Below are 57671 nucleotides of genomic sequence, written 5' to 3'. Positions count from 1 at the left end.
GCTATCACGGAAAGAAGAAATACCGAACAACCTGGAGGGAAATGGAAACGACTATTTTTTGGCTTGCTTATCTTTGACATCGCCATTATTGTCATATTACTGCTATTAATTTTCTGGCCTGTGTCATCAACACCTGCCCCACAATCAGAGGGGAATTATGACCAAAAAAGTTCTGAATTTGTTGTTCGTACCACAAAAGAGAACCTGAATGAATTAGTCAATGCTTATATTGATCAATTATTAAATGATGCAGACCACCATTATAAAGTTTCTCTGGAGAATGATGTTCATTTAATTGGTGAACTGCCAGTATTTTCTTCAACCGTACCACTTTCTGTCCATCTGGAACCAATTGTTCAAGACAATGGGAATGCTGTTTTGAAACTGCGATCCATATCGGTCGGGATGCTGGAATTGCCCAACAAGAAAATAATGGAATACATGAAGCAGTATCTGCCAATGCCAGAGTGGGTAACGATCGATCCAAAAAATGAAGAGGTTTATGTTGCTATCGACAAAATGGATATCAAGAGTAACTTTCAGGTCAGCATTGAACGATTTGATTTGGGAGCAAACGATTTAGCCTTCAAAATCAAAGTCCCTTATGAAACACTGGGAATTGATTAAAGACACTGATCGCCGGGGTCGGGGCTAATCAAGACATTAAATAAGGGATCATCCAATAACAGATGATCCCTTATTTTACAACGAACTGCTTTACTTTTTCAGACAAAAAATATATAAATGATTGCTTTGCCAATGGCTGTGCTTCTTGCACTAATTGGTGTTTGGCATTTTCCATACATTTTGGGTAATCTCCAAGTTTGCCTTCATAAACTAATTGTAATCCGGAAAGATTGCGAATGTCGGCTGGTGTTACCAAGCAATGGGGTTTTTCTACTTGAAACGATTTCACATTGTGTAGAACGGTCGCAACAAACTGTGAACAAAACAAGGCATGTTCCCGTTCAAATTCAATCCGGAGCAGTACCCCAAATAGACCGAGGAAATTATATTTATACAGATGCTTTCGTGCTTCGATTGCCTTGATATTCTGCAAGACCTTTTCACATTCATGATCTGATAAAGTATAGGAATAAATGGCACAGGCAGCGTCCTTTAAGAAGTCACTGTTGATATCTTCTTTAACAAACCCGCCTATAAATGGATTATGCGGCCGCTTCCTTCCAAAACTGTATACTTCCTTCAACTCGTGATCAAAGGCAATGGAAACATGGTTAAGTGATTGTTTCGTACAATAATTAATCACCCTGGCCAGATATGTTCCTGTGTCTGTAAAGAGAAAGTAAATCGTTCTCTCTTCCATAATTTCCCCTCCGTTAGGCTTCATGTTAATTAAAAAGTAACAATTAAATATGAGCAATGAAGCCAGCCATTCCAAACTGTGCAAATGTTTTTTCCTAATAAGAGGATGTTTTTGAAAAGGATTAACTTCCCGTAAACATCTTCTGTGAGATGTTACCATAAACTTTATCCGAAAAATGGTCAATATACAAGTTAATTTTTTATTTTTACCGTTGTTTCTCTGATATTTCGTGTTCTCTGATTATTATATGCACATTATCGATTGACGAAACCCGGTAAATCCCGTAAGCTAGCCATGATTACTATTTTTTTTGGAGGATTAGAAAACACATGATAACTGTTACAAATGTCAGTTTACGATATGGTGATAAAAAATTATTTGAAGATGTCAATTTGAAGTTCACACCCGGAAACTGCTATGGCATAATCGGGGCGAATGGTGCTGGAAAATCAACCTTTCTCAAGGTATTATCTGGTGAAGTAGAGCCGCAATCCGGCGATGTTTCACTATCTCCTGGTGAACGGATGGCTGTTTTGAAGCAGGACCACTTTGCGTATGAAGAATATAACGTGATCGATACCGTTCTGATGGGGCATGAACGGTTGTATGAAGTAAAACAGGAAAAAGATGCCATTTATCTGAAAGCAGATTTCTCTGAAGAAGATGGTATGCGCGCAGCTGAACTTGAAGGCGAATTTGCCGAAATGAATGGTTGGGAGGCGGAATCTGATGCAGCGGTTCTCCTTAAAGGTCTGGGTATTGACGAGTCCTTACATTTACATGCCATGGCTGATTTAACGGAAGATCAAAAAGTGAAAGTCTTGCTGGCTCAGGCATTGTTTGGCAACCCGGACATTCTCCTGCTGGACGAGCCGACGAACGGTTTGGATATTCATGCCATTCAATGGTTGGAGGAGTTCCTGATCAACTTTGAAAATACGGTTATCGTTGTTTCCCATGACCGGCACTTTTTAAATAAAGTATGTACCCATATTGCTGACGTTGACTATGGAAAAATTCAAATTTATATCGGGAACTATGATTTTTGGTATGAATCCAGTCAGCTAGCATTAAAGATGGCTCAGGAGGCAAACAAGAAAAAAGAAGAAAAAATCAAGGAGCTGCAATCATTTATTGCCCGATTCAGCGCCAATGCATCAAAGTCCAAACAGGCTACATCACGAAAAAAACTGTTGGATAGCATTACTTTGGATGATATCAAGCCGTCTTCCCGTAAGTATCCATATATTGCCTTTACTCCTGAACGTGAAATCGGTAATGATCTGCTTCGGGTGGAAGGATTGACGAAAACAATCGGTGATAAAAAAGTGCTGGACAATGTCAGTTTCACCATTAATAAAGATGATAAAGTAGCATTTGTCGGCAAAGATGATATCGCTAAAACGACATTATTCAAAATTTTGATGGGGGAAATGGAGCCAGATGCCGGCACCTATAAATGGGGTGTTACCACATCACAATCTTATTTCCCAAAAGATAATTCCGAGTACTTTGAGAACAACGATTTACCACTAGTGGATTGGTTACGACAGTACTCTCCGGAAGACGAAACGGAAACATTCTTACGCGGATTTCTGGGCAGAATGCTTTTTTCCGGGGAAGAGGCATTAAAGAAAGCAAGTGTGCTATCCGGTGGTGAAAAAGTTCGCTGCATGCTGGCCAAGATGATGTTAAGCCAGGCAAATGTCTTATTGTTGGATGAACCAACCAACCATTTGGACCTGGAGTCCATTACCGCCTTAAACAATGGTCTGATCAAATTCAAAGGATCCATTCTCTTTACATCCCATGACCATCAATTTATTCAAAGTCTGGCTAATCGCTTAATCGAACTAACCCCAAGCGGTGTGATCGATAAAGAAATGAGCTATGATGAATATATTCAAGATCAGAAATTGCAAAAAGAAATAGCAGCGATGTATTAACAAAAGCGAACAAGGTCGGTTAGCAGTGGCACCAATGCTTTTGTATTCCGGCAAATCAAAGCCCCTTCTTTTACAGACGGGGTCTTTTTTGTGATCATTGTAAAGATGTGTGCAAGTCCGCTATGAGAGAGGTGGGGTCTCGCTGGGATTTGGTAAGCAATTTGAGTGGTATCTACCGTGAGATTGCCTGTCTAGGTTGATTGGTTTGCATTAGTGCAGAATATCTGCCGTGAAAAGTCTCCTCTCGTTCGATTGTGATACATAAATGTGGAGAATCTTCCGTGAGATTTCCCGTCTCAGTTGATTGGTTTGCATTAGTGCGGAATATCTACCGTGAGAGGACTCCTCTCGATCGATTGGCATACAAAGGCGCTTCACATCAGTCGAGAGGTTTTTGCTATTATGATTTTATCGACATTTCCCGGGAAATAATGATAAATTTCCATGATATTTTCAAGCAACAATGCCCATATTTCCGATTAAAACCCAATTATGAGTACATACTTGATTTGGATGCCTTATGCTACACCCTTTGATAAGGTTTCGGATAGTATTTTTTGATTTCGGACAGTATTTCCATTAAAATGCTGGAAAAATTCTTTCAACCCCTGAACACGCAACACCCCTCTACTTCAGCGATCCGCTCCATTTCCGGTAAAACCGTACCAAACATTAAAAAACCTCCCTCTAACAGGAAGGTTTCACACGTTACTTATTACTAATTTTCTCCAACATATCCGCCGTCATACCGGCAAGGTCATATTCCGCTGTAAATCCCCATTCTGCTTTTGCTGCTGAGTCATCCAGCGAATTCGGCCAGCTTTCCGCTATTTTTTGACGGACGGGATCAACATCATATGTTAATGTAAATTCGGGAATATGTTTTTGTATTTCCCGGGCAAAGTCTTCCGGTGATGCGGAAATGGCAGTGATATTGAAAGCATTGCGATGACTTAGCTTATCCGGATCAGCCTCCATTAATTGAATGATGGCATTCAGGGCGTCCGGCATATACATCATATCCATATACGTATTTTTGGCAATGAATGATGTATACGATTTATTTTTCACTGCTTCATAATAAATTTCTACTGCATAATCTGTTGTCCCGCCACCAGGTGGAGTAACATGAGAAATTAAACCCGGAAATCTGACTCCACGGGTATCTACGCCAAATCGGTGATAATAATAATCGCAAAGTAGTTCGCCGGCAACTTTATTGACACCGTACATGGAAATTGGACGTTGAATCGTATCTTGTGGCGTCGCATTCTTTGGTGTTGTTGGGCCAAATGCGCCGATTGAACTGGGAGTAAACAGCTTTAGTTTCAACTGACGCGCGACTTCCAACGCATTGAGCAATCCACCCATATTTAAATCCCAAGCTTTTTGGGGATTTGTCTCGGCCTTGGCAGACAATAAGGCAGCAAGATGCATGATTGTATCCACATGATAGGATTTCGCAATAGAGTATAATTTTGCAGCATCTGTTACATCTGCAGTTTCAAACGGTCCGTTACTGGTTTGCGATGTTTTAATATCTGTTCCAATTACATTTTCTGTTCCATAGGTTTTCCGGAGTTTATCTACAAGCTCTGAACCAATTTGGCCAAGAGCACCGGTGACTAAAATCTTCTTCATGCCAATTACTCCTTACTTCATCGGACTAGTGCATGTTCAATCCCATATCTTATAGCGTGTAACCTCATTATGGGGGTGTTACAACCTGTTTATTAGTGATAAAAAATCATTCTGCATGCTGCCGAGTTTTGTTTAGATCACATCTAACTCTTTTCCTACCTTTTCATATATTGCCAATGCATCATCAAGCATTTGCTTTGTATGGGCTGCGGTTGGCATATTGCGCACGCGTCCCGTACCTCTTGGAACTGTTGGGAAGACGATGGATTTGGCATACACGCCTGCCTCAATTAATTTCTTACTGAATTGCTGAGTTGCTTTTTCATCGCCAATGATGCATGGCGTAATTGGTGTTTCACTATGACCAACATCAAAGCCGAGCTGACGTAACCCTTCTTTTAAATACTTACTGTTTTCCCACAGTTTTTCATTTAATTCCGTGCTTTCCATCAATAGTTCGATTGCTTTGGTAGCGGCTGCTGCATCGGCTGGTGTAACGGCTGTTGAAAACAAGAATGGGCGGGAGCGTACTTTTAACCAGTCGATAAGATTGGCCTTTCCAGCGACATATCCGCCAACAACACCGATTGCTTTGGAAAGTGTCCCCATTTGAAAGTCAATCTTATCCTGCAAGCCAAAATGTTTAACCGTACCTGCACCGTTTCCTAATACACCTGAACCATGTGCATCGTCGACATAGGTGATTAGATCAAATTCTTCTGCTACTTTAACAATTCCTGGAAGGTTGGCAATATCGCCATCCATCGAAAAGACACCATCGGTAATGACCATAATTTTATTATATTGACCGGATTCTACAGCTGCCTTTGCCTTATCACGCAGATCATCCATGTCCGAGTGATTAAAGCGAATGATTTTTGCCCGTGATAAGCGACAGCCATCAATAATCGATGCATGATTTAACTCATCGGATAGAATCGCATCCTGCTTATCCATCACAGCTGATATCGCTGCCATGTTACAATTAAACCCGGATTGAAAGGAGATTGCTGCCTCTGTACCCTTGAACAAGGCTATTTTTTTCTCCAATTCCAGATGAAGGTCGAGCGTCCCGTTAATCGTGCGAACTGCACCAGCGCCAACACCATGTGAATCAATTGCTGCTTTGGCTACCTGCTTCAACCGCTCGTCCGTGGCAAGACCTAAGTAATTATTAGAAGAAAGATTGATTAATTTTTTACCGCGAATTGTAATAACCGGACCGTTTGCTCCCTCCACAGGATCAATTTCATTATACAGCCCGCGTTCACGCAAATCTGCAATATTATCGTCTAAAAATGATTGCAGTTTCTTGCTTGTCATGTGAATCCTCCTTTATATGTAAACGCTATTATATCATATTAAGTTTATCATACTTAATCCATTTTGTTTAATCATATCCGATACCACACTCTCCTATGTTACATACCTTCATGGAAAATGCGGGTTTCTTTAGACGTATTTACCATAAAATTGATTGAACCTTTCAACTTTGTAAGGTTTTACTACAAAATTGTCATGAAAATCGATGGTTTCATTTACTATTTTTCATTATACTAGTACTAGATCTTAAAGGTGAGGGAAACATGATGAAAAAGCTTCTGGTTACATTTTTATTCGTACTGATTGTGGGATTTAGTATTGTTGGGGTTGCCCAGTATTCATCAAAATCGGATGATGTTATTAAAACGCATCACGGGGCAATAAGTGTTCAGTCATAGATAAGTTGGGGTTTTTAGGCATAGAAAAAAGGGAAAACATCACTATCAAGATGTTTTCCCTGGAAATTGCTGACGTTAATTGTGTTCAGATATTAGTCTAAAATCGTAACGTTTACTGAACGTACGCCCCAATTATTTGCTTCACCTTTGTTCGGTACGTGAACGTCGATTTTATTGCCGTTAATTGCACCACCAACATCTGCTGCGGTTGCACGACCGTAGCCTTCTACATACACTTCTGATCCTAATGGAATGACATTTGGATCAACAGCAATAACTTTTGCATCCGGATTAGCATTCAAGTCTACACCTGTTGATGTTACACCGGAGCAACCAGAGCATTCAGATGTATATGCCGTTGCAGATACACTGATAGTTTTACCTTCTGGCGCATTATTATTATCGTTTGATTCAGTTTCAGTTGCTTTTGTTGACTCTTCTTTAGCTGGCTCAGCTTCGGTTGCATCATTATCTTCTTTAGCTGGTTCTGCTTGTTCAGTCTGCTGTGTATTTTCATCCTGATTATCATCTGATGCTTCAGCAGTATTATCGGCTGGTTGTTCAGATGGCTGTTCCGCTGGCTGTTCAGCCGGTTGTTCACTTGGTTGCTCAGATGGCTGCTCTACTGGCTGTTCAGCCGGTTGTTCAGATGGCTGTTCTGTTGGTTGCTCAGCCGGTTGCTCGGATGGCTGTTCTGCTGGCTGCTCAGCCGGTTGTTCACTCGGTTGCTCAGATGGCTGCTCTACTGGCTGTTCAGCCGGTTGTTCAGATGGCTGTTCTGTTGGTTGCTCAGCCGGTTGCTCAGATGGCTGTTCTGCTGGTTGCTCTACTGGTTCAGATACCTGCTCATTATTCTGGGCAACATTTTCTCCATTGACTTGGAGTTTCTGACCAACAACGATTAAATCGGAACTCAGGTTATTCCATGCCTTCAGATTGGCTACCGTTGTCTCAAACTTATGGCTGATACGGAATAATGTATCGCCTTTTTGAACGGTATATGTGTTGGTGTTTTCTTCCGTTTCACCAGTATTACCAGTTTCATTGATCACTAGTTTTTGGTTTGGGAAGATCAAATCTGTATCTAAATTGTTTTGTTGTAGTAAATCGTCTACTGTTGTGTTATTTTTTTGTGCGATGTCCCAAAGGCTATCACCTTTTTGGACGTTGTACTCTTCTGCTGAAACATTCGTTACAGCTGCGCCAGCAATAATGACACCTGTAGCTAATGCTGCTACTATTTTTTTCATCGGGTAGTCCCTCCTTCGATTTCTGACAATGCCTATACTATCATACGGGACAGGCCAGTGCAGTTACAAAACGGTTAAGGTTATATTACAAGAATTACCGAATCAACTATATTCGTTACAAAAGATAATAAGTTTGTGACAGGGGGTAAAATTTACTATATTAATAGTAATAAAACCGCATTTTTCTGTTAATTTCTACATTTTTCATAGAACCAAAGAGGAAGCGAAGGCCAAACAACAAGAACTTTCAGCTATAGATTGCCCGAGATTCGCTGCAGAACGAAGCAAAATCGCTATAGCTGTAATGCGAGGGTGGTTGTGCGTAACTTTTAGCGGCTTTTAATCAGATTCTCCCCGGGATTCCTTCTCTTGAATATTTCGCACAAAAAGGCTTGTCCTATATATTATCAGACAAGCCTTTTAAATAAATCATTCCACTATAAGCAGTCAATCTATATGACAATCACCCTACTTACGTGATTTCGGATTAAACGCATCCTTAAACCCTTCGCCAATAAAGTTAATTGATAGAATCGTAAACGTAATCGCTAAACCAGGCGGAATCCAAATCCACCACTTACCGCTGAGTGTACCTGGGTCGCGAGCAGCTTGTAACATATTACCCCAGCTTGGTGTCCCCACTGGCACGCCAAATCCCAGGTAACTTAAACCTGTTTCAGCAACGATCATCGCCGCTAACAATAGTGTTGCCTGGACAATAATCGTGGACATCACGTTCGGCAATAAATGCTTCATGATTACTTTGGAAGGTCTGGTACCGATCGATATAGCGCTTAAAATATATTCGTTCTCCTTCTCTGACATCACCTTGCTCCGGATAACCCTGGCAGCCCCCGTCCAGCTTAACAAACTAATGACGACAATTAATGCAAGGACACCACTATCAACAAAAATGGTTTTCAACACGATTACAAAAATCAGAAACGGGAAATTCATCATAAAGTCGGTAAACCGCATGAGAATAGAATCCACTTTGCCTCCATAAAAACCGGAGATGGTTCCGATCAATGTGGCAATTAGAATAATAATTGCTGTGCAGGAAAAACCGATCATCAAGGATGTCCGTCCACCATAGAGCAACATCGTCACAATGTCCCGACCCGCTCCGTCAGCGCCCAGCCAATGTTCAGCGGATGGCATCGCATCAATTAGCCGCGGTTCAATTCGACTTGGGTCAATATCCGTCAAAAAAGATGCCGACAACGACAAGGCTGTAACGACAACCAGAAAAATAAGACTAATCATCGACAAATAATTGTGGGTAAACTTTCTACGGGCAAGCGCCCATTGTGACAAACTCTTCTTCACCGGCCTTTTCGCTTTTGACGTTGGAGGGGTCGGCTGCTCAGGCAGTTGATTTGTTATCGGATCCATATTGCATTCCCCCTTTAATCCAACCTGATCCTTGGGTCAACCAAGGCATACAGTATATCAGCGATTAAGTTACCAAGAAGCGTCATCACGGTTAACAGCATCGTGATACCCATCACAACCGTATAGTCACGGTTGTTAATGGAATCGACAAATAATTGCCCAACCCCTGGATAGGTGAAAATGGTCTCAATAATGACTGACCCGCCGATAATCCCTGCCAGGTCAAATCCCAGCAAGGTAACAATCGGGATGACCGAGTTTCGTAAAATATGCTTATTATAAATTTTCCGCTCGGATGTCCCTTTTGCTCGGGCGGTTCGCACATAGTCCTTCTGGGCGCTTTCAATCATGTCATTACGTAAAAACTGCGTATAACTGGCGATCGGTAATAAGCCCAGACATAAGGATGGTAAAATGGCATGCTGCACCTTGCTAACAATATATTCCCAAGATCCTGGGCTTACCCCGGAACCAATACTGCCCGTTGCTGGCAACCAGCCCAACTGAAAGGAAACAAAATAGATTAATAATAAGGCCGCTACAAAACTCGGCATTGCCAAAGCTAAATAATTGATAATCTGTACCCCATAATCTCCGGTTGTATTGGGCCGTCTTCCCGCATATTTGCCCATTAAAAAGGCGACTATGTACGTAATAAACATCGCGATGACAGCCAGCAAAATGGTGTTTGGCAAGCGTGACAAAATCAAATCGGAAACAGGCATTTTATGCACGAATGATTGTCCAAAATCTCCATGTAAAAAACCGCCGATCCAATGTAAATACTGCTGATAAATTGGATCATTTAATCCCAATTTACTACGCATGTCCGCAATATATTCCGGATTTGCATTCAATGGATCGATTTTCCCTGTCAGGGCATCCCCTGGCATTAAATGTGCCAGGAAGAATACCACAACAGAGACAAGGAAAATAATCGGGATCATGGTGACAATTCGTCGTAATGTATAAACAAACATGTTTTTTGATACCCCTTACATTTGAATTGTCTTGCTTAATTCGACCCACCAGCGTCTGTAACCCACCATAAGTAAGGATCCTTTATAGCAGTAAATGAGTTCGTATGCACATTTTGTACCCGCTTATTTACGGCATAGACATCAATTGGGGCATATAAGAAAATACTTGGCAATTCCTCATTGATAAGTTTTTGCCATTCCACATAAACGTCCTTTCGATAGTCTTTATCGAACGCTTTTTCACTAATACCTTCTTCAATTAACTTATCTGAATCTTCGTTTACCCAGCGATAATAATTAAAAAAGTCATCTCTTTTCCATAAACCAGTTGGATCCGGATCGCTAGCTGAGACCCAAGCACCCATAAACGTTTCCACTGATTCATCATCTGCTTCCAATGTATCATAGAACAGGTTCATTTCTTTTAGCCCACCGTTTAGCTTGGCATTAATACCGACATCCTTCCAGTTTTGCAGTACATATTCCGCACGCGGTTCAGAAATATCAGTTCCGGACATGGAATCAAAGTTGACCGTGAATTTTTTGCCATCCGGGTCTTCTCGCCAACCATCGTCATCCACGTCTTTGTAACCCGCTTTATCCAACAGTTTTTTCGCTTTCTCCGGATCGTAATCATAGGTTGTTAGTTCGGATTCATCTGCTTTGGCCCAGCTCACAGGAGGAATTGGTGCTTCAATTAACTCACCTAAACCATTGGAGAAGGAATCGAGAATGCCTTGCCGGTCAATCGCATATGCCATCGCCTGACGCAACTGTTTATTCTGGAATTTTTCACGATCCATCACATTTTCCTTCTTCTTTTTATCCCAATGCCCCAGCTTGAAACCAATATAGTTGAATCCTAACGATGGTTCCTCATGCAGCTCAATGTTGTCCAGTTTCTTTATCTCTTTGTATTGGCTGCTTGGGGCTTCCATGATGTCAATTTCACCATTTTCCAATGCACCAGAAGCAAGGGAAGCATCAATGACTTTATAAACGACGCCGTCCAAATATGGTTCACCTTGCCAGTAATCATCAAATCGTTCCAGCTCAACCATTTCCCCCGGAACAATCTTTTTCACTTTAAACGGGCCGGTTCCAATCGGATTTTTGCGTACTTGATCAGAATCTGGCAAATCTTTCACCGCAATATCTTTGTAATAATGTTTTGGCATTGGATAGCCCCATAGATTATCAATCGTATTTGGTGCAACATCGGTCAAATGCAATACAATTGTCTTATCATCTTTTATATCAATTCCTGAAATACTATCTGCCTTACCATTGCGGTACTCTTGTGCCCCTTTGACCATTGCTACGTTAGAGAAACGGGTTCCCTCATAATCCGGATCGGCAATTACTTCATAGGCATAGGCGATATCTTCTGCAACCAATGGTTCACCGTCATGCCACTTGATGCCGTCTTTAATCGTAAAGGTAACCGTTTTAGCATCTTTATCAATTTCGTATTCAGCCATACCGGGCTCTGGTTCCAATTCATCATTCGTCTCCTTTAATTCATCCGTCATCAGTTCAAGAATATGAAAATCATCTGTCCCCTCATATAATCCCGGTTCTAGCAACCCCTTAAATGGCTGGGAAAAACCGTATGTTACTTTACCACCTTTTTGCGGCTCACCTGCTTTGGCCTTTTCACCACTATCAGTTCCGGAATCTGTTTCTGTCTCGCCGTCTGTAGTAGTATCCGCACAAGCAGCCAAAACCATGGACAGAGCAAAAACAAGCGTTAACAATAACCAGAATTTCCTTTTCAACTAATATTCCCCCTCGTAAAATATTAATCTTTAATCATCCTGATACAAGAGACATGCGACCTGTTGATTAGGCCTCACCTCCTTCAGCGTTGGTACGATTTCTTTGCATTTCTCCATCGCAACCGGACACCTGGTATGGAATACACACCCTGTTGGCGGATTTTGTGGGCTTGGCACATCTCCTTGTAAAATAATGCGTTCTTTTTTCTTTAATGGATCTGGTTCTGGAATTGCTGATGTTAGCGCTTTAGTATATGGATGCAATGGTTCATGGTAAATTGCGTCCTTATCACCAATTTCAACTAAATGCCCCAAATACATGACACCAATCCGGTCACTCATATGTTTCACAACACTGAGATCATGGGCAATAAACAAATATGTTAGATCAAATTCATCCTGCAGTTCTTTTAACAAGTTCAATACTTGGGACTGAATCGATACGTCTAATGCACTGACCGGTTCATCGGCAACAATCAGCTTGGGGTTAAGAGCTAATGAACGAGCAATACCAATTCGCTGCCGCTGTCCACCCGAAAATTCATGCGGATATTTGTAATAATCTTCTTCACGCAGGCCAACCCGACGTAACAGTGCTTTGACATCGTTCCGTAATGCTTTGTGAGATTGCTTCGTATAATTGCGCAGGGGTTCATCAACTAAATGGCCAACCATCATTTTGGGATTCAAGGAAGCATATGGATCTTGAAAAACCATTTGAAAATCCTGACGTGCCTTGCGCAATGCGGGCCCGCTCAAACTGGTAATATCTTTGCCATCAAAAATAATTTGTCCATCCGTTGACTCGGTCAGCCTGAGGATAGTTCGGCCGGCTGTTGACTTTCCACAGCCCGATTCACCTACAAGACCAAATGTTTCTCCCTTCTTTAATGTTAGTGAAATATCATCAACTGCTTTCACATTGCCAACCTTCCGTTTAAAAAATCCAGCGTGTACTGGATAATATTTTTTTAAATGCTTGACGTCTAACAAAACATCTTTATCGGCTAAATTCTTTTTCTCCTTCACGGATAGGCTTCGTTCACTCATAACCTCACTTCCTTCTTCGCACCTGTTGTGTATTGTCTGGATAACACGTATTATAAAGAAGGCATCTGGCATACTGTCCTTCAGCAACCTCGGCAAGCTTTGGCGTTACCTTGGTACAATCCCCGAATGCCTTTGGACAACGATCAGCAAACCGGCAGCCAACGTGTGGCATATTTTCAAGTGATGGAACCACACCGTCAATAGTATTTAATTTTTCAGCATTCTCGTCCATCCGTGGTATACTGCTTAACAGCGACTCCGTATAAGGATGTTTTGGTTTGGTAAACAATTCGACTACATTGGCTGTCTCCACAATCTGCCCCGCATACATGACAATCACACGATCAGCCATTTCCGCGACAACACCCAGATCGTGTGTAATTAGCATAATCGCCATATCCTCTTTATCCTGGATTTCCTTCAACAACTCCAAAATCTGTGCCTGAACGGTTACGTCAAGTGCGGTTGTCGGCTCATCGGCAATCAACAATTTTGGATGTAACGCAATCGCCATGGCAATCATCACCCGCTGCCGCATTCCTCCTGAAAGCTGATGCGGATATTCGTCGATAATCTTTTCCGGCCGCGAGATACCGACCTGCTTTAATAAATGAATTGCCTTTTCCCGTGCTTCCTTTTTGGTCAACTCCACGTGGTTAAATAGTACCTCCATCAATTGCGAACCGATCGTGAATACCGGATTCAGTGCGGTCATCGGTTCCTGGAAGATCATCGCAATATCTTTCCCACGTACTTTATTCATTTCTTTATCTGTCTTTTTCGTTAAATCTTCGCCATTGAATATGATATTGCCGGAAGAAATTTTAGAATTCTGTTTGGGCAACAGCTGCATGATGGATAGCGACATCACACTCTTGCCGCAACCCGATTCACCAACGACACAGACAAACTCTCTTGGCTTTACTTCTAAGCTAATATCGACTACCGCATGTTGTAATTCCCCATCGATGATAAAACCTGTATGTAAATGATTGACCTGAAGCAGACTGTTCTCTTGCTGATCTTGTGCCAATCAGCCTTCACTCCCTTCACAACTTGGTTAAGATCGCAAAAATGATGACAAAAATAGTTGATTCGATCAGGCGACAAAACAGTTTACAATATAACTACTATATTTTCATAAGTATGTAACATGATTGTAAAATAACAATTATTTATTTTAGTATAAATTATTTTCTGAATGTTAACAAGCCCCCTTTTCACATATTTACAAAAAAATGGGGCAAAACCCGTCCGCCATTTTCATTCATTCGTGTGGCGGGGGGGTCTGCCCCAAGATCTATTCCGATTAACCAAATAAGCCTTTGAAGAAGTTGATGATCAGTTGGAAAAGCTCCTTAAAGAAATTGGCAACTTTCTGCCAGAAGCTAGGGTCAATGTCATCGATTTTGTTTTTTACCTTTGACGCGATATCACTAAGTTGGTCTTTCACTTTACCAAAGTCAATGTCCAGATCACGCATTTTGTCGAACAGGTTAGTCAGCATTTGTCGATCCTGTTCGCTCAGGTTGACCTCCATTTTATCCAGCTGGTCTTTGACAATTTGTTCGACTTCCTCCTTGGTAGCAGGATCTTTTTCGGCGATTTCCTTTTTAATATCAGTAAATAATTCACTTACCTTTTCCTCATTCAGCCCATCTTTTTCTGCCAGATCGGTAGCGGCGTCCAATTCATCGTTCGCCAGTTCCATCCGTTCTTTATCCAATTCAACACCTTGTACATCATAGGCCTTGTAAATACCGGTTAATGCGGAGTGCCCGCTCACCTTGACCGGCGATACGACATCGACAGTTGCATCCTCTACCCCTGCCGTTAATAATGCATTGGCATACATTTCGCTCGTTACCTCCGTGATATTATCCGGTGTAACAATATTGATGGTTAACCCTTTTCCTTTTTCCTCCCTGGTGATTTTTGCCGATGAATACATGTGTGAATGTGGATCACCATCAATGTAATTGGCAATGTCCTGTCCCGTAACATTATATTCCTCTACATCATCGGGATTGGTTACTTTCAGCAGGTCACGGACTTTTTGCTTTTGCTCGGCGGTTAATGTATCACCATAAACGACAACCGGCACACCCAGTTTTTCATTTATACTATCGGAATTATCGTTTGCTCCATCAGTGGCCATGACAGGTAATGAAATCCCGGTAATCAGGCCAATTAATACAAGCATCATAACGAGTTTCTTCCATAATTGTTGTCTCATATCGTTGTCCCCTTTTCATTTGCTTCCACTATACTATTCGTGAACACATGCTTATTTCTATTCCTTCATCGGATAAATCATAACCAGATTATAACCTATTACGCTTAAATAAGACACCAAAAAATAGGTTCATATAATTGAAGAATTTGTGTACATGAACCATTTTTAACATTATTTGAGCATAAAACTTTCCTTTTATTCGTTTCCTATTTATTATTTAGGTTGACGAATTAAATGTCCGAAAGAGGGTATTCACAATCGTTGATCAACAGGAACGTATAGTAAAGCGAAATTTGGCGATCATGTGGTTTGCCAATTTTTTTGTTGCTAGCAGTATGACGATGATTTTGCCATTCCTTTCTTTGTACATTGAATCATACGGGAACTTCTCCGCTTCCTATGTACAAAACTGGTCTGGCTGGATTTTTGGTATTACATTTGTCACGGCACTTATTTTTTCTCCGATTTGGGGGCGTATCGGTGACAAATATGGAAGAAAACGTGTTTTAATCATTTCTGCAACAGGTCTTGGCATCTCCATTTTGTTAATGGGATTTGCCACAAACGTATGGCAGCTATTTATATTACGATTTATCATGGGTGTATTTACTGGGTTTATCCCGATATCGCAAGCCTTTATCGTAACCCAGACACCGAAGCGTATTGCTGGCCGTGTCCTGGGAACCTTACAAACCGGAAGTATTACTGGCCAGTTGATGGGGCCGCTCATCGGTGGAGCCTTTGCAGATGTATTCGGATATGCAGCTACATTTCGTTGGACTTCGATTTCCATTTTCATATCCGGAATTCTTGTATATGTTGGGGTTAAGGAATTAATGATTTCATTTGCCGATGATAAAGATAGCAAAAGCTCTTATTCCAGTAAAGAGGTCATCGCTCACATCTTTTCTCGCCCTGTATTGCTCGTTGTCATGTTCATTTCCATGCTTGTGCAGGTTGCCCACTTTAGTGTACAGCCGATTTTATCATTGTATGTGAACGAACTGCATGGGTCAGCAAATATTGCCTTTTATTCCGGGCTCGCCTTTTCCGCAGCAGGCCTTGGCAATCTGTTCATGGCAAGACGTTGGGGACGCTTGGGTGACCGTATTGGTTATATTAAAATAGTAATCTTCTTATTATTCATGGCGGGGATTGTCTATTTCCCAGCAGCTTTTGTCACGAACATCTGGCAATTAGTTATCCTAAGGTTCTTCCTCGGAATAGCGATTGGCGGCATTATTCCGGTACGAATTGCTTACATCAGGCAAGAGGCGCCATTAGCGATTCAGGGGGAAGTCCTCGGATACAACACATCGCTACGTTTTGCCGGAAATATTATCGGTCCCATGCTTGGTGGCATGTTAGCAGGATTCTTCGGCATTTCCAGTGTATTTTTTGTTACCAGTGGTTTGCTCGTTTTAAGTGGAATCATCATGCTCATCACCTGGTACCGCAGTGAATATCAAGGAAATCACGCACATCGGCGATTATCATCACATCATAGCTAGGTGGGACCCGGGGACGGTTCTCCTGTCCCATCATTTTTTACATAAAATCATAACGGGGATGCGATCTCCTTTGTCATGAAGAAAAATTTGCTTGAATTCCAGCCAATTGGTTAGCTTTCGTGGGTTTTCGATCAACTTTGCGACTGCCTCGATCTACTTCCGTGCGTTTTCGATCGACTTTGCAACCGGTTCGATCAGCTTTCGCGCACTCTCGATCAACTTTATAACCAGCGCGATCGAATTTCATAAAAAAACCGGACACGTTCATGCGAATGTGTCCGGTTTTGTCTAAATCTACATCTTATTTTTGTTTATAATTCGCCTTGCATTCTTCAAACTCTTTTTCTGAGCCGTAAACAAAATGACCAGGTGCAATCTCCCGCATTTTGACCTCATCCGCTTCTGTATATTGATGATCTTCCGGATGGTAGGCCTGCCGCACGCGTGAACGTTCGTAATCGGGATCAGGCAGCGGAATCGCCGATAGCAGTGATTGCGTATATGGATGCATTGGATTACGGTACAAATCTTCAGCAGGTGCAAGCTCGACCAATTTGCCAAAATACATGACGCCGATCCGGTCACTGATATACTTGACCATCGATAAGTCATGGGCAATAAACATGTAGGTCAACCCTTTTTCTTTTTGCAGCTTTTTCATCAGATTAACGACTTGTGCCTGAATCGAAACATCCAAGGCGGAGATTGGTTCATCCGCAATAATGAATTCGGGATCCACTGCCAATGCCCGAGCAATTCCGATGCGCTGCCGTTGTCCTCCAGAAAATTCGTGTGGGTAACGATTCGCATGCTCGCGATTCAAACCAACTGTTTCCAGGAGTGAATACACCTTTTCCATCCGATCCTTTTGTGATTTGGCAAGGCCATGAATGTCAATCCCCTCGGCAATCAGATCCGAGACCTTCATCCTTGGGTTCAATGATGCATATGGGTCCTGGAAAATCATCTGCATTTTTCGATGAAGTTCTTTCAATTGTGCCTTAGACTTTTTCTCATGCACATTTACTCCCCGATATAGCACTTCTCCATCGGTTGCTTGGTATAAACGGATAATTGCCCGGCCAGTGGTTGACTTCCCACAGCCGGATTCGCCAACAAGCCCCAATGTTTCACCTTTATAAATATCAAATGTTACTCCATCGACAGCACGAACTTCTTTTGGCTTTCCCACGTTAAAATGCTGTTTCAGGTTTTTTACTTCCAATAATTTTTCCATTTCCGCCATTGTTACCTTTCCCCTTTCCCGGAACCAACTTGTTGTGCGTGGAACTTATCCATTCGCTCTTTTACAACAGAAGGTGGCTCTACTTTTGGTGCATTGGGGTGTAATAGCCATGTGGCGGCATAGTGCGTATCCGAAACTTGAAACATTGGCGGATCTTCTTCCAAATCAATTTGCATCGCATAAGGATTTCTTGGTGCAAACGCATCACCTTTAGGCGGGTTTAACAAATCAGGTGGTGTGCCGGGAATCACATATAGTTCCTCATTGTTCGTATCCAAGCTTGGCATGGAACTGATTAATCCCCAAGTATACGGATGTTGTGGATTATAGAAAATTTCATCTACCGTCCCGATTTCGACAATTTTCCCGCCGTACATCACGGCTACCCGATCAGCCACATTGGCGACGACACCCAAATCGTGTGTGATGAAAATGATCGATGTTTCAATTTGCTTTTGCAGTTCTTTCATTAAGTCCAGGATTTGTCCCTGGATCGTAACGTCCAATGCTGTTGTTGGCTCATCAGCAATTAATATCTTTGGTGCACAGGCAAGCGCGATCGCAATGACAACCCGCTGCCGCATTCCGCCTGAGAACTGATGCGGATATTGTTTCAGGCGAATTTCCGGTTTGGGAATTCCAACCAAATCCAATAGTCTGACAGCCCGTTCTTTTGCCTTGTGTTTGCTCAAGTTTTGATGTTTTAATAATGGTTCCATAATTTGCTTGCCAATTGTCATCGTCGGATTCAAGGATGTCATTGGATCCTGGAAAATCATCGAAATGTCCTTTCCGCGAATTTTTTGCATCTGTCCTTCCGATGCTTTAGCAAGATCTTTATCATGAAACAGAATTTCTCCTGCTTTAATTTCCGAATTTCCAGGTGGTAGCAGGCGCATAATCGATTTGGTAGTTACTGATTTGCCAGATCCGGACTCGCCAACAATCGCGAGTGTCTCTCCCTCATACAGGTCAAAGTTGACACCACGGATCGCCTGCACTTCCCCGGCAAATGTATGGAACGATATATGAAGATCATTTACTTCCAATAACTTATTCACGTTGTTTCACCTCACTATTCATGGACTATCTATTAATCACGCATTTTTGGATCAAATGCATCGCGAAGTCCATCTCCAATCAAGTTACAGGTAATCAGGACGATACAGATCACAATACATGGAATAATCATTAAATGGGGGAGAAATTGAAACGTCTCATACCCATCTTCAATTAATGTACCCAGTGATGCATCTGGCGGCTGTAAACCGATCCCGATAAAGCTTAAGAATGCTTCAAAAAAGATAGCACTCGGTATGGTAAACATGGTGTTGATAATAATAACTCCTGACAAATTCGGTAATAAATGTTTAAAGAGTAATCGATTATTTTTCGCCCCAAGCGTTCGTGAAGCAAGAATATACTCCTGATCCTTCAGTTTTAATACTTGTCCGCGGACAACTCGAGCCATGCCAATCCAGCCGGTAATAACCATGGCGATCGTAATGGATAGAATCCCAGGTTTTAAGATTAATAGCATTAAAATAACCACGATCAAATTCGGAATACCCGAAATAACTTCCAGTATCCGCTGCATGATGTTATCGACACGTCCACCCATAAAACCAGATATCAATCCATACACAACCCCAACCAGCATATCGATCACTGCTGCGAGCAAGGCGATATACAACGATACCCTGGTACCCAGCCATGTTCTGGTAAACAGGTCACGTCCCAGACTGTCTGTACCAAACCAGTAATATTCGCCAACATTTTGCTGTTCGTATACATTCGTTTTTTCACCGCCAACATCCATTGTTCCATCCAAGATCCCGATTTTCTCCAACCCGGGAACGCGGGGAGGAAGGTTGGCCTTGGTTACATCTTGCTCAACCCCATCATACGGTGTGATATGGGGACCCACGATTGCCATGAAAATGATCAATAGCAAAACAACCAAACTAACTAGGGCACCTTTATTTTTTCGAACACGCAGCCAGGCATCTTTCGCAAATGAAAGCTGCGGTTTCTCAATCTTTTCACTATCAACATTGCCTTTGGGAGCGGGTGCAAATCGGTCTTTTGGTATTTCTTGCGTATAATTCGTCATGATTTATCCCCTCCAGCCAGGCGAATCCTTGGATCAATAATGCCATATAGTATATCAATGACTAAAATAATCACGGTTAACAAGAAAGCAAAAAACAGCGTTGTCCCCATGATAATCGGGAAGTCATTGGTTTGAATCGATTTAACAAACTGTTCGCCAATTCCAGGGATGGCAAAAATTTGTTCAACCACCAGGGAACCTGTCATCAATCCTACTGCCATCGGCCCCAGTACAGTTATCAGAGGAATGAGTGCATTGCGGATGGCATGCTTAAAGGATACTTCCATTCGAGAGTTCCCTTTTGCTTTTGCTAAGGTAATATAGTCTGATCCTAACACTTCTATTAGCTCTGTTCGCATAAAGCGGGCTGCAGTCGCCACAGGAAATATGGCCAGCGCGATGGTAGGCATGATTGATGAGGCAAATCCATCCCAGGAAGCCACTGGTAATAATTGCAGTTTTACTCCAATATAATATTGCAAGACCGCCGCAAAGACAAAGGATGGAATTGATTTTCCCAATACAGCTAAAAATGTACTTCCATAATCAATCCATGTATTCTGAAACATGGCAGCAAGCATTCCCAGTAAAATACCAATAATGGTTCCAACAACCATTGCCTGGAATCCAAGTTCCAATGATGGTCCTACACGATTCATTAATAAGTGGGTAACCGGTTGATTATCAAACTGAAATGATACACCAAGGTCACCTTTGACAATATTCACCATATAGTTGGCATACTGGACAGGAATTGGCTTATCCAATCCATATTTTTCATCCAAAATAATACGTTGGTCTTCAGTCAGTTTTTCTTCGTTTTGAAACGGGGTACCAGGCAAAAACTTCATTAAAAAGAATGTGACAGAGGCTATAATAAACAACGTAATAACCATATAGATTATCCGTTTCATTAAATACTTCGCCATCCTGTTTCCTCCTAAACGCAATTAAAAATAAAAATATTCTCAAAAAAATTGTCGAAACATGGGAAAGAGAGTATTTGTTGAAATACCCTCTTTCCAATTGTTGTCATCTGGTTATTTATTTTTCAATGGTGACATTTTTCAGCGAGTAATCCGGTCCGAATAAATGCTCTTCCAAACCTTTGACATATGGTTTGATCAATGTGATACGTCCACGCTGATAGATTGGTGCAATAACTGTGTCTTCCTGAATCAAAAGTTTTTCAGCTTTCAACATCGTTTCCCAACGTTTTTCAGGGTCGTTGGCATATTTTATTTTGGCATCGTCAATGAGTTTGTCATATTCTTTGCTCGAATATCCAGTTTCATTATTCCCACCATCTGTAACGTACAGGTCAAGATAGGTCATTGGATCCAAATAGTCTGCTCCCCAGCCATGCATCACAATATCATAATTTTGTTCACTTGTGTCCTTCAAACGAACTTTAAATGGAACATTGGATACATTCAATTTCAAACCATCAAGATTGGATTCTAATTGGTTTTTGAAATACTCAGACGTTGTTTTGGCATTTTCGGTATCATCACTTAAGTAATCAAGCTCAAGTGAATCCTCACCCAATTCCTTCAATCCTTTTTCCCAATACTCCTTGGCTTTGTCAACATCATAAGAAATTAAATCGCCACTATCATCACGGAAGTCTTCATCCGTTTCAGGGTTGGTTGCCAAACCGCGTGGTACATAGCCGTCAGTTGGCACGGAGCCATTTGCCAGCACTTGATCTGTATAGGCTTTTTTATCAAATGCCATCGCCAATGCTTTACGGATATTTTTGTTGGCTAATGGCGTATCTTTGCCGTCACGTTTTTGGTTGAATTTCAAATACCATGAGCTTGACTCTTCAAACGTAGCAGCATTTGGATCGTTTTGATACTGTTTTGCATATTCAGCACTTAACGCAGCCGTACGATCCGTTTTATCTGTTTCAAACAAGTTTACAGCAGTACTTGGTTTTTTAGAAACTTGTACATTGACCTCATCCAGGTTTACATTGTCTTTATCATAATATTCATCATTTTTTTCATACTTCCAGTTTAGACCGGAACCATCCCAATCGGTTAACACGAATGGTCCGTTTGCCAACATGTTGTCACTATTGGTACCAAATTTATCGCCTTTTTCTTCAACGAATTTCTCATTTAACGGCAGGTATGTTCCAAATGCTAATAAGGAATCAAAATATTCAATTGGTATATCCAGTGTTACTTTTAATGTATAATCATCTTCTGCTTTTACAGCCAATTCGTCCGGATCTTTATCACCATTTATGATTTCTGATGCATTTTTGATAACTCCGTCAAACATGTACGCATATTCCGAACCAGTCTCGGGATCAACGGCGCGTTGCCATGCATAAACAAAATCATTGGCAGTTACCGGATCACCATTTGACCATTTGGCATCTTCACGCAATTTAAACGTGTATTCCTTTCCATCTTCACTAATATCTGGTTCACCGTCGGCGATTGCCGGAACCGGATTGTCATCTTTGTCCAATCCATAAAGACCTTCCATTGTTTGTCCAAATACGATAAAACTAGCCTGGTCTGTTGCCAGTGATGGATCCCCGGTTGGAATCTCTTGCGTTTCAATCATATTAAAGACTTGCTTGCCAGAGGAACCACTGCCATCTGAACCTTCTTTGTCACCGCTCCCCTCACCGCTGCTTGAATCTGACCCACCACCACAGGCAGATAGTACCATAGCGACAGCCAAGACAAACCCAATAAAGAGATAATATTTTGACTTTTTCATTCCCCGACCACCCTTTTATTTTTTAATAGTGCTACATCTCTTATTATACAATATAATTTTTAATTGTAAATTGTTTTTTTCAATACATTTTGTTATTTTATGACTAGTTTTGAAGAATGATTTCTGCTATTTTTGACCAAAAACCGTTAAATTATAGGCACTAGCGCCTATAAACAGATAATTTCCAAAGGGATTCTTTTTACCTAAATTACCAAATTATTTTCTTTTTATAATAGCAACAGCGAATAAATTTAAGGTATTTTTGCAACATATGATAGAGAAAGAAAGCGAAATTAATTTTATAAATATAGCTTCATTCATGATATAATATGCTGTGATTGTTAAAATAACACAAGGGAACGTCAAGTATATGCTGAAAAAATTAGCTATTTGGGTGGGAGTTTCGCAAATCCTTATCCTTCTAATCTGTTTCATTATTTATAAACGCATCGATTTACTTGCCTACATCAATGTTGCCTTTGTCATTGGTGCTATTTTGATACTGCTATCCATGGCCGGATATGTTACAAAAGGTCGGTTCTTTGATATTGTCTTTTACAGCTTTCAACATATTTTCAGCCAGATGACGGATAAAGACCGACGTCCACTATCAGAACTCGTTCCGCAAAACTACCTTTTCCCGTTTATATCCGGTATCATTGCGATCTCGCTCATGCTGGGTGCATTATTTTGGTATATGTAGGGACACTCCTTGCCCCAGCAGAAACATTGATTTACCCTACAAAATATGCTACAACTGGGACAGTCCAGATATAAGGAAAGAAAGTGATAACGTGGGTATTGTTGTTATTGACGTTTGTGACGGAAATGCAATTACCACTTTAGATATAGAAGGTATCCTCGAATCCGAATTCCCCGAGGTGTCCGTGATCATTAGTGAATGTCTGCTGCATTGCGGGCTTTGCCGTGTACGGCCATACGCGCTTGTTAACGGAAAGAAGGTTTTTGCGAAAACACCTGAGGAATGTTTAGACAAGATTAGAGAGGCAATCAAAAAAGAACTGGCTGTTTACTATTAACAGCCAGTTCTTTTTTTTACCTTTTATACGCTACGACATCCATCTCCACACGAACATCTTTTGGCAGGCGGCTTACTTCCACGCATGCTCTTGCCGGATATGGCTGCTCCAGGTGGCTGCCATAAATCTCATTTACTGTGGCAAAATCATCCATGGATTTCAGGTAGATGGTAAATTTAACAACTTGCTTGAAGTCTGTTCCTGCCTCGGTTAAGATGGCCTGTAAATTTTTTAACACTTGATTAGTTTGATTTTCAATCCCTTGTTCAACTGCTCCCGTTTCAGGATTAATCGGAATCTGACCGGATACATAGACAAAATCTCCTGCCTCGATTGCCTGTGAATAGGGTCCAATTGCTTCTGGTGCGTTGGTTGTATGAATTGCTTTTCCCATTCTTACTCCTCCTTGTAAACATCTATTTTCTTTATCTTATCACTTTTCACGGCTATTTTGCTATGAATCTTCCAACTCCTGCTTATATTTCATCACATCCCGGGCATAATAAATATCCCCGTAACAGGCATCATACTGTTTTGCCTCTTTGCGTAAACAGGTATAATTCGATTTATCCTTGGCATCCTTATACATTTTCTTGGAAAAGTCAATTGCTTCCTCTTGTGTATACGAACCCGACTTGCCCTGCACGTAGTTGATAAACCCCTTGCCAAAATTGTACGATTGGATCGCTAACTCTACATCCCCATCGGCCGCATCAATTGTATTGGCAAAATAATGAACACCTTGTTTGATAGATAGCTCCGGATCATCAATACAGCCGATTTTTCCACAATAACTTTCCGAAGACTGCATGGGATCATTACCACGACCACCTGATTCTTGCATCATTATTGCCAATAATACATCTTTGTAGTCTTCAACCCCATACTTTTCGGCATACTTATCCACAAGCGGTTCATAATTAAGCACTTGTTTACTGATCAAGGAGCGGTTGATTTGAAAATCGGGATCATGCTGTTTTGTAGTAGCCAGCGAAATAAAAACAAACATCCCGCATAAAACAATGAAAAGGCCAAGCGCCCGTTTGATCGCTTTCTTTCTGTTTCGTTTCATGATACTTTCCCTTTCTGAGTGAATAATAGTTTCATAACATTATCCACAAATCCATTCTATATTTTGTACCGAATTTAGGCAAGATCCACAAAATACGGTGTTATACACAGGTTTATCCACAACTGTGTATAAATGTTTAACTGTTCGCACTTTTTGTGAATAACTCTTTCTTTCGCCAATTCCCATAGCGATAATATAAAAAGGCAAATATACTGCTGATAAGAAAGCTTGTGCCCATTCCAACAGCGATTCCCGTTTCACCGATGACTTTGGCAAAAAGTGCAGTTAACGGATAGCGCAGCACCCAAAACGAAATGATGTTTAATGCCAGCACCTGATACATCGCGCCGGATGCCCGAACAATGCCATTCAAAATAAAATTGATTCCTAGAAACGGATAACACAACGCCACTATTTGCAAATACCTGGTTCCAAATCGAACAGCTTCCTGATCGTGAATGAACAACCTTATTCCAAACGATGCCAGGAACACAACGACAATCCCAATGCATAGCATGACGCTAAAATTATAGATAACACCAAATTTGGCGATATGACGTACACGTGGCCAATTTTTGATCCCGATATTTTGCCCGGCCATGCTATTGACTGAAGTCCCTAGTGCGTGTGCTGGCAGCATGAGGATACTATCCAACCGCTGAGCCGCACTGAACCCTGCTACTACGCCCTCGCCAAATCCGGTTACGACACTCATAATCGCTGCAACCCCCGCTGATACAACGGCCATTTGCAAACCGGATGGAATGCCCAGATTTAAAATGAGGCCAACCTCTTGCTTACTGGGTACCTTTGGCAAGCTGAAGGGGGCTAATTTTCGATACAGCACATAGGTGATTCCATAGACAAATGCCAATCCCTGGGAGGCAATCGTTGCATAGGCAGCGCCTTTTACTCCCAAGTGTAGTCCGGCAATGAATAATGGGTCGAGAATAATATTTAATATGAGCGAAATAAACACAAAGCGTAATGGGGTTTTACTGTCGCCCAGTGACCTTAGTACGGTGCTGATAAAGTTATAGCCGAATAGAAATAGAATGCCGAGAAAATTGATCCGCAAATATTCCTTCGCCTCGGACATCATTCCCTCCGGCGTTCCCATCAAGTGTAACAGTGGCTTGGAAAATGCGAAACCGAGGACACCAAGGACGATGGACAGGCAAAAAAGCACCACTACAAAGGCATTCAAATAACGCTTCAAACCGTCTTGACTATCACGCCCTTTTTGTTGCGACAAAATCGTTAATGCAGCATTATTCAAGCCGATCACAAAGGATAACATCGTAAAAATAATCGTACTGGAAACAGCCACAGCTCCCAGCGCATTGGCACCGAGTAAATTTCCCACCCATAAGCTATCTGCAAACTGATAGGAAGTCTGTAACAGATTCGTCAATATAATGGGACCGGAAAATGCAATCAACTGTTTAAAAATATTTCCCTGTGTAAAATCATATTGTCGCACACGCACAGCATAATCCCCTTCCATCACGCTTGAAATTCACTAATTTCCAATACTCCCATTTGTTGAGATAAATAACACCACAAGATTCAGCGTTAATTGCGTTCCTACCCGGATAATTCTCATTTTACCATGTCTGTATATATACTTCCCGACATATAATGCTAGTACTTGAAGATCATACTTTTATAATAATCATAATTATATGATACTATTAAACTAATAAAACTATAAAGGAGATGGTTGTGATGATGCAAACCCCATTATTAGTAGGATCGATGCTCGAGCATGCGGAAAAGTTTTTTGCCAGGAAACAGGTAATTTCCCAAACACACGATAAGCTCCATGTGCTCACCTATGCCGATATTGGCAGAAGAACCCGGCAATTAATGAGTGTATTGACGGAACTGGGTATACAAAAAGGTGATCGGGTTGGCACCTTGGCCTGGAATCATCATCGTCACTTGGAAATTTATTTTGCCGCGCCTGGCATGGGTGCTGTACTGCATACCATTAATATTCGTTTATCAGTGGAACACATTATTCACATTATTAATCATGCAGAAGACAAAATTCTTTTTATCGATGAAGATATACTGCCACTTGTTGAAAAGATTCAAGATCAGTTGACGACCGTTGAGGCATTCGTGGTTATGACAGATAAACCAGCAATGCCAACATCCACGCTGCACCCATTATATTCCTACGAGGAAGTGCTTCATACCGGTGATCCGGCATTTCCTTTTGCACATGATATGGATGAAAACGATCCGGCGGGCATGTGCTATACATCAGCTACAACGGGCAAGCCTAAAGGTGTCATGTATTCCCATCGGGGCCTTGTCTTGCACAGTTTTGCTCTCGGTCTCGCTGACACGCAGGCAATTTCCGAGTCCGATGTTTTCATGGCGGTTGTCCCACAGTTTCATGCCAACGCTTGGGGTGCACCATTTGCCTGTACCTGGTTTGGCACAACACAAGTTTTCCCCGGACCACAATTTACACCAAAGCGGCTGGCGGAATTCATCGAACGGTATCGGGTAACCATTACTGCCGGTGTTCCGACCATTTGGCTGGGATTGATGAAAGAATTGGAACAGGGAAACTATGATACATCAAGCCTGCGTGCGATTTTATGTGGGGGATCAGCTGCACCAGCGGGATTGATTCGTGCTTTTGAAACAAAATACAAGATTCCGTTTTACCATGCATATGGCGCAACAGAAACAACGCCATTGGTCACCTATTCCCGTTTAAAAAGTTATCAACAGGATTTAACCGACGATGAAAAAATAAAGGAGCGTTCCCGCCAAGGTATTCTGGTTCCTGGTCTGGAAATGAAAATCATTGGGGAAAACGGTGAAGTTGCCTGGAATGACAAGGAAATGGGCGAGTTACTCCTGCGTGGCCCATGGATTGCCAGTGAATACTACAAGGACGAAAGAAGTGACCAAGCGTTTGTTGATGGCTGGTTCCATACTTGTGATGTCGTTACCGTTGATCAAGAAGGCACCATCAAAATAATGGATCGGACAGGCGATCTCATTAAAAGTGGCGGGGAGTGGATTTCTTCGCTTGATCTGGAAAATGCGCTGATGGCACATGAAGCTGTTTTTGAGGCATGTGTTGTTGCAGTACCTGATGAACAATGGCAAGAACGTCCTATTGCCTGTGTTGTTTTACATGAGGGTTATGAATCATCAGTAGGGAAGGATGAGCTAATCGAATTTTTGCGACCTCAGTTTGCCAAATGGTGGCTGCCGGATGATGTTATCTTTATGGACGAAATACCCAAAACATCGGTTGGGAAATTTCTCAAGCAACAATTACGCGATCAAGTAAAGCAACATTAATTGGCATGCCAGATAGCAACGCGATTTAAAAGGTTTATACGGCGTGTCTGTCAAGTCTCGATAGGAATTGGTGCGGGTCGTCGTGCGAGGTGCGTTACGATCATTCGCACGGTTCGACCAGCCCTGATCGTCTCGGTAGATTGGTAAGGAAAGGTACGTGGAAACTACAGCGAGTACCCTTCTTGGCTGATTCTTTTGAAGATGCTCAGCGGATCTACCGGGAGTACCTCTCTCGGTTGATTCGTTAAAAGATGTTCAGCGAATCTACCATGATAGCAGCTCCCCCCTGCCCCGGCTGATATAAAAATGCGTGGCTATTAAATAAATGGAATAACCGATACTTGCCGTTAAATTCACGCTTGACAATTTTATGAAAATTCACTACCATAATAGTAATTACGCATTGAGCAACAGCACAATAGGATATTTTTCGCCGCAATTAACTAATAATTTAAATAATTATGTGGCAATACCTCAATTACACTAGACCAATACTTTACAAGGAGACCCTGTCTATGAAAATAAAAATTGCTGTTTTTGGTAGAAAGGAATTAGTGGAACGAGCCCTTGTTTATACAGAAGGGCAAGATGATGTTGAAATTGTTCCTTTTATTTATACGGATGCGAAAGAAACCGCTGATTTAATTGAAAAGGCGGTGATGTGTGACATTTATCTATTTGTCGGGGCACTCCCATTTATGTATGCTCGGGAAAAAATTATTAAGAAGCGGCTGCCCACTGTTCAGGTAGCTTTTGATGAATACATGCTACTCACATCATTCTACCGGTTGCGAAATATGCATAACAGACTGGTTGATCGTGTCTCCATTGATGTACCTGAGAGAAATCGTGTAAGCGAGGTAAGCACGGAATTGGCCATGCATGATCATCACATTTATACGTATAGTTATGGTGATCAAGTCCAGTTTGATATCAATCAGATCGTGGCCTTTCATGAGCAGCTTTGGCAGCAGGGGAAAATTGATTATGTCCTGACATCGATGGAAGAAGTGGAACAACAGTTGACAGCCTGTGATGTTACGGCATACTGCATGAAGGTCCCAAAAGTTAACATTGCAAATGCCATCAACCAGGCAAAGGTAAAAGCGACACTCAATCAAACCAAAAGCACGCAGATTTGCGCCGGGTTTGTTCGTCCGAAGCAGGAAACAGAAGAAAAAACAGCAAAAACTCAAAGTGATGATTTGCAACAGATTCTATCTGCATTTGGCAGTCAAACCCATTCCGCAGTATTGGAAAATGGCGACCGTTTTGCTTTGATCGGGACACGAGAACTATTAAATTACCTGACCAATCACTATCGGGACTTTCCGTTGTTGCGGGAAATTGAACAAAAACTGCGGATGCCAGTAGATATCGGCTTTGGACTTGGATTAACAGTAAAGCAAGCGGAAGATAATGCCCTGTTAGCATTGGAAACGTGCCAGAGTACAGAAGGAAGTGCCTGTTATCTCATCAATGACCGCCAGGAAACGATAGGACCACTTGGTGTGGAAAAACATGTAGATACTTCGCAGCTTTATCGCGCACTTATCCACAAGGCTAAATTAAATAATGAACTGTCTTACAATTTTATTGATTTTATTAAACTTAGGAATAATGAACCTTTTTCCGCCAATGATATCGCCAAATATTATCGGGTAACCAAGCGCAGTGCTGAACGAACGATTTACAAATTGTTATCTGGTGAAGTGATCAAAGTGGTTGGCGAGGAAAAACCATATCAGAAAGGACGCCCGCGGAAACTGTTTAAAATAACGATTTAAATGGATGGGGCAAAGAGAAAGGGTCGGATTGCTACAACAATCTGGCTCTTTTTTTACAGGTAAAGAAAGCAGAAAAAATACCCCATTTTCAGGGATATTCATAGTTAACTTTTATTATTAAACAGGTAATTCATGATTTGGTCATAAAATGAAACATCGTCTGTAATCACAAACACAGGTAATAAAATAATCGCGATAACCACCGCCGCATTCGCTACAAAAAATTTGCAAAAGGCATGGAGTACTTTCTTCAATTTGACCATCTCCCAGTTTAGAATATGGCTTAACGACATGAACGTACATCATACTGCCAGCAAGCCGGATAATGCGGATTAGTGTGAATATATTTTATATTATACACCAACCTTGGAATAGATAAAACCATTTTCCAACAAAAAATAAAAACAAACGCACTTATATTGATGTTGCCATGGCCACAACCGGGTTGATACTTCCTTGTATCCGGTTGATATTGTTGCTCTCTTGGTCGATATATCGCTGCGTTCGGTTGATGTTTCACTCGATCCGGTTGATGTGTCCTCTCCCAGGTCGATATTCGTTAAAATCCGGTTGATATAGTTTCTTTCTGGTTGATGTACACAATCCCCGGGTCGATGTATCACTCGGTTTGGTTGATATACGCTTACCGGAGTCGATATTTCCTCAGATCCGGTTGATACAAATGCTCTCCAGGTGGATAAGCCACTTGTTTCGGTTTATATTCTCGCTTCTTGGTTGATGCCTTCCTGGATCCGGTCGATAACCACGCTCCCCATACCATATTCCCGCCATACTATATAAAAAGAACTGCCAAGCACTATAGGCTTAGCAGTTCTTTGATATCGTCTTCGGTTAAGCTCGTCAGCATTTTCTCACCAGGCTGAATCACTTGGTCGATTAGTTCCCGTTTCTTCTGCTGTAAATCATAAATCTTTTCTTCAATTGTTCCTTCTGTTATCAGACGAATGACTTGGACGACATTTTTCTGGCCGAATCGATGTGCTCGACCTGTTGCCTGATCCTCGACTGCGGGATTCCACCACAGATCATATAAAATGACTGTATCCGCTCCTGTCAAGTTCAATCCGGTACCTCCAGCCTTTAAGGAAATCAGGAAGACACTTTTCTCACCAGCATTAAACCGTTCACTCATTTGTACCCGTTCCTGTGACGACGTGGAGCCATGTAAATAAAAGTAGTCGATACCTGCTTCTTCCAATTTGCTAATGATAATCTCATGCATGCTGGTGAATTGGGAAAAAATCAGCATGCGTTTGCCATTATCCACCGCATTATGGACGGTTTCCATTAATTGCTCCAGTTTTCCTGATGTCCCTTGATAATTCTCAATAAACAATGACGGATGACAGCAAATCTGACGTAATCGGGTTAAGCCGGCCAATATTTTCATCCGGTTTTTTTGAAAATCATCATCTTTCATTGATTGAGCCGCTTCTTGCTGCAGCTGCCGTAAATAACCAAGATACAATTTTTTCTGTTCACCGGTTAACTCAGATACATGCACCGTTTCGATTTTTTCCGGAAGTTCTTTTAAAACATCTTGTTTGACACGACGTAATATAAACGGTTTGGTCAATGTAGCGATTTTTTCATGGGACAGCTGTCTGAATGTGCGCTGGTTTGGCATAAGCCCGGGTAAAATCACCTGGAAAATGGCCCACAACTCATCGATGGAGTTTTCGATGGGTGTTCCGCTTAAAGCAAATCGTTTACCTGCCTTCACTTCCCGTATTGCCTTCGATGTTTTGGTCGCATAGTTTTTAATATACTGGGCTTCATCAAGGATTAACGTTTGAAAATTTAATTCCCGATATAAATCAATATCTTGTCGTAATGTCGCATATGAAGTGATCCAAACATCCTTATCGACCGTATCCTGAATCAACTTGTGCCGTTCTGCAGGCGCACCGGCCATGATCACCGTCCGTAAATCAGGTGCAAACTTCTGGCATTCGTTTTTCCAATTGTATAAAACCGAGGATGGCGCAACAATCAAATGCGGTCGTTCTTTTGGCTCGGAAAGAATGTAGGCGATACTTTGCAATGTCTTTCCCAGCCCCATATCATCGGCCAAAATACCACCTAATTGATAATTACTCAATGACTTAAACCATTGATACCCCGTTTTTTGATAGTCACGTAAGGTAGCTTGCAATTCATCCGGCAATGGGAAAACTTGCTCCTCTGGTGAAGTCAGCTGATGAAGCAGCCGGCGAAATGATGGATCATAATCTTTTTTCGTATGAATCAGTTCGTCGATTTGTACACCACGATAAACCGGTACCTCGACATTCCCATTCTGGATATCCGACTGCTTAATGTTCAGGTCATCAAACAGCTGCTGGACCGAAGCAAATTCCTCCCCTTCCAAGGAAAGCAATGCACCACTTTGCAGACGGTAATACCGTTTCTTCTCCATGACAGCATTCAACATTTGATTAATCTCGTCATCCTGGATTCCATCAATGGTAAAACCGACTTCCAGTAAATTGGACGAGGTCTCCACACTTACATTTGTTGATGGAGACGGTTGATTTTCAACAATAAATTGGCGAATTTCCGATGTCAAAAACAATTCAACATATTGCTCAAACAGAGGCAACATATGGTATAGAAAGTCGTATAATGTTTCTTCATCCGCTTCAATATACAATTCCTTACCATTATAATGAAAGTTGGCCTGCTCGATTAAACGCATAATCTGTTGTTCCTTGCTGATATCACGGATAACAATCACATCATCCTGCTCGCGACGGCCATTGAATGGATCAATTAAATGATCGCCATAATGGTACTCCAATTTGCCGACCACCCAATCTCCCTGCACATCGAGGTAGAGCTTGGCCCTTAGTGGCACCTGAATAATCTCTGATGCAACATTTTCCGCTATTTGCACATCGCCAACCTTCTTCAATGTAGGAAGGACCTCCGACACAAACACATCCGCCTGCGTTTTTGAGACAGGCAATTCCCGATTTTCCATACCCACATCGTCCAGCTGTTCAATAACCGGCAGTTGATCTTTTCCCGGGAAATAAAATGTTCCTTCAGAAAATAACAGCTGGTAATCGGGAAAGTAAACCGTCTTATCCATCTCATCCATGGCCAACACCATTTCTCCCCGCTTATTTTTTGAAATGGCAAAATGAAATGGCAGTTCATTTTCAACGATATCGATATGTTCATAACTGTTACTCCGGGTTTCCACTGTCAGCTTGCGATCGATTAATTTCTCAAGCAACGGTTTGATTAACAATGGCGGAATCAGGATCGACCGTTCAGACTGATCCTGATAATGATAAAATGCTCGGGAATAGATTTTTTCGTTACGCAGAATGTTATATAACGTTTCCAATATCTCCTGGTCCTGCGTTAGAAAGTAGTGACTATCCGGATGATAGGTGAATTTTTTGGTGAAATAATACTCATTTCCATTTAAAACTTGTTTCAGGAAATCATACACATTTTTTACAACATACGGATGCTTCACGCCGGCTTTCAATTCGAGTAATAATAAATGGTTGAACGTCCATTTCAGATAATATTCCATCTGCATCGGCACCTGTTTAGTAATCATATCTGAAGGCTCCGGTTGCTGGATGGAAATCAATGAATCGATCAGTCGGTTTGTTGCCCGATAATTATTTGCCGTTTGGTCAGGTAACTTCGATGACGATTGTTTCGCAATGGCGATTAAGGCTGCCACAATGTGTTTACATGTATGATAGGTCTCAAAAGCTGGACAATCACAATACGCAATAAGGTTCCCTTGATCAAATTCTTTCATATATATCTCAACAAAGTATAATGATGTCCCCGTGACGGTGGCAGACCATACCTGATTATTCCTATCATAAACCGGAGCACTGACACGATTTTGTTTATAGTATTGCATTCCCCTTCGATAAACAGGATCCGGAAAAAGTTGTTGTAAATTTATATTTTGAATGCTTTGCAAAGCAAATTAACCTACCTTCTACAAGCGCTATTTAATTCTATTGTATACGAATCTTGCATGTTTTTAAACCCGGAAACTATCCATGCATTCGTTTCTTCGCTCGAATCAGCAAGAACACATACAAAACCATCGATAGCATTACCGAACATGCTCCTGTTGCATAAATGGAACTATAGCCAAACATAAATGCCAGCTGGCCAAATATCATGGCACCGAGACCAACCCCTAAATCAAAAAAGGAGAAAAACGTAGCATTCGCCATTCCTTTACGATTGTTTGGCGCTTTATCAACCGACCATGCCTGAAGTGCCGGCTGTACACTGCCAAAACCGAGTCCGTACATACCTGCTGCAATTAGCATTGTGGTTAAATTCGGCAGCCAGGATAATAAAATCATCGCAACAAAAATTAACACTGTACCCGGTAGAAAAACATATTCATGTCCTTTTTTATCGTAAATCTTGCCGGCAAACATCCGGGAAATCATCAAAAACAATGCATAAACCAGGAAATACAGCTCGATTCCATCGATATGCTTCTGGGCAGCGTATAGTGGTAAAAATGAAGCGATTCCCCCAAAAGTTACCGTGATAAAAAATAGTAATACAGATGGCTGCAATGCCGTTTTTTCAAAAATATCAAATTTGACCGTTATTGTTTTATCAGGAGATTGCTCGACTTGTTTGTAACGTATCCTGCTTGAAAGCAAAAAGGAAATGAGACCAATCACGGCACAAATAAGAAACAACTGGGTAAACGAAATGGCTCCGGCAAGTGTCAGACCAAGAGATGGACCAAACGCAAGAGCCAAGTTCCCGGATAATCCGAAATAACCCATCCCTTCACCGCGACGTTTGGGCGGAATAATATCGGTAGCGATCGTACCTCCAGCCGTGGTGGAAAATCCCCAGCCAACACCTTGAACCATCCGCATGATAAATAAAAGCACAATACTGGCGATGAACGCATAAGAGCCAACCGACAAGACGAAAATAGCCAGACCGACCATATAAACAAATTGTCTCCCCTTCGATTCCAACGCATGCCCAGCGTATGGTCGCAACAATAACGCCGAAAATGTGAAAATACCGGTAATGATTCCGATTAATTGATCACTGCCCCCAAGTTCCTTGACAAACAGCGGAATGGTTGGCAATGTCATTTGAAAGCCCAAAAATATAAAAAAATTAGCCAGACAAACAAGGACAAAGTCGCGCGTCCAAATTTTATCTGGAGTGGGTTCCACTTGCATATTTGCTTGTGAATTCATATTAAAAGGCCGTCCTTTCTTCGTATCTTAAAATCTATTATACAGGACGCGCGTTAGAAAAGGAATGGGTAATGCTTCATATATTTTTCATCAAGCATGAACGGGCTGTCATACCCCCACCTCAAATCGTGATGAAACCAAAATCTCTGAAAGCAAAGGGTAAAAGACCACCAACGATGAAGATTCATATTACCTTGTGAAAAAACAGCCGCGGAGACACTCATACAATTGATCAACCAGCATATATACGCCAGTGAATAACAACAGAATATAGGTCAAATAACGAAACAGACGTTGATTAATATGTTTGAATACCAGTTGTCCCAGCACCAATCCGATCAGGACAAGCGGTAAGGCCAATACGCTTGATTGCCAGACCAATTTGCTTGTACCGGCAAAAATCACCTGAACGACCAGACTCACCAAATAGATAAACAAATAGAATGCTAATGTTGTGCCCCGTAGTACTTCCTTCGTTGTATTCGTCCCGGAAAAATAGAGCAAAATCGGTGGACCTGGCATACCAATGCTTGTGGTGAAAGCGCCTGATAGTGCCCCGATGAAAAAATCCCTTTGTCCAGTTTGACGAATGCGGAAATTCAGGATTAATAATACCGTTAACACAAGAATAAGCAAGCTGATCCCCAGTTTAAGCCAAGTCATATCAATAAATAAAAAGATGGAAATACCAATTGGCAATCCTGCAATACTACCTGCTACAAACCTTTTTAAAACACCGAAATCAATATCTTGTCTGATTTTCCAAATAAGTGCACAGGAAATGACAAGTGACAGGATTAAGTTAAGCTGAATCGCCTCACGAGGGGCAAATATGAATAGCAAAAATGGTGTAGCCATAATGGAAAAACCAAATCCTGTACTTGTCTGCAGTATGGAAGCGAATAAAATAATCACGATAAACATTACAATTGTCTGCAAACAAACACCTACTAATTGAACAATTTACTCCAGTTTAACAAAAAAGTTGACCCAGGAATATCCCGAGCCAACTTATTTTACGTTACACTGATACGGCGTGTTTTTTTCTCCTGCTTTTCTTTTCTGCGGTGCGATTTTTCAAAAATGGGATTACCCATCGATCCAAGCCAAATCGTCCTGTATTATGCCCTGCAACAAGCAGAAATGTTGTTATTAAAATCATGATTCCATTTGTACTTACGGTACCGCTGAACAGAAATGCAAAGTTCATCGTAATGGCCATTAATGCCGCAAAGTTTGTAACCAGGCCAAGAATTAAAGCGATGCCGACTAACAACTCACCCCACATGACCAAAAAGCTGAATAAACCTGCATTCGGTAATGCAACATGTTCCAGGAATGTTGCCCACCATCCTTGTACAGCCGGATTTTCTCCACCAGCACTGGCAATGGCGCCTTTGATAAATCCACTAGCATCAAACCCACCAGTTATTTTGCCGAATCCCGAGATAATCCATTGATACCCTATATACACCCTTAGAAATGTCAGGACACCTGCAACAACCTTATTGTTACGAATGAATTCAACAAACATGCTGTCCATCTCCTTTGATATGATTTGTTCAGTATTTCACAAATGATGCCAAGCCAGCTTGTATCTTTATTACATCTTTATCATAACATGTATTTGTTTAAACGGCCGCATATTTGTTCACCATTTCACAATTATGTCGCAAAATTATGGCCGAATTGTGAAACAGTAAAAAGGTGCCAGCTTATAGCACCTTTTTTAATTCTAAGAAAGTATGACTGTATTCAGCTGATGCCAGGAAAGGGGAAGTCCGGCTCTAGCATCTTTTTTATTTGATATTGGTTTCATCATGCTTAACAAACGATAAATCAGGGCTACGGAACCCACCAGTGATCATTTCGTATCCACGACTGGCTCGCAATACAAGTCCATCTGCAAAACGATTTCCGGCGATCTGCATCCCCACAGGCAAACCATCCTTTGTGTTCCCTGCTGGTATTGAGGCTGCTGGCAACCCGGTCATATTATAAATATGGGTCATCATCCAATCCGAGTCCGCCTCAATTGGATGCCCTTGAATCGTTTCCGGTCCAAGCAGCTGATAATCAAATGCCGGTATCGAAAGGGTTGGTGACATTATTAGATCGTAATCCTGGAAATAGCTTTGCAACACATTCCAAACCTTTGTCCGTTTTGACTGATAGCTAATATAATCACTTGTACTCACCGAAAACCCTCGTTCAATCATAGTCTGATAAGAAGGTGTGATTAATTCCGGTGTTTGTTCGAGAATATCTTTTCCATCGGCAGCGGCTGCAGCATACCACATATTTTTGAAGAAACCGAGAAATTCATGTAAGGTCATACCGAAATCCATCGACACCTCTTCAACCTTACAACCTAATGCACGCCATGTTGCGACCTGTTGATCGATAATTTCTGCCACTTCCGGATCAACCAGATACATGCCAAAATCCTTCGTGTAAGCAATTTTCACGCCGTCCAGCGGTCCTTCCATTTGCACAGTTAATTTTTGATCCGATGCAGGTAAGGAAAATGGATCAGTTGTAGATGGCCCTTGAGTAACGTCGACAAATAATGCGGCATCTTTCACCGATCGTGTTAATGTACCATGATGGACAAACGGATTATTTGAACCAAATACATTTTGCAAATTATTATCCATCGGAATTCGTCCATAGGTTGGCTTGAAGCCATATACACCGCAAAAACTTGCCGGAATGCGAATCGATCCACCACCGTCACTGCCCTCAGCAAACGGTGTCATCCCGGAAGCAACAGCTGCAGCGGATCCGCCACTGGAACCACCAGCCGTTTTTGTCACATTCCATGGATTTTTCGTTGCCCCAAACAAAGTATTATCAGTTGTCCCTTTGTGACCAAAATCCGGTGTATTTGTTTTACCAAGGATAATTGCTCCAGCATCTTTTAACCGGCTGACAATCGTTGCATCACGATCAGGAATATGATCAGCAAAAAGTTTGGTGCCAAAAGTTGTTCGGATTCCTTTCGTTGGTGTCAAATCTTTAATCGCAACAGGTACACCATGCAGTGGTCCCAATTCCTTACATTCACTTACATCCGCTTCCTTTTGTATTGCCTCATCCCGTACATGATCGTTTAAGGTAACCATTGCATTGATATCCGAATTATATGTACTAATTTGTTGCAAGTAGTAATCAGCCACTTCAACAGGCGAGATCGTCTTTTCCCTAATTCGTTTTGCTATTTCCCATGCATTCATATTTTGTTCCACACTCATACCTCCTTCTTATCATCATCCTAGCACGTTTCGTATCATTTCTCTATTAGCGGGTGTTGAAGTATGAAATACCCAGACTGTGGCATAATAAACCGAAGTAACCGTTTACTAAATTGTGTAATAATTTCATCTAATCGCTTGCAATTATTATTAAAATGCTGTAAACTGTTTAGTTATAACAATATTGTTCATTTCAAAAAAGCTCTTTCGCATGATTCCGATGAGTACTCACCAGTTATCACATCACCTTATTATTCGGTCATTAATTTTACAACTTAATTGTTCAGCATTGAGCGTGCATGGTCCGTCAACTGCCGAATGGTACCATTATTTTTATTTTTAAGATGGAAGGGGAAAATATATGATAATGACACAAACTACTAAAGACGATTCCTTACAGCGTGCAAAAGACTATGTTGATGGCGTATTTAAAACAGTGCAAGAGCGAAATCCCGGCGAGGTTGAATTTCATCAAGCGACAAAACACATATTTTCATCACTGGTACCGGTTTTTGCCAAACATCCAAAATACATGAAAAATGGTATATTGGAACGTATTTCTGAACCGGAAAGGCTGATTACTTTCCGTGTTCCATGGGTGGATGATAATGGCAATGTTCAGGTAAATAGAGGGTTCCGCGTTCAGTTTAATTCCAGTATCGGACCGTATAAAGGCGGTACACGATTTCATCCTTCAGTCAACGCAAGTATTATCAAATTCCTCGGTTTTGAACAAATTTTTAAAAACGCGTTAACTGGACAGCCGATTGGTGGCGGTAAAGGCGGTGCGGATTTTTCTCCAAAAGGAAAATCCGATAATGAGATTATGCGTTTTTGTCAAAGCTATATGACAGAGCTTGTCAATCATATTGGTCCAAATGTGGATATTCCCGCCGGTGACATCGGCGTTGGGGCACGGGAAATTGGTTTCATGTTTGGTCAGTATAAACGATTGCGCGGAGCCTATGAACCTGGTGTTCTGACTGGTAAAGATGTACGGTTTGGCGGCAGTCTTGTACGTCCGGAAGCAACCGGATATGGATTGATTTATTTTGCCAATCATATGATGCATGATTTAGGGTTAACCTTTGAAGGAAGCAATGTCGTAGTCTCTGGCGCAGGAAATGTGGCTATTTATGCGATGGAGAAGGCTATGGAACTCGGTGCAAAGGTTGTGGCCTGCAGTGACTCAAGTGGTTATATTTATGATGAACAAGGCATTAATCTGGAAACAATCAAACGTCTGAAGTTTAGCGGCAATGGCCAGGTAGCTTCCTATCTTGATGAGCATCCACATGCGGTTTTTCACGACAACTGTGCAGAGATCTGGAACGTACCATGCGATATTGCCTTGCCATGTGCGACACAAAATGAAATCGATGCTGATATTGCCAAAACATTGATTAAAAATGGTGTAAAAGTAGTCGCTGAAGGTTCCAATATGCCATCTAATCAGGAAGCAATCGATTTGTTTAATGAAAGTCATATTTTATTTGGCCCGGCAAAAGCTGCCAATGCTGGCGGTGTGGCCGTATCAGCGCTGGAAATGGCCCAAAACAGCATGAAACTAACCTGGCCATTTGAAAAAGTTGATAAAAAATTACACGAAATTATGTTAAACATCTATCACAATGCGGTAAATGCTGCAGAAGAATACGGCTACCCTGGCAACCTGGATGTCGGCGCCAACATTGCCGGATTTATTAAAGTCGGCGATGCGATGATCCGTGAAGGTGTTGTGTAATAACTTATTCATTTGACATTAAAGGAGTGGATTGGTTGAGACGCTTTCGTGATGAACGAAACGAACGAAGACGTCGGGATATTGATAAATCCAACAACTGGCTGCATGTTCTCGACTTCTTCATTGATCTCATACTACTGTTCCCACGGGTGATCTATTGGCTAATACGCCTCTGCTCAAGAGCGATGAGACATCTATTAGATTCCATTACCTAAATAGAAGTGCAAAGACAGTCTTGCACTTCTTTTTTTATGCCTATTTTTAATTTGGGATTGACTTTTTCAACCTCCACACATATACTGTGTATAACCATATATACAGTATAACACTGACAAGGAGGTCTCTTTCATGAAAGATTGGAAACAAGCATGGTACCTGGCGAAGTTTGAATTGAAAGCTTCCAAATGGATGTTTTTATTACTATTGCTATTCACGTTTTTTATGCTGTTCTTTTTCGTTACTGTCCTGGATACGGGTGTGGAAAAAAGAACAGCAGGATTTGATTTCTTTTTTATCTTGATGTTCTCTTCCACAATGATGATTTGGTGGAAACCCAAAGATTTTCAAATCAATAAAGTTGGTGGGGATGTGTTCGCCTCTCCTTCATTGGTTATGTTGAATCACCTGGCCATTAAGAAAGATGTGATAATAAAAAGCCGATTTATTGTTCATTTTGTCTATTCATTTCCGTATCAGCTGATTTTGCTGCTTTGTCTATATCCATTAACACCAGCGTTACAAAGCGTTTTAACCCTTAATGATTATATCGTCTTTTCAATTATTTGGCTGTCATTTAGCTTTTATGTGGGGTATCTTTTTGCATCGAGTGAGATTGGTGGCAAAAGCAAATTAAGTGCTACATTGGCAGGAATTTTAATTCTCGGCATCGTTATTGTGACATTATTTTTGTTTTCCTTAATTCAGCTTATAACAGGGTATACCATTTTTTATTGGACGATTATCATCGCGCAAAACTGGCCGCTTGCATCAAGCCTGATATCAATTATTCTAGCCATTCTCGGCATTAACTACTGGCTCCATTATGCGCGCAAAGGGATGGATAAAATTGATTATTTGTAGAAAGGAGGGTGTCCCGTGGAACTGCCAATCCATCTTTCCAAAGATACTAGGGAACCGATTTATCATCAGGTTGAAAATCAACTAAAGGCGCTAATCGCTGGTGGACAATTGACCGCGGGTACACCACTGCCTTCGATTCGTGCCCTTTCCAAAGATCTCGAAATTAGCATTATCACGACAAGAAAGGCCTATCAGAACCTGGAGCAGCAAGGGTTTATCCGTACCACTCAGGGAAAAGGGACATTTGTTGCTGATATTGCTGATGATAAAAAACATCAGGTGAAAATATCCTCTGTTTATCAAACGATTGAGCACGCGGTCGATACAGCCTTGCAATATGACTATTCGTTGGAACAAATCAAGGAGATATTTCATGAAATTATTGACAACCACCGCGAGAAAGGAGAATGAATGATGCATCATTGGTTGGAAATTGAACAGTTACAGAAAAAGATAGATAATTTCCGGCTTGGACCGATTGATTTGTCGATTGAACCCGGAACAATTACCGCATTAGTTGGCAACAATGGATCGGGTAAGAGCACATTATTCAAATTAATCATGAATCTGGCAAATCCCGACATGGGAAATATCAAGATATTCGACAAATTTGTTTATGGCTCGGATGAATCGTGGAAAGCTCAAATAGCTTATCAAGCACAAACAACGATCGGTTACACTTCATATACCGGCGAGCAACTGAAGTCATTAATTGCTCCATTGTATCCGAACTGGGATGACACATTATTTGCAGAAATAGTTCATTTATTCAACATTCCATTGGATAAACAATACCGAAAACTTTCTCAAGGAGTGCAGCAAAAATTAAATCTTGCTTTGACCATCCCACGCAACACCCCATTATTATTACTGGATGAGCCGACATCATTTATGGATATTCCGGCGAAAAAGCATCTCATGGACATTTTGGTTGACTGGATGGATCACGGAGATCATGCGATTGTTTTTGCCAGTCATCAAGCCGAAGACATCATGAAATTGGCAGACTATCTGTGTGTATTCCGCGATGGAAAAATGCTCGGCACATTTGAAAAGGAAGAATTAACGGAGAGCTATAAACGCTATTGGCTGCAAGAAGCCCTTCCTGAAAACAGGATACCTGGAGAAATCGCCAGGGATCAACAGCTTTTGACTTCAAATCAGCCAGATACAACCGAGAAATTCCTTGTTCAAAATAATATTGAATGGACGGATCAAACAGCACTACGATTGGACGAAATTATTACGTATTTATTGGCTGAAGGAAAGGACGGGTAAATATCTTGAAGACCATAATATCGGTCAACAATTTGGAAGTGGATTCGGGCTTGATGAATCGGGAATGGAGTACTGGTTTGGTGCTCCGCTTTTTAACAAGCTGGAGGTGACACTTCATGTTTGAAATAAGTCATTTTGGGATACTAGACACCATAGACATGAAATATCACTTTTTTTATAAAGGAGTTCTTAACATGCGCAATCATCTAAAGCACTTTATTAATGGTGAATGGGTCGAATCAACCGGATCAGAGACCTTGGATGTCATCAATCCAGCAACAGAAGAGGTGATTGGTAAGATCAGTCTGGGAACAAGAGAGGATCTGGACAAGGCAGTAAAAGCGGCCAGGAAAGCTTTCCCGTCTTTTTCGCAAACAACAAAGGAAGAACGCATTGAATTGCTTGAAAAAATCGCTGCTGAATATGAAAAGCGTAAAGATGATATTGTCGAAACCATAACTGACGAGCTTGGTTCCCCACTTTCGATCTCGGAAAACGTCCATTATCAAATGGGATATGCGCACTTTTCCCAAGCTGCAAAGTCATTGAAAGATTTCTCATTCATGGAGGATCGTGGTGATCACACCGTCGTTAAAGAATCGATCGGGGTTAGCGGGCTGATCACACCTTGGAATTTTCCAACCAATCAGACCTCAACCAAGATTGCCAGTGCGTTTGCAGCTGGAAGTCCGGTAGTATTAAAGCCGTCTGAACTCACACCATTCGCGGCAATTATTCTAACGGAAATCTTTGAAGCTGCCGGTGTTCCAAAAGGGGTCTTCAACCTTGTTAATGGCCTTGGTGATGTAATTGGCGATGGCATTAGTTCCCATCCGGATATTGACTTCGTGTCCTTTACCGGTTCAGTCGGTGTTGGACAAAAGATCATGGAAAACGCCTCGAAAACGATTAAAAACTTTGCGCTTGAACTTGGCGGCAAATCACCACTTATTGTATTGGAAGATGCCGACATCGAAAAAGCCGCAAAGACAGCAGTATCAAACATTGCTATGAACACAGGACAGGTTTGTTCAGCAGCAACACGGATCCTCGTGCCTTCCTCCATGAGGGAATCATTTGAACAAGCGGTAAAGAACGTACTACCTGCGTTTCCAATGGGTGATCCACGCAAGGAAACGAACATTGGCCCACTTGTATCCAAGAAACAGTGGGATCGTGTTCAATCTTATATCGAGAAAGGTATGCAAGAAGGTGCTACCCTAATTACTGGTGGAACTGGTAAACCAGAAGGACTGGAAACAGGTTACTATTGCAAGCCAACTGTTTTCAGTAATGTGACGAATGACATGCAAATAGCGCAAGAAGAGATCTTTGGCCCCGTTATGTCGATCATCACATATGAAACGGTGGATGAGGCCATTGAAGTTGCCAATGATACGGTTTATGGATTGGCAGGATATGTAGTCGGAAAAGATCCTGAGACGCTCCGTAAAGTCGCAACCAGCATCCGCGCTGGCCGGATTACCGTCAATAGTGGCGAGAAAGATTTCGCAGCGCCATTTGGAGGTTATAAACAATCCGGAATTGGCCGGGAGTGGGGCGATTTCGGCATTGAAGAATATCTGGAAACGAAGGCTATCTTAGGGTTCCCTTCATAAAGAACAGTGGCACAGGGTTATGAATTCTACGATATAGTTCATAACCCTGTTCTAATAAAAATTACTTATCGTCTTTTCAGCTTTATCGTTATCACAAAGTTGATAATAGTCAAAACCAATGCAGCTATTGAAGCAGCTAATGCAAAATACAACATTATTTCACTCCTCGCTTGCATTATTTTCATAAAGAGGATATGATATACATAAGATAATGAAAGGGGAAAGAGGGTAAACCCCCTCAATCCCGGTTGGTTTTCTCGGTCTTCTTTGTTGTTGCGAACAGAGAAGACTTTTTCTTTTGATTGCGGTTTTCTATCATGGTGGTCAATAGTTGCAATATAGCAACAGGCACATTACAGATTGCCACAATCAGAAGTAAAATCTCTTCCATTTCTTACTCACCTCCTTTCTACAAGGAGAGTGGAGGTATCATATCCTCAAAACTATTATAACAAGTTTAAAAATTTTTGCACGCATTTGTTCGCCAACCACTCTTTGCTTTAGTCCACAGTATATAATATATCATATATGGATTATTGCCCGGGAAATAACCAATATCAATCCCGCTCCTCTTACACACATTATTCCCCTGTATCCTGCTATTAAGTGCTGTATTTCACTGATCATCAAGCGTCTTTACCAGTGTTTTAGCAACTTTATATCCTGTCCTTCAGAAAAATATGATTCCTATTTGTCTTCTCGATAAACAATGATTTGGCAACGAACATATTTCATTCTTCTACAAAAATCAATGATAATCTTCCTAAAAAAACATACGTTCTTTAGTCCTTTTTCATTAATTTGCTTAAATTTAGTTTACTATCCGGCTATCTTTGTCCATACTGAATATCATAAATAAATTATACCATTCTATGAAATTGCTTTGAGGAGGAACTATGTTGCGAAAAATATGTTTTACATTGGGTATTGCTGTTTTGTTTTCTTTATTCTTTATTCCCCAAGTCAGTCATGCTGAGGATGGTCAAACATACAAAGTCAATGGCACAACCGTGAATGTCAGGACAGCTGCTTCGACTGACTCAGATGTGATTGGGAAACTACACGAAGGGGACGAAATTGATATCTTTCAGGAGTCACATGGTTGGCTACAAACATATTACAACGATCAGGAAGCATGGGTGGCATCGCAGTTTATGACACCTGCTGATTCTGACAGTCAATCCAATATTACAGCATCGTCGAAGGAAACCATTACAGCGCCATCATCTAAAGTAAGGATCCGAACAGGTCCAGGGACAGAATATAGCATTATCGGTCAGACAACTGAGGGTGAAACGTACCCTTTACTGAAAACAACGAATGATTGGTACAAAGTCACCCTTGAAGATGGACAAACTGGGTGGATCGCGTCATGGTTAACAGATGATCCTGAACAAGAGAACACACAGGGGAAGACAGAGACTGAAGATAATGGGCAGCAAACAGAGCAAGTCGAACCTGACACAAAAAATAATAAACCACAGGAAGAACAAGCAGACACTGAGGCACCTGCAAATGGGACGCTTGAAGGTTATACGGTTGTTCTTGACCCCGGACATGGTGGCAAAGATCCCGGCTCAAGTGCACAGGACGGTACTTATGAAAAGGACTATACACTTTCTGTAGCGAACAAGGTTGCCGCAAAACTTCAGAATGCCGGTGCAAATGTGATCGAAACAAGAACCGATGACACGTTTGTTTCATTACAAAATCGTGTAAATATAAGTGGAACAAACAATGCCAATGCCTTCATCAGCCTGCATTTTAACGCGTATCCGGAATCTACCATAAATGGGTTCAGTACCCATTATTATGCAGCTGAAGACAGCAGACTGGCACAAGATGTACAATCAGCACTAAGCAGAAATATGGTACTTTCCAGTCGCGGTATTACGAAGAGTGACTACCATGTCTTACGCGAAAACAGTGAACCGGCAATTTTAATTGAGCTGGGCTTTATCACCAATACGAATGATTTAGCCAACATCCAAACTGATTATTACCAAAATGCTGTGGCTGATGGCGTTACTGAAGGATTAATCAATTATTTTCAGAATTGAGTGAGTGCCAGGCACGCGGACAATTCGGGAAATTTGAGTGAATGGAAAGGAAGGCTGTCTCGGGATAGAGGCAGCCTTTTTTATTTTGAACACGGGCTAATTCAGCTAAAGAGAGCCCTTCTATGTGTATAACAAAATTTTCATTGGAAGTGTGGTAAATCATTTGCCCAGGTTTGCGTTGAAAAATTCCTCGTTTGTATTTCAGCCTTCAACAAATCTTATTGGCGCAACTTCATCAACAACTTTTTCATCATAATCCAATATGGTGACTAAAACGAATTGATCAGGAAAGAGATCGCGAACCTTGTTATTTCAAAGCATAAATCATATTCAAAATATCATTAAATCGATAAGTCTTAACATCATATCCTCTTTCCATCAACCAATCCATCAGCTTTGATTGATCGGCATAAAACTCATCTTCTATCGCCTTGATTGCCAGCCTATTTTCCTCCTGATGAAACGAATCGATTACTTGTTGGCGATGTTGATCGTTCTCAAACATTAAATCAACAATACAAATCTGTCCATTATCTTTCAAAACACGGTCCATTTCTACGAGCGCAAGCAATTTTTGTCCATCCGGAATATGATGCAAGGCATAGCTTGTCACCACTCCATCTACTTGATTATCCAAAAGTGGTAAAGCGAGAAAGTGACCTTTGCGGGTATCAATCGCTGGATGCTTATGATTGCACTGTTTTAACATTTCCTCTGACTGGTCAACACCAATAACGTTGACTCCCTGTGCTAAAAACTGCGAACCAAGGTTTCCGGTGCCAATTCCAATATCTAAACAACTATCACCGGAGTTCAATTGCATCGTATGCACGGCTTTAGCTAATGCTTGTTCATAATCTTGATGGACATTAAAACGATACCCGTGCATCTTAATGTGCTGATCATAATTCGCAGCTTGTTTATCAAAATTCCATTGGTCTTCCCAATTTTTACGGATATGTTTCATTGCTTTTAAATGTTGGGCTAACTCATAAATTTCACTGGTAAAATCCTCGTTTTCGGTATGCTCCAGCATCCGATCAATAGTTTCAATCATGTCTTTCATTTCAAGCCATTTCTCAAACAAAACCGAGCGCTGAATATTCAAGTATTGTTTCATACTCATGTTTGGATTTGCCAAAAGTTCTTGTATGTAACGTACGGAAACACCAACTTCCCGTAATGCTAGAATCGTGCTCAGCCGCATCAAATCCGCTTCATGGAATACCCGATAATCATTTTCTCCATCTTTTGCCGGAAACAGCAACCCCTTTTCCTCGTAAAAGCGTATTGATCTTGCTGTCGTATTCATCTGCTTTGCAACCTCATTTATATGCATTTTCACATCCCCTTCCCTTACACTATAAACGTTAACGTAAGGGAAAGGTAAAGGATTTTTCAAGTTTTTTTGTTATATTCTTTGCGGAAAAATTGATTGCGATTATGGTGCCCATGCTGTTACTGAAGAGAAGTAATACCATTGGATGAGTTTTAATAGTAGGGGGAGAGGGAGGGGGTGTCAATACTGATAACCCTACCTTTGAACAGACCAAATACTGCTTTTCACTTTCTCTTTATAAGGTTTATCGGCGATTTTGGTTTTTTAACGGTGGTTTTGCATGATTTATCGGTGAATTTCACCCTTCTAGCGGGCAGTTTCCAAAATATGGTGGGACAAGGAGCCTGTCCTCATGTCCCACTCATTTGCGCCGGATGCCGATGATGCGGCCTGCTTCTTTTGGTTTTTCTGCTGGTGTATATTGGTCAGCGAGCGCTTTTACTTTGGTATAGACATCATTTGGAAATGGTGCTGGTCTTCCAGTGGATTGATCGATACCCATTAGCATTTGTTCGCTGGTTGCTGCACGTTTTCCGTCTTCACCGTACAATTCATAAAAAACATGCATGCGTTTTGCATCGTAATCAAGGATTTGCAAATGAACTTCAAATGGTTCATCCAGTTTCATTTCTGCCAGATAGCAGACATGCGTCTCCATCGTATAGATCGTATAATGCTGTTCTTCCCGAAAAGTATCATCAATACCAATTAATTTCATCAAGCGGTCGACGCCCCAACTGAATGCCCGAACATATTCTGCATCATTCATATGTCCATTATAATCGATCCATTCCTTTTGGACGCGATTTTGCAAAATAACTTTTCCCTCTGCCATTTTAATCCCTCCCTTATCAGGAATAAAGCTATGTGAAACAAGTAACCTGAGAACTCATGTTTAGCTCCGGCGCCCCGATTAAGAAGCGGTGCTCGGAGCCGTTCTTTCTTACAGATTTCCGTTTAGATTAGCTGCTGGCCAATATTTTTCCAACAGTTGCTGTAGTTCAATCAGGAATTGGTCACGGCGCGTTTCAAGAGCTTCCATTGATACGCCTTCCGTTTGCGCTTCACTGCCGGTAATAACTTTTTCCGCAAGTTCATCCGTTAATTCCGGTGCGACAAGTTTAGTCCACGGTAGCTTCAATGCTGGGCCAAATTGTTCCAGTAAATGACGCATACCGGCTTTTCCACCACCCATATGCAAGGTTAAGAAAGGTCCCATTAATGCCCAGCGTAGTCCAGGCCCATAAACAATCGATGTGTCTATTTCTTCTGTTGTTGCTGCACCATCATTGACGATATGCAGTGCTTCCCGCCAGATGGCTTCCATCAAACGGTCGGCGATATGGCCTTCTATTTCTTGTCGAACGATTAACGGCTTCATGCGAATACCTGTATAAAATGCTTGTGCTTGTTTAACAAATTGACCGTCCGTTGCTTTGCCTCCGACTAATTCGACAAGCGGCATTAAGTAAACCGGGTTAAAAGGATGGGCTACAACGACGCGCTCCGGATGTTTCGTACAATCCGCCTGTAATGTACTTGGCAAGATACCAGACGTACTGGATGCGATGACAGCATGTTCAGGCGCATATTGATCGATGTCTGCGATGACTTTTCGTTTCAATGGTTCACGTTCCGGCACATTCTCTTGTACAAAATCTGCCTGACGTAATGCAGTCTCAAGGTCGGATTCAAAATATAGGTTATCCTGCGATGCCTGTGGATCCAGACCATACGTTTCCATTGCCGGCCATGCATGTGCAACTGCTTCACGCATCCGGCCTTCTGCTGTAGCATCTGGATCGGTTGCTGTAACATGATAGCCGTTGGCGAGGAAACGGGTAATCCATCCGTTTCCGATAACGCCAGTACCAACGACGGTAATATTTTTAATTTCTGTTGTCATATATTATGCCTTCTTTCCATTTGGATCCTTCAAATTCAAAAATTCACGTGCTTCTGCAGGGGACATCACGTCTGATCCCAAGCTTTGAATAATACCAACTGCTTTGTCAACTAGTTGTTCATTCGTAGCCAATGTTCCCTTTTTCAAATAAAGGTTGTCTTCTAATCCCACACGAACATTCCCACCTTGCAAGACAGACTCAGCGACCATCGGCATTTGCATCCGTCCGATTCCAAATGCTGCCCAAGTCGCATTTTCTGAAATTCGGCTGCGCATATATGCCAATGTTTCGGCATCTGCATCAGCGCCCCATGGAATACCCAGACAGAATTGGAACATTGGATCCCCATCAATAAGTCCTTCTTTGACTAATTGATTGGCAAAACGTATATGCCCGGTATCAAAGCATTCAAGTTCAGGTTTAACGCCCGCATCCTGAATTAATTTAGCTTGTTTCCGGAGCCAATCAGTCGGACTGATATAAACCTGATCACCGAAGTTAACACTGCCACAGTCCAACGTACATATTTCCGGCAGTAACATGCCAACTGGTTTGTGGCGTTCCTCTGGTGTTTGCATATCGGTACCTTCTCCGCCTTTGGTTGGGTCGGACTCACTAGGAACCCAGTCACCGCCACCACCAGCAGTGATATTGATAATGACATCCGTATCCGCCTCACGAATACGCTCTACAGCCTCTTTAAATAAATTGGCATCATGACTTAGTTTGCCTGTTTCTGGATCTCTTACATGTAAATGGGCGATTGTTGCCCCTGCCTTCGCTGCTTTGATAGCAGAATCAGCAATTTCCTTAGGTGTCACTGGTACATAGGAACTTTTCTGTGTTGTCTCACCTGCACCGGTAATCGCACAGGACAAAATAACGTTATTATTCAAGATGATTTCCTCCTTGTCTATTTTTTGGAACATGGTTAAAGATCTCGCCGCTTTCAAAAAACTCGGTTAGCCGCTTGATCCAGTCGTAGTAGTCCATCCACTCAAGTATCTCGGCAAGAATCTCATCAACCGCCTGTTCATCGGCCTCTGTTAAAGGATGATCTTCCTGTAAATCTTTCAATTTTCCTTGTAGCTTTTGCTCAAAGTGTTTGCTTTTATTAATCGCTTTACGCCAAGTTGAAGTAAATAAAGATACAAAGGTTTGATAATAGTCCTGTTCCACCTGATATAAATCTTTGCGTACACCTTTTTGAAAAACCCTTTCCGCAATATTCAAATCGATCATTTCACGAACAACCTGACTCATGCGGGTCTTACTCATACCGGTCTCAGCCGATAATTCATCAAGTGTCATTGGTGATCTTTTCATATAAATGATTCCCAACACACGCCCAACACTTGTGGAAACACCGAAAGAACTCATGTTGTCAGCAATCTTGTCAATAAATTGTGTTTTCACGTCCGCAATTTTATCTTTATCGCCTTCCATCGCTTAACACCCATTTCTATTTGACTTAATGGCACTGTAACATAAAGTTACGGCTATCCAAAACGTCAAAAACCCTTGCATTTATGAGCATTTCATAGCAAATGGAAGCATTTCTGTTATAAACTTTATACATAAAAAATTACACAAACTTTATAAACTATATATCTCATTTAGTTAGGATACACATGTGCTGTATATCTTTAGCCATTTAAGAAAGGCTATCAATTAAAGAGGTGAGAAGCAATGAAAGCAAAATTAATCGACTGGCCTACGTTTATTGGTGCAATCGTGTTAATTCTGCTTGTATCCATTCCACTGGCGGTTTTTCCAGAGCAAGGCGGAAAAGTAGTTGACATGGCAAATGAATTTATGACCGGTAATTTCGGTGTTTTATATTTACTAGTCGGGCTGAGTGCTTTCGCCTTTTTACTTTTTGTCGCTTTTAGTAAAAACGGACATGTTAAACTGGGAAGTGAAGAAGATGAAAGGGAGTTTGGCACTTTTTCTTGGGCGGCGATGCTGTTTGCCGCGGGGATTGGATCGAGTATTCTTTATTGGGGAATGATTGAGTGGGCTTATTATTATCAAGGCCCGCCATTTGGAATTGCCCCCGAATCAAAAGAGGCGATCGAGTGGGCATCTTCCTATGGGATGTTTCACTGGGGTCCTATCGCTTGGGCTATTTATACATTACCGGCGCTACCCATCGCCTACTTCTATTACGTACGAAGGAAGCCCGTTTTAAAAATCAGTGAGGCTGTCAGACCAGTTATTGGCCGCCAAGCTGATGGGCCGCTTGGTGTTGTTATTGATGTGTTATTTATGTTTGGATTGATGGGTGGTGCAGGTACTACATTGGCACTTGGAGCGCCCATGATAGCTGAAGGAGTACATGATTTAATTGGAATCCCAATCACCATTTGGTTAAAAATCGCTATCATCCTCTTTTGTACCATTATTTTTGCATTAAGTGCCTATTCGGGGCTAAATAGAGGAATCAAGGTGCTAAGTGATGTCAATATATGGCTGGCTATTTTTATTTTGTTATTTATCTTTTTGTTCGGACCAACATTATTTATTAGTCAAACAACCTTCACAAGTATCGGGATGATTGTTGATAACTTTTTTCATATGGCGACTTGGCTGGAACCGTTTGGAAACTTGGCCGGCTTTAAAGAAACCGGCTTTCCCGAATCCTGGACTATTTTTTATTGGGCGTGGTGGGTAGTTTATGCGCCTTTTGTTGGTTTATTTGTTGCCAGGATATCACGAGGCAGGACGATTCGGGAAATGATTCTCGGGACAATGATCTATGGTACCATTGGATGCATTTTGTTTTTCGGGATTATGGGGAACTTTGGACTGTATTTACAGTTAACCGGAAATTTTGATGTGATTGGTTTTATGAATGAACATGGTGCCTCGGCTGCCATCATTCAAATATTGCACCAGCTGCCAATGCCAATTATCATGGTCGCATTATTTACCATCCTGGCGATTATCTTTTTGGCGACAACATTCGACTCATCCTCTTATATTCTTGCAGCGGTTGTACAAAAGGAAGTTCGGTCGGAGCCATTACGCTGGAACCGTTTATTTTGGGCCTTTACATTATGTTTGCTACCACTCGTATTGATGATTGTCGGCGGGCTAAAAACACTGCAAACCGCTAGCATCGTTGCCGGGTTTCCCGTTATCTTTATCATGTTCCTGCTTGCATGGTCATTCATGAAAGCTTCCAACAGCGATATCAAGGAGTCGGAAGATTATGAAACCCCTACCATTTATATTGATCGAAAAAAGATTCAGGAACAAATTCGTAAGCGCCGGAAGAAACGTTCTGCATTAGAGGCGTTTGAAGATAAGAATACGGATGATTAAGCAAAAAATGAAGTCCGTTCATTTCAAGGCCTAATTCGACTATAGAAAAAAGTCGGCAAGCCATATTAACAGGCTTGCCGGCTTTATCGGTTCATTCGGGAAAAGAAATCGCCAAGTGGATTATCGTCTTCTTCCTGCGCACCTTCTTCTGGATCTGGAAATTCATCCAGGCTATCCATCGTCAAATCATCAAGCGCATCATCATTACCCATGGACGTAGATTCGGACGTAGATTCCATTTGTTCCGCCGGTTGTATCGGTTCAGGCTCAAATTCCTCAGGGATGGTTGTCATTGCTGCTTCCTCCTGCAGATACAATGCCTCATCAATATTGGGCCTGTTACTGTTTAACGCCGCCAACAGTGAAGTTGCCCGTCTTGGGTCATTGATCAACTGATACAATATACTGCCAATCAGCGCCTCTGAGTGTTCGTGTTTCAGCCAGCTCTTTTGTTCCTTTGTTAATTGTTTTGGGAGTGGAATGGTGACTGTTTCACGCTCTCTTACAACTGTTTCATTGACCCCTTTTAGCACAAATTGGGCAATCCGGCTGGAAAAATTTCTCCGCTCCGTTTTTTTTAACCGCTGTAATTGCTTTAATAGATAATCAGGTGTATCAGAGGGGATACGAAAGGTTATCGATTGTCCCCGTTCAATACTTTTTCTCTCACCCATCATATCACCCTATTTTTGTTTCGCTGCTACTTTTGTCTCTTCCTTAACAGCTTGTTTTGGTGCCTGGTTCTTTGCTTGATCTTGTGGCTGTGCTTGTTTACCGATAAATTGGGAAATCAGCTTGTAATAAGCATTCGCCATCATCCAGATACTTTCATTTTCATTCTCAAAAAACTCAATGTTAAATCCATCCAGCTTATTGTTTAATGCCTTCAGGTAATCCTTTAGCACCGCTGAACCGCCACCAACAAAATAGCAAATCTCAGACTGCGAATTTTTCGCCCAAGTATTTCTCAAGAAACGATATTCCTTTTTCGCCAATTCCAAAAGAATATGATCGGTAATATCATGTACACTTGTTCTGCTGCCCTTAACCATGATGTGATGCCGGTCATTTTTTCTGGTAATGATATCGACAACATCACGTCTGCTGTCCAATTCAACACCATGTTTCTTCCGGATTTCTTCACGAATGGATTCCAATGATTCTGCAACACCCAAGTTGAATCCTTGTGCCTTATCATCATCTACATTACGATTTCTAATTACTGCAATATCTGTGGAAAGTCCACCAATGTCTTGAATTAAAATTTGCTTGTCAATCAGATCTTTATTGATTACTTTTAAATCATTATCCATAATCAGGTTGACATATGCTGCAAACCCTTCAGGATAAACCTTTACTTCATCAAATTTAATATTTACTTTTTTTCCTTGGTATCGCGGTGTAACTAAAAATTCAACTTGATGTACCGATCCCAACAGTTGTGAACGATAACCAACGTCTTTACCTTCCTTTACCTCTCTTAGCGGCAATCCTGTACCTAATGTATAGCGTGCATCAATCACATTTTCTCTCGTTTCACTAAATTCACCACTGCTCACCGCATCAAGCGCAATGGATGCGAACAGCATAATCAGGGTTTGGTCCTCTTCTGATTTGCTGCTGCCCGGATCAAGTTCGAATGAATTATCCGTTTTTGTTGCCAGGTTCCCAACCCGGTAAATCGCATTATTTTCTTCCAAAGCAGGGGAGTGGATCCGAATATGTAAATTATCAACCGGATCTTTTTCATCCAATTCCTCGATACCGATAACAGGACGATCCTCCACATCATGTGCAATTACATTTGGGATATATAGTTCACTTTCCAATTTACCAAAATTGGCTTTGACTGCATCATTACCAACATCAACGGCTGCAATTCTTGATTTTGTCATAAGGTTAAATTCCCTCCTATTTAATCTATTACTCTTACAAGAATAATAGATTTACCAAAAATAATCAATCAGACTTTTATCATGTTTTCTTTAACGCTTGCATGCACACAATTTGCACACAGCTTTGTGCCAATATGTATACACTTTTGTATTCATGTAATCCCATTCGTAAACTTTTATGTTTTCATTTTTGCATACAAGAACACATTTTTTGTTCGCTTGTGTTCACAAAAGTAAACATGTATGCAATTAACGCAAACATAGATTTTGCAGACTTTAAGGTGGCGAAAATATATGAATATTATTTAGCTATCATAACAGGCAGGGTTATATTTTTTTTACATGCGACAAAAAAGGAATATATGACAGCAATTTTACTGTTTCTACAAATTCATACAAAAAACGCCCCAAGGTGACCCCGACACAAGAGAAAGAGAGAGTTTTGTTTTATCTGTAAAACTGTTCTTAGATTAAGATTTCATTAAATAAGATGGGGTCTAACTAACGTCAATATATTATTAAAGCAATGATCAATGTTTGACGTTATTTGTCGATTTATCTTTCACAATGAAAATCTCTATTTATTTGAGAGAAAACATCATTATAAGACTTTTTTTCTGTAATTACTTTTCAGCCAGTAACATGAATGTCGAATTAGTTCTTCCATTTCATTGTAAGTGGTAAAAATGATTGAGATTATCAAAAAAGGTAAGGTGATGTCATATAAAGTTGAAATGTGGAAGTTTTTATCACGAATGTATGTGTAGCATTCCGATACCTCTAACGGTGGCAAATGGAAACACAGATGTTGCGGAAAATGTCGTGGTTGATATTGGAATATATATGCAGCACATCACAGCCATATGGTATTTATTGATTAAACCACATCCTGTAGATGAAAACTAACCATCGGTGGGGAGATGAGGTGGTAAAGAACGCAGCGCCTTTATGTACTTCACCGGAACTAGTATGGCCTGCTTACCAATTCCTGATAAGTGAGGTTTTGCCTCTTGCAGAATTTTAGCTATTATTGTCTACCAAAATAAAATCAAATACTTGCTAAATATTTCAACCTCCGCAATATTTGACATATATTTCACCTGAACTGTTTAGGATGAGTAGAGTAGAGAAATAGAAGTGGACAAATTCAATGATGTTTCGACAACTAATATGATCTATCAATAACTTAAACACATACTAATTACTTATCATACCTTCAATAGGCTAAAACAAATCAGCTTGGCTATGAAGATCTATACTCTTACATGCTGACAAATGTTTTTCATATATCACGTCTGGACCAATCAAAGTTCCTGCCAGCGTAACGGGTTGTATTTGAATACAATGTCGTACACTGCATCACACCGGGTTGCAAACTTTCTTGTACACATGAAAACACATTTGTACACATAACGCAAACGAATTTGTGTACAAGAACACGAAAAGCGAATGCAAAAATACATTATTGTATATATGTATGCAATAATGTATTTAAATTCTTTTAACAAATAATATATCTTAAACAACTGCTTATTTACTGATCAATTAATTTGGAGACTTTATTGTAGACTAATTGGAGGGAATTGAATATATAAAGACGCATCTTGTTAAGATGCGTCTTTATATATTCAGCCAACATTTTTCTTTTTTATTTGCTTACTGCGCAACTGACCGCATGCGGCATCGATATCCGCACCATTTTCCCAGCGTACCCCACAGTTTATACCATGCTTCTTTAATGTTTCAAAGAAAGTTTGAATAGATTCCTTTTCACTACGTTGGTATTGGTTATGTTCATCAACTGGATTATAGGGTATCAGATTAACATATGTCAGATGGCGTTTATCCCGAAGTAATCTGGCAAGCTGTTCCGCCTCTTCTACATGATCATTTACATCCCGAAGCATGATGTATTCATACGTAATCCGGCGATTGACTTTATCCAAATAATAATCAACTGCTTTCATTAATTTTTCAATTGGGAAAGCCTTATTGATCTTCATTATTTTAGTCCGCAATTCATTATTCGGTGCATGTAGGGAAATGGCTAAATTCACTTGCAGACCGGTATCGGCAAACTCATATATTTTATGAGCTAGTCCACTGGTCGAAACAGTTATGTGTCTGGCACCAATGCAAAGTCCCTTATCATCGTTTACAACACGTAAAAAGTCAATCAAATTGGTGAAATTGTCAAATGGCTCCCCAATTCCCATCACGACAATATGACTGACCCGCTCGCCGTCACCTTGTTCATCAAGATGCTTTTGCACGTTCATGATCTGTTCCACAATTTCGCCGCTGGAAAGGTCGCGGTTTTTTCTTAGTAATCCACTAGCGCAAAATGTACAGCCAATATTACAGCCAACCTGCGTTGTAACACAGACCGATAATCCATAATTAAATCGCATTAACACTGTTTCAATTAAGTTACCGTCTTGTAATTTGAACAGGAACTTTTTCGTTCCATCTGCAGACTCCTGTCTAATCTCTTCTTCTAACGTATGGAGCACAAAATTTTCCTCTAATAATGCAATACAATCTTTATTGACGTTTTTCATCTCCGAGAACTGTGTCACACGCTTCTTATATAACCAATTCCACACCTGTTGGGCACGAAATTTCCGTTGTCCTTGCTCTACCAGCCAAGCGGTCAGCTGGTCATAGGTTAATCCGTAGATGGATGGTTTGCTCATTGTATACCCTCATTTCAATACTATGCGTATGTTACCAATACTATATTACTGAAAA

At 41.2% G+C, this 57671-nt stretch carries 49 protein-coding genes; 16 read left to right on the top strand and 33 right to left on the bottom strand.

The genetic code is table 11. The features are described from left to right. Window positions 1-3: 3 nt before the first annotated feature. Complete coding sequence (locus ABRT01_RS05590; protein WP_269412638.1) at window positions 4-627, top strand: YpmS family protein; 624 nt, start codon at window positions 4-6, stop codon at window positions 625-627. A gap of 70 nt (window positions 628-697) precedes the next feature. Here the strand turns inward: ABRT01_RS05590 and ABRT01_RS05585 are convergent, their stop codons facing one another. Beyond that, window positions 698-1327: a hypothetical protein gene (locus ABRT01_RS05585; protein WP_269410623.1), complete on the bottom strand. Its 630-nt coding sequence runs from the start codon at window positions 1325-1327 to the stop codon at window positions 698-700. Between the two features lie 329 nt (window positions 1328-1656). Here ABRT01_RS05585 and ABRT01_RS05580 point away from each other — a divergent pair, with 329 nt between their 5' ends. Then, window positions 1657-3273 carry an ABC-F family ATP-binding cassette domain-containing protein gene (locus ABRT01_RS05580; protein WP_269410624.1) on the top strand — a complete coding sequence of 539 codons (1617 nt, stop codon included), beginning with the start codon at window positions 1657-1659 and terminating at the stop codon, window positions 3271-3273. Window positions 3274-3981: 708 nt separating this feature from the next. On the opposite strand, the gene ABRT01_RS05575 is transcribed toward ABRT01_RS05580, so the two are convergent. Together ABRT01_RS05575 and ABRT01_RS05570 are read right to left on the bottom strand one after the other, a co-directional pair. After that, entirely contained in the window at window positions 3982-4914 is a 933-nt protein-coding gene (locus ABRT01_RS05575; protein WP_269410625.1) for an L-threonine 3-dehydrogenase, read from the bottom strand. 132 nt (window positions 4915-5046) lie between these two features. After that, window positions 5047-6237: a glycine C-acetyltransferase gene (locus tag ABRT01_RS05570; protein WP_269410626.1), complete on the bottom strand. Its 1191-nt coding sequence runs from the start codon at window positions 6235-6237 to the stop codon at window positions 5047-5049. A 263-nt stretch (window positions 6238-6500) separates the two neighbouring features. Here ABRT01_RS05570 and ABRT01_RS05565 point away from each other — a divergent pair, with 263 nt between their 5' ends. Beyond that, window positions 6501-6635 (top strand): hypothetical protein, encoded by a 135-nt coding sequence (locus ABRT01_RS05565; RefSeq protein WP_269410627.1) that lies wholly within the window; start codon window positions 6501-6503, stop codon window positions 6633-6635. A 92-nt stretch (window positions 6636-6727) separates the two neighbouring features. Here ABRT01_RS05565 and ABRT01_RS05560 read toward each other — a convergent pair whose 3' ends face one another. The 7 genes from ABRT01_RS05560 to ABRT01_RS05530 all read right to left on the bottom strand — a co-directional run bounded on the left by ABRT01_RS05560 (window position 6728) and on the right by ABRT01_RS05530 (window position 15324). Then, window positions 6728-7885, bottom strand: a complete 1158-nt coding sequence (locus ABRT01_RS05560; protein ID WP_367746505.1) for a LysM peptidoglycan-binding domain-containing protein — start codon at window positions 7883-7885, stop codon at window positions 6728-6730. Window positions 7886-8353: 468 nt separating this feature from the next. After that, window positions 8354-9280 carry an oligopeptide ABC transporter permease gene (opp4C, locus tag ABRT01_RS05555; protein WP_367746503.1) on the bottom strand — a complete coding sequence of 309 codons (927 nt, stop codon included), beginning with the start codon at window positions 9278-9280 and terminating at the stop codon, window positions 8354-8356. Between the two features lie 14 nt (window positions 9281-9294). Beyond that, complete coding sequence (opp4B, locus tag ABRT01_RS05550) at window positions 9295-10260, bottom strand: oligopeptide ABC transporter permease (protein WP_367746502.1); 966 nt, start codon at window positions 10258-10260, stop codon at window positions 9295-9297. Window positions 10261-10295: 35 nt separating this feature from the next. Then, window positions 10296-12038, bottom strand: a complete 1743-nt coding sequence (opp4A, locus tag ABRT01_RS05545) for an oligopeptide ABC transporter substrate-binding protein (protein WP_367746501.1) — start codon at window positions 12036-12038, stop codon at window positions 10296-10298. Window positions 12039-12068: 30 nt separating this feature from the next. After that, window positions 12069-13088 carry an ABC transporter ATP-binding protein gene (locus tag ABRT01_RS05540; protein ID WP_269410632.1) on the bottom strand — a complete coding sequence of 340 codons (1020 nt, stop codon included), beginning with the start codon at window positions 13086-13088 and terminating at the stop codon, window positions 12069-12071. Between the two features lie 4 nt (window positions 13089-13092). Next, window positions 13093-14121 (bottom strand): ABC transporter ATP-binding protein, encoded by a 1029-nt coding sequence (locus ABRT01_RS05535; RefSeq protein ID WP_367746500.1) that lies wholly within the window; start codon window positions 14119-14121, stop codon window positions 13093-13095. A gap of 276 nt (window positions 14122-14397) precedes the next feature. Then, window positions 14398-15324: a DUF1002 domain-containing protein gene (locus ABRT01_RS05530; protein ID WP_269410634.1), complete on the bottom strand. Its 927-nt coding sequence runs from the start codon at window positions 15322-15324 to the stop codon at window positions 14398-14400. Between the two features lie 302 nt (window positions 15325-15626). Here ABRT01_RS05530 and ABRT01_RS05525 point away from each other — a divergent pair, with 302 nt between their 5' ends. Continuing rightward, complete coding sequence (locus ABRT01_RS05525; protein ID WP_367746515.1) at window positions 15627-16835, top strand: MFS transporter; 1209 nt, start codon at window positions 15627-15629, stop codon at window positions 16833-16835. Between the two features lie 301 nt (window positions 16836-17136). Here ABRT01_RS05525 and ABRT01_RS05520 read toward each other — a convergent pair whose 3' ends face one another. The 5 genes from ABRT01_RS05520 to ABRT01_RS05500 all read right to left on the bottom strand — a co-directional run bounded on the left by ABRT01_RS05520 (window position 17137) and on the right by ABRT01_RS05500 (window position 22936). After that, window positions 17137-18081, bottom strand: coding sequence for an ABC transporter ATP-binding protein (locus ABRT01_RS05520; RefSeq protein WP_269410635.1), 945 nt, complete (start codon window positions 18079-18081; stop codon window positions 17137-17139). A 2-nt stretch (window positions 18082-18083) separates the two neighbouring features. After that, window positions 18084-19142 carry an ABC transporter ATP-binding protein gene (locus ABRT01_RS05515; protein ID WP_269410636.1) on the bottom strand — a complete coding sequence of 353 codons (1059 nt, stop codon included), beginning with the start codon at window positions 19140-19142 and terminating at the stop codon, window positions 18084-18086. A gap of 32 nt (window positions 19143-19174) precedes the next feature. Beyond that, window positions 19175-20194 (bottom strand): oligopeptide ABC transporter permease, encoded by a 1020-nt coding sequence (opp3C, locus tag ABRT01_RS05510; RefSeq protein ID WP_269410637.1) that lies wholly within the window; start codon window positions 20192-20194, stop codon window positions 19175-19177. Continuing rightward, window positions 20191-21123: an oligopeptide ABC transporter permease gene (opp3b, locus tag ABRT01_RS05505; RefSeq protein WP_269410638.1), complete on the bottom strand. Its 933-nt coding sequence runs from the start codon at window positions 21121-21123 to the stop codon at window positions 20191-20193. Before opp3b ends, opp3C begins: the two co-directional genes overlap by 4 nt. A gap of 115 nt (window positions 21124-21238) precedes the next feature. Then, the gene (locus ABRT01_RS05500) at window positions 21239-22936 is read right to left on the bottom strand and encodes a peptide ABC transporter substrate-binding protein (protein ID WP_269410639.1); all 1698 of its coding nucleotides are present in this window, start codon (window positions 22934-22936) and stop codon (window positions 21239-21241) included. Window positions 22937-23306: 370 nt separating this feature from the next. On the opposite strand from ABRT01_RS05500, the gene ABRT01_RS05495 reads away from it, so the two are divergent. Both ABRT01_RS05495 and ABRT01_RS05490 read left to right on the top strand, forming a co-directional pair. Next, window positions 23307-23639: a DUF3899 domain-containing protein gene (locus ABRT01_RS05495; protein WP_269410640.1), complete on the top strand. Its 333-nt coding sequence runs from the start codon at window positions 23307-23309 to the stop codon at window positions 23637-23639. 91 nt (window positions 23640-23730) lie between these two features. After that, window positions 23731-23976, top strand: coding sequence for a YuzB family protein (locus ABRT01_RS05490; RefSeq protein ID WP_269410641.1), 246 nt, complete (start codon window positions 23731-23733; stop codon window positions 23974-23976). A gap of 16 nt (window positions 23977-23992) precedes the next feature. Here ABRT01_RS05490 and ABRT01_RS05485 read toward each other — a convergent pair whose 3' ends face one another. The 3 genes from ABRT01_RS05485 to ABRT01_RS05475 form a co-directional block, all read right to left on the bottom strand. Continuing rightward, a complete protein-coding gene (locus tag ABRT01_RS05485) occupies window positions 23993-24370 on the bottom strand; it encodes a RidA family protein (protein ID WP_269410642.1) in 378 nt (125 codons plus the stop codon). A 60-nt stretch (window positions 24371-24430) separates the two neighbouring features. Continuing rightward, window positions 24431-25048 carry a lysozyme family protein gene (locus ABRT01_RS05480; protein WP_269410643.1) on the bottom strand — a complete coding sequence of 206 codons (618 nt, stop codon included), beginning with the start codon at window positions 25046-25048 and terminating at the stop codon, window positions 24431-24433. A 136-nt stretch (window positions 25049-25184) separates the two neighbouring features. Then, window positions 25185-26531 (bottom strand): MATE family efflux transporter, encoded by a 1347-nt coding sequence (locus ABRT01_RS05475; protein ID WP_483308150.1) that lies wholly within the window; start codon window positions 26529-26531, stop codon window positions 25185-25187. A 245-nt stretch (window positions 26532-26776) separates the two neighbouring features. Between ABRT01_RS05475 and ABRT01_RS05470 the strand changes: the two genes are divergently transcribed. Both ABRT01_RS05470 and ABRT01_RS05465 read left to right on the top strand, forming a co-directional pair. Further along, window positions 26777-28381, top strand: a complete 1605-nt coding sequence (locus ABRT01_RS05470; protein ID WP_367746497.1) for a long-chain fatty acid--CoA ligase — start codon at window positions 26777-26779, stop codon at window positions 28379-28381. 515 nt (window positions 28382-28896) lie between these two features. After that, complete coding sequence (locus ABRT01_RS05465; protein ID WP_367746496.1) at window positions 28897-30168, top strand: hypothetical protein; 1272 nt, start codon at window positions 28897-28899, stop codon at window positions 30166-30168. A gap of 104 nt (window positions 30169-30272) precedes the next feature. On the opposite strand, the gene ABRT01_RS05460 is transcribed toward ABRT01_RS05465, so the two are convergent. From ABRT01_RS05460 to ABRT01_RS05435, 6 genes are all read right to left on the bottom strand, one after another. Continuing rightward, window positions 30273-30422 (bottom strand): hypothetical protein, encoded by a 150-nt coding sequence (locus ABRT01_RS05460; protein WP_367746495.1) that lies wholly within the window; start codon window positions 30420-30422, stop codon window positions 30273-30275. 563 nt (window positions 30423-30985) lie between these two features. Next, complete coding sequence (locus ABRT01_RS05455) at window positions 30986-34084, bottom strand: DEAD/DEAH box helicase (RefSeq protein WP_483308149.1); 3099 nt, start codon at window positions 34082-34084, stop codon at window positions 30986-30988. Between the two features lie 139 nt (window positions 34085-34223). After that, the gene (locus ABRT01_RS05450) at window positions 34224-35417 is read right to left on the bottom strand and encodes an MFS transporter (RefSeq protein ID WP_269410649.1); all 1194 of its coding nucleotides are present in this window, start codon (window positions 35415-35417) and stop codon (window positions 34224-34226) included. Between the two features lie 189 nt (window positions 35418-35606). Further along, on the bottom strand, window positions 35607-36341 hold the full coding sequence (locus ABRT01_RS05445; protein ID WP_269412640.1) for a sulfite exporter TauE/SafE family protein: 735 nt from the start codon (window positions 36339-36341) through the stop codon (window positions 35607-35609). A 97-nt stretch (window positions 36342-36438) separates the two neighbouring features. Beyond that, window positions 36439-36951 (bottom strand): DoxX family protein, encoded by a 513-nt coding sequence (locus tag ABRT01_RS05440; RefSeq protein WP_269410650.1) that lies wholly within the window; start codon window positions 36949-36951, stop codon window positions 36439-36441. Between the two features lie 265 nt (window positions 36952-37216). Continuing rightward, window positions 37217-38665 carry an amidase gene (locus ABRT01_RS05435; protein WP_269410651.1) on the bottom strand — a complete coding sequence of 483 codons (1449 nt, stop codon included), beginning with the start codon at window positions 38663-38665 and terminating at the stop codon, window positions 37217-37219. A 367-nt stretch (window positions 38666-39032) separates the two neighbouring features. Here ABRT01_RS05435 and gdhA point away from each other — a divergent pair, with 367 nt between their 5' ends. The 6 genes from gdhA (at window position 39033) to ABRT01_RS05405 (ending at window position 44392) form a co-directional block, all read left to right on the top strand. Continuing rightward, a complete protein-coding gene (gene gdhA / locus ABRT01_RS05430; protein ID WP_367746493.1) occupies window positions 39033-40415 on the top strand; it encodes an NADP-specific glutamate dehydrogenase in 1383 nt (460 codons plus the stop codon). A 35-nt stretch (window positions 40416-40450) separates the two neighbouring features. Next, on the top strand, window positions 40451-40630 hold the full coding sequence (locus tag ABRT01_RS05425; RefSeq protein ID WP_269410653.1) for a hypothetical protein: 180 nt from the start codon (window positions 40451-40453) through the stop codon (window positions 40628-40630). A 133-nt stretch (window positions 40631-40763) separates the two neighbouring features. Further along, the gene (locus ABRT01_RS05420; protein WP_367746492.1) at window positions 40764-41495 is read left to right on the top strand and encodes a hypothetical protein; all 732 of its coding nucleotides are present in this window, start codon (window positions 40764-40766) and stop codon (window positions 41493-41495) included. Between the two features lie 15 nt (window positions 41496-41510). Beyond that, window positions 41511-41906, top strand: a complete 396-nt coding sequence (locus ABRT01_RS05415; protein WP_367746491.1) for a GntR family transcriptional regulator — start codon at window positions 41511-41513, stop codon at window positions 41904-41906. A gap of 3 nt (window positions 41907-41909) precedes the next feature. Continuing rightward, complete coding sequence (locus tag ABRT01_RS05410) at window positions 41910-42773, top strand: ATP-binding cassette domain-containing protein (protein WP_367746490.1); 864 nt, start codon at window positions 41910-41912, stop codon at window positions 42771-42773. 194 nt (window positions 42774-42967) lie between these two features. Next, the gene (locus ABRT01_RS05405; protein ID WP_367746488.1) at window positions 42968-44392 is read left to right on the top strand and encodes an aldehyde dehydrogenase family protein; all 1425 of its coding nucleotides are present in this window, start codon (window positions 42968-42970) and stop codon (window positions 44390-44392) included. Between the two features lie 238 nt (window positions 44393-44630). On the opposite strand, the gene ABRT01_RS05400 is transcribed toward ABRT01_RS05405, so the two are convergent. Next, window positions 44631-44783, bottom strand: coding sequence for a hypothetical protein (locus ABRT01_RS05400; protein ID WP_367746487.1), 153 nt, complete (start codon window positions 44781-44783; stop codon window positions 44631-44633). A gap of 508 nt (window positions 44784-45291) precedes the next feature. On the opposite strand from ABRT01_RS05400, the gene ABRT01_RS05395 reads away from it, so the two are divergent. Continuing rightward, the gene (locus tag ABRT01_RS05395) at window positions 45292-46452 is read left to right on the top strand and encodes an N-acetylmuramoyl-L-alanine amidase family protein (RefSeq protein WP_367746486.1); all 1161 of its coding nucleotides are present in this window, start codon (window positions 45292-45294) and stop codon (window positions 46450-46452) included. 307 nt (window positions 46453-46759) lie between these two features. Here ABRT01_RS05395 and ABRT01_RS05390 read toward each other — a convergent pair whose 3' ends face one another. The 5 genes from ABRT01_RS05390 to ABRT01_RS05370 form a co-directional block, all read right to left on the bottom strand. Beyond that, window positions 46760-47791 (bottom strand): MerR family transcriptional regulator, encoded by a 1032-nt coding sequence (locus ABRT01_RS05390; protein ID WP_367746485.1) that lies wholly within the window; start codon window positions 47789-47791, stop codon window positions 46760-46762. A 361-nt stretch (window positions 47792-48152) separates the two neighbouring features. Further along, complete coding sequence (locus tag ABRT01_RS05385) at window positions 48153-48626, bottom strand: thioesterase family protein (protein WP_269410660.1); 474 nt, start codon at window positions 48624-48626, stop codon at window positions 48153-48155. Window positions 48627-48734: 108 nt separating this feature from the next. Further along, on the bottom strand, window positions 48735-49697 hold the full coding sequence (locus ABRT01_RS05380) for a 3-hydroxyacyl-CoA dehydrogenase NAD-binding domain-containing protein (protein ID WP_269410661.1): 963 nt from the start codon (window positions 49695-49697) through the stop codon (window positions 48735-48737). 3 nt (window positions 49698-49700) lie between these two features. Continuing rightward, on the bottom strand, window positions 49701-50594 hold the full coding sequence (locus ABRT01_RS05375) for a beta-keto acid cleavage family enzyme (protein ID WP_367746484.1): 894 nt from the start codon (window positions 50592-50594) through the stop codon (window positions 49701-49703). Continuing rightward, complete coding sequence (locus ABRT01_RS05370) at window positions 50587-51144, bottom strand: GbsR/MarR family transcriptional regulator (protein WP_367746483.1); 558 nt, start codon at window positions 51142-51144, stop codon at window positions 50587-50589. The genes ABRT01_RS05375 and ABRT01_RS05370 overlap by 8 nt, the downstream gene beginning before the upstream one ends. A 243-nt stretch (window positions 51145-51387) precedes the next feature. Between ABRT01_RS05370 and ABRT01_RS05365 the strand changes: the two genes are divergently transcribed. Beyond that, window positions 51388-53025, top strand: coding sequence for a BCCT family transporter (locus tag ABRT01_RS05365; RefSeq protein ID WP_269410664.1), 1638 nt, complete (start codon window positions 51388-51390; stop codon window positions 53023-53025). Between the two features lie 83 nt (window positions 53026-53108). Here the strand turns inward: ABRT01_RS05365 and ABRT01_RS05360 are convergent, their stop codons facing one another. The 3 genes from ABRT01_RS05360 to rlmN all read right to left on the bottom strand — a co-directional run bounded on the left by ABRT01_RS05360 (window position 53109) and on the right by rlmN (window position 57616). Then, entirely contained in the window at window positions 53109-53702 is a 594-nt protein-coding gene (locus ABRT01_RS05360; protein WP_269410665.1) for a hypothetical protein, read from the bottom strand. A 6-nt stretch (window positions 53703-53708) separates the two neighbouring features. Then, entirely contained in the window at window positions 53709-54920 is a 1212-nt protein-coding gene (locus ABRT01_RS05355; RefSeq protein WP_269410666.1) for a ParM/StbA family protein, read from the bottom strand. A gap of 1628 nt (window positions 54921-56548) precedes the next feature. Further along, window positions 56549-57616, bottom strand: coding sequence for a dual-specificity RNA methyltransferase RlmN (rlmN, locus tag ABRT01_RS05350; RefSeq protein ID WP_269410667.1), 1068 nt, complete (start codon window positions 57614-57616; stop codon window positions 56549-56551). Window positions 57617-57671 lie beyond the last annotated feature (55 nt).

The sequence above is a fragment of the Lentibacillus sp. L22 genome (assembly GCF_040812445.1).
GTDB classification, from domain to species: Bacteria; Bacillota; Bacilli; order Bacillales; family Amphibacillaceae; genus Lentibacillus_C; species Lentibacillus_C daqui.
This window is presented reverse-complemented; position numbering and strand designations above follow the sequence as displayed.

Excerpts from the sequence above, each read along its gene's own strand:
- ABRT01_RS05540 (WP_269410632.1), bottom strand. The coding sequence starts at position 13,088 with ATGAGTGAACGAAGCCTATCCGTGAAGGAGAAAAAGAATTTAGCCGAT.
- ABRT01_RS05520 (WP_269410635.1), bottom strand. The coding sequence starts at position 18,081 with ATGGCGGAAATGGAAAAATTATTGGAAGTAAAAAACCTGAAACAGCAT.
- ABRT01_RS05575 (WP_269410625.1), bottom strand. The coding sequence starts at position 4,914 with ATGAAGAAGATTTTAGTCACCGGTGCTCTTGGCCAAATTGGTTCAGAG.
- ABRT01_RS05470 (WP_367746497.1), top strand. The coding sequence starts at position 26,777 with ATGATGCAAACCCCATTATTAGTAGGATCGATGCTCGAGCATGCGGAA.
- ABRT01_RS05380 (WP_269410661.1), bottom strand. The coding sequence starts at position 49,697 with ATGACAACAGAAATTAAAAATATTACCGTCGTTGGTACTGGCGTTATC.
- ABRT01_RS05530 (WP_269410634.1), bottom strand. The coding sequence starts at position 15,324 with ATGAGACAACAATTATGGAAGAAACTCGTTATGATGCTTGTATTAATT.
- opp4C (WP_367746503.1), bottom strand. The coding sequence starts at position 9,280 with ATGGATCCGATAACAAATCAACTGCCTGAGCAGCCGACCCCTCCAACG.
- ABRT01_RS05445 (WP_269412640.1), bottom strand. The coding sequence starts at position 36,341 with ATGTTTATCGTGATTATTTTATTCGCTTCCATACTGCAGACAAGTACA.
- ABRT01_RS05440 (WP_269410650.1), bottom strand. The coding sequence starts at position 36,951 with ATGTTTGTTGAATTCATTCGTAACAATAAGGTTGTTGCAGGTGTCCTG.
- ABRT01_RS05495 (WP_269410640.1), top strand. The coding sequence starts at position 23,307 with ATGCTGAAAAAATTAGCTATTTGGGTGGGAGTTTCGCAAATCCTTATC.
- gdhA (WP_367746493.1), top strand. The coding sequence starts at position 39,033 with ATGATAATGACACAAACTACTAAAGACGATTCCTTACAGCGTGCAAAA.
- ABRT01_RS05355 (WP_269410666.1), bottom strand. The coding sequence starts at position 54,920 with ATGACAAAATCAAGAATTGCAGCCGTTGATGTTGGTAATGATGCAGTC.
- ABRT01_RS05400 (WP_367746487.1), bottom strand. The coding sequence starts at position 44,783 with ATGGAAGAGATTTTACTTCTGATTGTGGCAATCTGTAATGTGCCTGTT.
- ABRT01_RS05455 (WP_483308149.1), bottom strand. The coding sequence starts at position 34,084 with ATGCAATACTATAAACAAAATCGTGTCAGTGCTCCGGTTTATGATAGG.
- ABRT01_RS05390 (WP_367746485.1), bottom strand. The coding sequence starts at position 47,791 with ATGCATATAAATGAGGTTGCAAAGCAGATGAATACGACAGCAAGATCA.
- ABRT01_RS05560 (WP_367746505.1), bottom strand. The coding sequence starts at position 7,885 with ATGAAAAAAATAGTAGCAGCATTAGCTACAGGTGTCATTATTGCTGGC.
- rlmN (WP_269410667.1), bottom strand. The coding sequence starts at position 57,616 with ATGAGCAAACCATCCATCTACGGATTAACCTATGACCAGCTGACCGCT.
- opp3b (WP_269410638.1), bottom strand. The coding sequence starts at position 21,123 with ATGGCGAAGTATTTAATGAAACGGATAATCTATATGGTTATTACGTTG.
- ABRT01_RS05370 (WP_367746483.1), bottom strand. The coding sequence starts at position 51,144 with ATGGAAGGCGATAAAGATAAAATTGCGGACGTGAAAACACAATTTATT.
- ABRT01_RS05485 (WP_269410642.1), bottom strand. The coding sequence starts at position 24,370 with ATGGGAAAAGCAATTCATACAACCAACGCACCAGAAGCAATTGGACCC.
- ABRT01_RS05410 (WP_367746490.1), top strand. The coding sequence starts at position 41,910 with ATGCATCATTGGTTGGAAATTGAACAGTTACAGAAAAAGATAGATAAT.
- ABRT01_RS05585 (WP_269410623.1), bottom strand. The coding sequence starts at position 1,327 with ATGGAAGAGAGAACGATTTACTTTCTCTTTACAGACACAGGAACATAT.
- ABRT01_RS05500 (WP_269410639.1), bottom strand. The coding sequence starts at position 22,936 with ATGAAAAAGTCAAAATATTATCTCTTTATTGGGTTTGTCTTGGCTGTC.
- ABRT01_RS05405 (WP_367746488.1), top strand. The coding sequence starts at position 42,968 with ATGCGCAATCATCTAAAGCACTTTATTAATGGTGAATGGGTCGAATCA.
- ABRT01_RS05525 (WP_367746515.1), top strand. The coding sequence starts at position 15,627 with ATGTGGTTTGCCAATTTTTTTGTTGCTAGCAGTATGACGATGATTTTG.
- opp3C (WP_269410637.1), bottom strand. The coding sequence starts at position 20,194 with ATGACGAATTATACGCAAGAAATACCAAAAGACCGATTTGCACCCGCT.
- ABRT01_RS05480 (WP_269410643.1), bottom strand. The coding sequence starts at position 25,048 with ATGAAACGAAACAGAAAGAAAGCGATCAAACGGGCGCTTGGCCTTTTC.
- ABRT01_RS05580 (WP_269410624.1), top strand. The coding sequence starts at position 1,657 with ATGATAACTGTTACAAATGTCAGTTTACGATATGGTGATAAAAAATTA.
- opp4B (WP_367746502.1), bottom strand. The coding sequence starts at position 10,260 with ATGTTTGTTTATACATTACGACGAATTGTCACCATGATCCCGATTATT.
- ABRT01_RS05465 (WP_367746496.1), top strand. The coding sequence starts at position 28,897 with ATGAAAATAAAAATTGCTGTTTTTGGTAGAAAGGAATTAGTGGAACGA.
- ABRT01_RS05420 (WP_367746492.1), top strand. The coding sequence starts at position 40,764 with ATGAAAGATTGGAAACAAGCATGGTACCTGGCGAAGTTTGAATTGAAA.
- ABRT01_RS05565 (WP_269410627.1), top strand. The coding sequence starts at position 6,501 with ATGATGAAAAAGCTTCTGGTTACATTTTTATTCGTACTGATTGTGGGA.
- ABRT01_RS05365 (WP_269410664.1), top strand. The coding sequence starts at position 51,388 with ATGAAAGCAAAATTAATCGACTGGCCTACGTTTATTGGTGCAATCGTG.
- ABRT01_RS05385 (WP_269410660.1), bottom strand. The coding sequence starts at position 48,626 with ATGGCAGAGGGAAAAGTTATTTTGCAAAATCGCGTCCAAAAGGAATGG.
- ABRT01_RS05570 (WP_269410626.1), bottom strand. The coding sequence starts at position 6,237 with ATGACAAGCAAGAAACTGCAATCATTTTTAGACGATAATATTGCAGAT.
- ABRT01_RS05360 (WP_269410665.1), bottom strand. The coding sequence starts at position 53,702 with ATGATGGGTGAGAGAAAAAGTATTGAACGGGGACAATCGATAACCTTT.
- ABRT01_RS05450 (WP_269410649.1), bottom strand. The coding sequence starts at position 35,417 with ATGAATTCACAAGCAAATATGCAAGTGGAACCCACTCCAGATAAAATT.